Annotated in this window: 54 protein-coding genes; 33 read left to right on the forward strand and 21 right to left on the reverse strand. The window is 70.9% G+C overall.

Annotated elements, in window-relative coordinates; genetic code table 11:
• The 3 genes from MYF83_RS24715 to MYF83_RS24725 all read left to right on the forward strand — a co-directional run.
• On the forward strand, nt 1-563 hold a 563-nt coding region (locus tag MYF83_RS24715; RefSeq protein WP_279340003.1), incomplete at its 5' end, for a vitamin B12 dependent-methionine synthase activation domain-containing protein.
• Between the two features lie 59 nt (nt 564-622).
• A complete protein-coding gene (locus MYF83_RS24720) occupies nt 623-1,267 on the forward strand; it encodes an HAD family hydrolase (protein WP_248963083.1) in 645 nt (214 codons plus the stop codon).
• Between the two features lie 368 nt (nt 1,268-1,635).
• Nucleotides 1,636-2,148, forward strand: a complete 513-nt coding sequence (locus MYF83_RS24725; protein ID WP_248963084.1) for a cellulose synthase — start codon at nt 1,636-1,638, stop codon at nt 2,146-2,148.
• A 37-nt stretch (nt 2,149-2,185) separates the two neighbouring features.
• Here the strand turns inward: MYF83_RS24725 and MYF83_RS24730 are convergent, their stop codons facing one another.
• On the reverse strand, nt 2,186-2,803 hold the full coding sequence (locus MYF83_RS24730; protein ID WP_248963085.1) for an ATP-binding protein: 618 nt from the start codon (nt 2,801-2,803) through the stop codon (nt 2,186-2,188).
• A gap of 496 nt (nt 2,804-3,299) precedes the next feature.
• Between MYF83_RS24730 and MYF83_RS24735 the strand changes: the two genes are divergently transcribed.
• The 5 genes from MYF83_RS24735 (at nt 3,300) to MYF83_RS24755 (ending at nt 9,290) form a co-directional block, all read left to right on the forward strand.
• A complete protein-coding gene (locus MYF83_RS24735; protein ID WP_248963086.1) occupies nt 3,300-4,292 on the forward strand; it encodes an ABC transporter permease in 993 nt (330 codons plus the stop codon).
• 54 nt (nt 4,293-4,346) lie between these two features.
• Nucleotides 4,347-6,122, forward strand: coding sequence for an ABC transporter substrate-binding protein (locus tag MYF83_RS24740; RefSeq protein WP_248963087.1), 1,776 nt, complete (start codon nt 4,347-4,349; stop codon nt 6,120-6,122).
• A 95-nt stretch (nt 6,123-6,217) separates the two neighbouring features.
• The gene (locus tag MYF83_RS24745; RefSeq protein WP_248963088.1) at nt 6,218-7,237 is read left to right on the forward strand and encodes an ABC transporter permease; all 1,020 of its coding nucleotides are present in this window, start codon (nt 6,218-6,220) and stop codon (nt 7,235-7,237) included.
• On the forward strand, nt 7,234-8,259 hold the full coding sequence (locus tag MYF83_RS24750) for an ABC transporter ATP-binding protein (protein WP_248963089.1): 1,026 nt from the start codon (nt 7,234-7,236) through the stop codon (nt 8,257-8,259). Before MYF83_RS24745 ends, MYF83_RS24750 begins: the two co-directional genes overlap by 4 nt.
• Complete coding sequence (locus MYF83_RS24755) at nt 8,256-9,290, forward strand: ABC transporter ATP-binding protein (RefSeq protein WP_308201498.1); 1,035 nt, start codon at nt 8,256-8,258, stop codon at nt 9,288-9,290. The genes MYF83_RS24750 and MYF83_RS24755 overlap by 4 nt, the downstream gene beginning before the upstream one ends.
• 132 nt (nt 9,291-9,422) lie before the next feature.
• Here MYF83_RS24755 and MYF83_RS24760 read toward each other — a convergent pair whose 3' ends face one another.
• Nucleotides 9,423-10,106, reverse strand: coding sequence for a response regulator (locus MYF83_RS24760; protein WP_248963090.1), 684 nt, complete (start codon nt 10,104-10,106; stop codon nt 9,423-9,425).
• A 5-nt stretch (nt 10,107-10,111) separates the two neighbouring features.
• On the reverse strand, nt 10,112-11,284 hold the full coding sequence (locus MYF83_RS24765; protein ID WP_248963091.1) for a sensor histidine kinase: 1,173 nt from the start codon (nt 11,282-11,284) through the stop codon (nt 10,112-10,114).
• 115 nt (nt 11,285-11,399) lie between these two features.
• Here MYF83_RS24765 and MYF83_RS24770 point away from each other — a divergent pair, with 115 nt between their 5' ends.
• Nucleotides 11,400-11,681 (forward strand): MmyB family transcriptional regulator, encoded by a 282-nt coding sequence (locus tag MYF83_RS24770; protein WP_248963092.1) that lies wholly within the window; start codon nt 11,400-11,402, stop codon nt 11,679-11,681.
• 48 nt (nt 11,682-11,729) lie between these two features.
• On the opposite strand, the gene MYF83_RS24775 is transcribed toward MYF83_RS24770, so the two are convergent.
• Both MYF83_RS24775 and MYF83_RS24780 read right to left on the reverse strand, forming a co-directional pair.
• Complete coding sequence (locus MYF83_RS24775; RefSeq protein WP_248963093.1) at nt 11,730-11,945, reverse strand: DUF397 domain-containing protein; 216 nt, start codon at nt 11,943-11,945, stop codon at nt 11,730-11,732.
• Nucleotides 11,933-12,757: a helix-turn-helix domain-containing protein gene (locus MYF83_RS24780; RefSeq protein WP_248963094.1), complete on the reverse strand. Its 825-nt coding sequence runs from the start codon at nt 12,755-12,757 to the stop codon at nt 11,933-11,935. The genes MYF83_RS24775 and MYF83_RS24780 overlap by 13 nt, the downstream gene beginning before the upstream one ends.
• Nucleotides 12,758-12,997: 240 nt before the next feature.
• Here MYF83_RS24780 and MYF83_RS24785 point away from each other — a divergent pair, with 240 nt between their 5' ends.
• Nucleotides 12,998-13,240, forward strand: a complete 243-nt coding sequence (locus MYF83_RS24785; protein WP_248963095.1) for a hypothetical protein — start codon at nt 12,998-13,000, stop codon at nt 13,238-13,240.
• A gap of 12 nt (nt 13,241-13,252) precedes the next feature.
• Here MYF83_RS24785 and MYF83_RS24790 read toward each other — a convergent pair whose 3' ends face one another.
• Complete coding sequence (locus tag MYF83_RS24790; RefSeq protein ID WP_248963096.1) at nt 13,253-14,113, reverse strand: RecB family exonuclease; 861 nt, start codon at nt 14,111-14,113, stop codon at nt 13,253-13,255.
• Nucleotides 14,114-14,226: 113 nt separating this feature from the next.
• Between MYF83_RS24790 and MYF83_RS24795 the strand changes: the two genes are divergently transcribed.
• From MYF83_RS24795 to MYF83_RS24810, 4 genes are all read left to right on the forward strand, one after another.
• Complete coding sequence (locus MYF83_RS24795) at nt 14,227-15,363, forward strand: site-2 protease family protein (protein ID WP_248963097.1); 1,137 nt, start codon at nt 14,227-14,229, stop codon at nt 15,361-15,363.
• Nucleotides 15,364-15,625: 262 nt separating this feature from the next.
• Complete coding sequence (locus tag MYF83_RS24800) at nt 15,626-17,161, forward strand: hypothetical protein (RefSeq protein WP_248963098.1); 1,536 nt, start codon at nt 15,626-15,628, stop codon at nt 17,159-17,161.
• 13 nt (nt 17,162-17,174) lie between these two features.
• The gene (locus MYF83_RS24805) at nt 17,175-17,618 is read left to right on the forward strand and encodes a hypothetical protein (protein WP_248963099.1); all 444 of its coding nucleotides are present in this window, start codon (nt 17,175-17,177) and stop codon (nt 17,616-17,618) included.
• A complete protein-coding gene (locus tag MYF83_RS24810; RefSeq protein ID WP_248963100.1) occupies nt 17,615-19,048 on the forward strand; it encodes an FHA domain-containing protein in 1,434 nt (477 codons plus the stop codon). Before MYF83_RS24805 ends, MYF83_RS24810 begins: the two co-directional genes overlap by 4 nt.
• A gap of 122 nt (nt 19,049-19,170) precedes the next feature.
• Here MYF83_RS24810 and MYF83_RS24815 read toward each other — a convergent pair whose 3' ends face one another.
• Complete coding sequence (locus tag MYF83_RS24815) at nt 19,171-21,129, reverse strand: cation:proton antiporter domain-containing protein (RefSeq protein ID WP_248963101.1); 1,959 nt, start codon at nt 21,127-21,129, stop codon at nt 19,171-19,173.
• A 145-nt stretch (nt 21,130-21,274) separates the two neighbouring features.
• Between MYF83_RS24815 and MYF83_RS24820 the strand changes: the two genes are divergently transcribed.
• Nucleotides 21,275-22,063 carry a protein kinase domain-containing protein gene (locus MYF83_RS24820; RefSeq protein ID WP_248963102.1) on the forward strand — a complete coding sequence of 263 codons (789 nt, stop codon included), beginning with the start codon at nt 21,275-21,277 and terminating at the stop codon, nt 22,061-22,063.
• 11 nt (nt 22,064-22,074) lie between these two features.
• Here the strand turns inward: MYF83_RS24820 and MYF83_RS24825 are convergent, their stop codons facing one another.
• Nucleotides 22,075-22,779 carry a class II aldolase/adducin family protein gene (locus tag MYF83_RS24825; protein WP_248963103.1) on the reverse strand — a complete coding sequence of 235 codons (705 nt, stop codon included), beginning with the start codon at nt 22,777-22,779 and terminating at the stop codon, nt 22,075-22,077.
• A complete protein-coding gene (locus tag MYF83_RS24830; protein WP_248963104.1) occupies nt 22,776-23,381 on the reverse strand; it encodes a TetR/AcrR family transcriptional regulator in 606 nt (201 codons plus the stop codon). The genes MYF83_RS24825 and MYF83_RS24830 overlap by 4 nt, the downstream gene beginning before the upstream one ends.
• An 84-nt stretch (nt 23,382-23,465) precedes the next feature.
• On the opposite strand from MYF83_RS24830, the gene MYF83_RS24835 reads away from it, so the two are divergent.
• Together MYF83_RS24835 and MYF83_RS24840 are read left to right on the forward strand one after the other, a co-directional pair.
• The gene (locus MYF83_RS24835) at nt 23,466-24,416 is read left to right on the forward strand and encodes a carbohydrate kinase family protein (protein ID WP_248963105.1); all 951 of its coding nucleotides are present in this window, start codon (nt 23,466-23,468) and stop codon (nt 24,414-24,416) included.
• Between the two features lie 3 nt (nt 24,417-24,419).
• Nucleotides 24,420-25,652, forward strand: a complete 1,233-nt coding sequence (locus MYF83_RS24840) for an aminotransferase class III-fold pyridoxal phosphate-dependent enzyme (RefSeq protein ID WP_248963106.1) — start codon at nt 24,420-24,422, stop codon at nt 25,650-25,652.
• Between the two features lie 41 nt (nt 25,653-25,693).
• Here the strand turns inward: MYF83_RS24840 and MYF83_RS24845 are convergent, their stop codons facing one another.
• Nucleotides 25,694-26,794, reverse strand: a complete 1,101-nt coding sequence (locus tag MYF83_RS24845) for a GNAT family N-acetyltransferase (RefSeq protein WP_248963107.1) — start codon at nt 26,792-26,794, stop codon at nt 25,694-25,696.
• Nucleotides 26,795-26,912: 118 nt separating this feature from the next.
• Here MYF83_RS24845 and MYF83_RS24850 point away from each other — a divergent pair, with 118 nt between their 5' ends.
• From MYF83_RS24850 to dop, 3 genes are all read left to right on the forward strand, one after another.
• On the forward strand, nt 26,913-27,773 hold the full coding sequence (locus MYF83_RS24850) for a tRNA (adenine-N1)-methyltransferase (protein ID WP_248963108.1): 861 nt from the start codon (nt 26,913-26,915) through the stop codon (nt 27,771-27,773).
• A gap of 222 nt (nt 27,774-27,995) precedes the next feature.
• Nucleotides 27,996-29,759, forward strand: a complete 1,764-nt coding sequence (gene arc / locus MYF83_RS24855) for a proteasome ATPase (protein ID WP_248963109.1) — start codon at nt 27,996-27,998, stop codon at nt 29,757-29,759.
• Between the two features lie 184 nt (nt 29,760-29,943).
• On the forward strand, nt 29,944-31,461 hold the full coding sequence (dop, locus tag MYF83_RS24860) for a depupylase/deamidase Dop (protein ID WP_372500228.1): 1,518 nt from the start codon (nt 29,944-29,946) through the stop codon (nt 31,459-31,461).
• 117 nt (nt 31,462-31,578) lie between these two features.
• Here dop and MYF83_RS24865 read toward each other — a convergent pair whose 3' ends face one another.
• Nucleotides 31,579-32,421, reverse strand: a complete 843-nt coding sequence (locus MYF83_RS24865) for a serine/threonine-protein kinase (RefSeq protein ID WP_248963110.1) — start codon at nt 32,419-32,421, stop codon at nt 31,579-31,581.
• A gap of 258 nt (nt 32,422-32,679) precedes the next feature.
• Here MYF83_RS24865 and MYF83_RS24870 point away from each other — a divergent pair, with 258 nt between their 5' ends.
• Entirely contained in the window at nt 32,680-32,922 is a 243-nt protein-coding gene (locus MYF83_RS24870) for an IS110 family transposase (RefSeq protein ID WP_248963111.1), read from the forward strand.
• A gap of 14 nt (nt 32,923-32,936) precedes the next feature.
• On the opposite strand, the gene MYF83_RS24875 is transcribed toward MYF83_RS24870, so the two are convergent.
• Nucleotides 32,937-33,341, reverse strand: coding sequence for a hypothetical protein (locus MYF83_RS24875; RefSeq protein WP_248963112.1), 405 nt, complete (start codon nt 33,339-33,341; stop codon nt 32,937-32,939).
• 231 nt (nt 33,342-33,572) lie between these two features.
• Here MYF83_RS24875 and MYF83_RS24880 point away from each other — a divergent pair, with 231 nt between their 5' ends.
• Entirely contained in the window at nt 33,573-33,782 is a 210-nt protein-coding gene (locus tag MYF83_RS24880) for a ubiquitin-like protein Pup (protein WP_248963113.1), read from the forward strand.
• Between the two features lie 261 nt (nt 33,783-34,043).
• Here MYF83_RS24880 and MYF83_RS24885 read toward each other — a convergent pair whose 3' ends face one another.
• The 6 genes from MYF83_RS24885 to MYF83_RS24910 form a co-directional block, all read right to left on the reverse strand.
• Nucleotides 34,044-36,914: a glycoside hydrolase family 38 N-terminal domain-containing protein gene (locus tag MYF83_RS24885; RefSeq protein WP_248963114.1), complete on the reverse strand. Its 2,871-nt coding sequence runs from the start codon at nt 36,912-36,914 to the stop codon at nt 34,044-34,046.
• A 136-nt stretch (nt 36,915-37,050) separates the two neighbouring features.
• Nucleotides 37,051-38,280, reverse strand: a complete 1,230-nt coding sequence (locus MYF83_RS24890; protein WP_248963115.1) for a CehA/McbA family metallohydrolase — start codon at nt 38,278-38,280, stop codon at nt 37,051-37,053.
• A complete protein-coding gene (locus MYF83_RS24895) occupies nt 38,277-39,341 on the reverse strand; it encodes an ABC transporter ATP-binding protein (RefSeq protein WP_248963116.1) in 1,065 nt (354 codons plus the stop codon). The genes MYF83_RS24890 and MYF83_RS24895 overlap by 4 nt, the downstream gene beginning before the upstream one ends.
• Nucleotides 39,338-40,234, reverse strand: a complete 897-nt coding sequence (locus MYF83_RS24900) for a carbohydrate ABC transporter permease (RefSeq protein WP_248963117.1) — start codon at nt 40,232-40,234, stop codon at nt 39,338-39,340. The genes MYF83_RS24895 and MYF83_RS24900 overlap by 4 nt, the downstream gene beginning before the upstream one ends.
• Nucleotides 40,231-41,115: a carbohydrate ABC transporter permease gene (locus MYF83_RS24905; protein WP_248963118.1), complete on the reverse strand. Its 885-nt coding sequence runs from the start codon at nt 41,113-41,115 to the stop codon at nt 40,231-40,233. Before MYF83_RS24905 ends, MYF83_RS24900 begins: the two co-directional genes overlap by 4 nt.
• Before the next feature lie 189 nt (nt 41,116-41,304).
• Nucleotides 41,305-42,678 carry an extracellular solute-binding protein gene (locus MYF83_RS24910; protein WP_248963119.1) on the reverse strand — a complete coding sequence of 458 codons (1,374 nt, stop codon included), beginning with the start codon at nt 42,676-42,678 and terminating at the stop codon, nt 41,305-41,307.
• Nucleotides 42,679-42,916: 238 nt separating this feature from the next.
• Here MYF83_RS24910 and prcB point away from each other — a divergent pair, with 238 nt between their 5' ends.
• From prcB to MYF83_RS24945, 7 genes are all read left to right on the forward strand, one after another.
• The gene (gene prcB / locus MYF83_RS24915; protein ID WP_248963215.1) at nt 42,917-43,732 is read left to right on the forward strand and encodes a proteasome subunit beta; all 816 of its coding nucleotides are present in this window, start codon (nt 42,917-42,919) and stop codon (nt 43,730-43,732) included.
• A 39-nt stretch (nt 43,733-43,771) separates the two neighbouring features.
• A complete protein-coding gene (prcA, locus tag MYF83_RS24920) occupies nt 43,772-44,581 on the forward strand; it encodes a proteasome subunit alpha (protein ID WP_248963216.1) in 810 nt (269 codons plus the stop codon).
• Nucleotides 44,582-44,728: 147 nt separating this feature from the next.
• Nucleotides 44,729-45,391, forward strand: a complete 663-nt coding sequence (locus MYF83_RS24925) for a hypothetical protein (RefSeq protein ID WP_248963120.1) — start codon at nt 44,729-44,731, stop codon at nt 45,389-45,391.
• Nucleotides 45,392-45,471: 80 nt separating this feature from the next.
• The gene (pafA, locus tag MYF83_RS24930) at nt 45,472-46,830 is read left to right on the forward strand and encodes a Pup--protein ligase (RefSeq protein WP_248963121.1); all 1,359 of its coding nucleotides are present in this window, start codon (nt 45,472-45,474) and stop codon (nt 46,828-46,830) included.
• A gap of 375 nt (nt 46,831-47,205) precedes the next feature.
• A complete protein-coding gene (locus MYF83_RS24935; RefSeq protein WP_248963122.1) occupies nt 47,206-48,150 on the forward strand; it encodes an FKBP-type peptidyl-prolyl cis-trans isomerase in 945 nt (314 codons plus the stop codon).
• Between the two features lie 117 nt (nt 48,151-48,267).
• On the forward strand, nt 48,268-48,903 hold the full coding sequence (locus tag MYF83_RS24940) for a helix-turn-helix transcriptional regulator (RefSeq protein WP_248963123.1): 636 nt from the start codon (nt 48,268-48,270) through the stop codon (nt 48,901-48,903).
• Between the two features lie 33 nt (nt 48,904-48,936).
• A complete protein-coding gene (locus MYF83_RS24945; protein ID WP_248963124.1) occupies nt 48,937-49,410 on the forward strand; it encodes a DUF3291 domain-containing protein in 474 nt (157 codons plus the stop codon).
• Between the two features lie 36 nt (nt 49,411-49,446).
• On the opposite strand, the gene MYF83_RS24950 is transcribed toward MYF83_RS24945, so the two are convergent.
• A complete protein-coding gene (locus MYF83_RS24950; RefSeq protein ID WP_248963125.1) occupies nt 49,447-49,851 on the reverse strand; it encodes a RidA family protein in 405 nt (134 codons plus the stop codon).
• A gap of 12 nt (nt 49,852-49,863) precedes the next feature.
• Nucleotides 49,864-50,637, reverse strand: coding sequence for an IclR family transcriptional regulator (locus tag MYF83_RS24955; protein ID WP_248963126.1), 774 nt, complete (start codon nt 50,635-50,637; stop codon nt 49,864-49,866).
• Nucleotides 50,638-50,785: 148 nt separating this feature from the next.
• Here MYF83_RS24955 and MYF83_RS24960 point away from each other — a divergent pair, with 148 nt between their 5' ends.
• The 4 genes from MYF83_RS24960 to MYF83_RS24975 are packed head-to-tail and all read left to right on the forward strand — an operon-like array spanning nt 50,786 to nt 55,454.
• Nucleotides 50,786-52,006, forward strand: a complete 1,221-nt coding sequence (locus MYF83_RS24960) for an alanine racemase (protein WP_248963127.1) — start codon at nt 50,786-50,788, stop codon at nt 52,004-52,006.
• On the forward strand, nt 52,007-53,581 hold the full coding sequence (locus tag MYF83_RS24965; RefSeq protein ID WP_248963128.1) for an N-acyl-D-amino-acid deacylase family protein: 1,575 nt from the start codon (nt 52,007-52,009) through the stop codon (nt 53,579-53,581).
• On the forward strand, nt 53,578-54,963 hold the full coding sequence (locus tag MYF83_RS24970; protein WP_248963129.1) for a GntP family permease: 1,386 nt from the start codon (nt 53,578-53,580) through the stop codon (nt 54,961-54,963). Before MYF83_RS24965 ends, MYF83_RS24970 begins: the two co-directional genes overlap by 4 nt.
• Nucleotides 54,964-55,010: 47 nt before the next feature.
• Entirely contained in the window at nt 55,011-55,454 is a 444-nt protein-coding gene (locus MYF83_RS24975; RefSeq protein WP_248963130.1) for a phage tail protein, read from the forward strand.
• A 222-nt stretch (nt 55,455-55,676) separates the two neighbouring features.
• Here MYF83_RS24975 and MYF83_RS24980 read toward each other — a convergent pair whose 3' ends face one another.
• On the reverse strand, nt 55,677-56,750 hold the full coding sequence (locus MYF83_RS24980) for a DUF3866 family protein (protein ID WP_248963131.1): 1,074 nt from the start codon (nt 56,748-56,750) through the stop codon (nt 55,677-55,679).
• Nucleotides 56,751-56,780 lie beyond the last annotated feature (30 nt).

Genomic DNA, 56,780 nt, shown 5'->3' on the forward strand with positions numbered 1-56,780 from the left:
TGGTGTATGGGTATTTCCCGTGTGTGTCCGACGGCGATGATCTGATCATCCTGGATGAGAAGACCGGGAATGAGCGGACCCGGTTCTCTTTCCCGCGGCAGCGGCGGGACCGGCATCTGTGCCTGGCCGATTTCTTCCGGGGCAGTGACAGCGGTGAGGTGGATGTGGTGGCGTTCCAGGTGGCCACCATGGGCAGCCGGATCTCGGAGGCGACGGCGGAGTTGTTCGCCAAGGACGCCTACCGCGATTATCTGGAGTTGCATGGGTTGTCGGTGCAGTTGACCGAGGCGCTGGCCGAGTACTGGCATGCCCGGGTGCGGGGCGACTTGGGCATCGGCGGGGATGAGTCGCTGGCCGACATGTTGAAGGTCAACATCACCGGTTGCCGGTACTCGTTCGGGTATCCGGCGTGTCCGAACCTGGAGGACCAGCGGCAGTTGTTCGAGTTGCTGGACCCGGCCCGGATCGGGGTGAGCCTGTCGGAGGAGTTCCAGTTGCATCCCGAACAGGCCACCTCCGCCCTGATCGTCCACCACCCCGAAGCCAAATACTTCAACGTCTGACCTGGGCGGAGAAGCCGGTACCGTCTGCTGTGTACATGCGGGTGTCGTCAGGGGGATGAGTGGACGCGGTCTTCTTCGACATGGACGGGACCCTCGTCGACACCGAAAAGCTCTGGTTTCGAGCCGAGTCATCGGTGATGCGGCGCCTCGGCGCCGGGTGGACCACAGCCGACCAGGAGAACCTGGTCGGCGGCTCCATGCCGGCGACCGTCGACTACATGCTCAGGGTGAGCGGATCCGACAGGCATCCCGACGAGATCGAGGCCTGGATGCTCGACACCGTCCTCGGCCTGCTCGCCGACGGCTTCGAGATGATGCCGGGAGCCGCCGAGCTCCTGGCCGAGGTCCGCACGTCTCGCCTGCCCACGGGCCTGGTCACCTCCTCCTCCCGCCTGATGGCGGACGCCGTGCTCGCCGGCATCGGGCGCGGCTACTTCGACGTCGTGGTGACCGGTGACGACGTCGAGCGGTTCAAACCCGACCCCGAGCCCTACCTGAGAGCGGCGAGAGTCCTCGGCGTGGACCCCGCGCGATGCGCCGTCCTGGAGGACTCACCGACCGGCGTCGCGGCGGCCACGGCCGCGGGCTGCGCCGTCGTCGCCATCCCCAGCGTCGTCCCCATCCCACCCGCCCCCCGCCGCCTCGTCGTCGATTCCCTCAAACAAATCGACCTGCCCACCCTCCAAAACCTCGTCCTCTCCTAACCCCCCACGAACTCCCCCGCCCAACCCACCAAACGCTCCCGGCGACTGGAGCAGCCGGTTCCCTTCGGGCCCCGGAGATGGGTGCCCGGTTCCCTTCCGGCCCCCCGGGTGGTGGGGCGGCCGGTTCCCTTGGGCCCCCCGGGTGGTGGGGCGTTCGGCGCCGTGGCGGTGGGAGGTGGTACGGCGGGGTCGGCGCCGTTGTGCGGTGGGTGACCCGTCGGGCCGCGGGGTCAGGGGTGGACCCTGTGGTGGGTAGGGGAGGGATCATGCTGAGGGCCGGGGGATGGGCCATCCTTTGGGAGGAGGGGCCACCGCTCGTGCGCGTGCCAGGATGGAACGGTAAGCAATGACAAAGGGGGCGAGCCGTTATGTCCTTCGACCAGATCGCCTGGTTGCCGCTGTGCGCGGGGGTGACAGCAGCGGGGCTGGTGCTGAGCTTCCTGGCGTTCCGCAGGAGGGGCGCGGGCGCGGGCTTGCGTGGCGCCGCGTGGTCCCTGATCCCGCTGGCCGCCTACCTCACCGGCGCGCTCCCGGCCCTCTGGCAGGCCGGCACGGCCGTGGTCGGCTTCGTCACCGGCCTGGTCTTCTCGCCGACGGTCTGGGCCGGGGTGATCGTGGCCGGCCTGTCGGCGCTGCTGTTCCTGGTCTCCGGGGTCCTGCGCAGGAGGCGCGGAGGCGCAGCGGGCGGCGCGAAGAGCCGCCGCGCGGAGCGGGCCCAGGCGGGCGCACCGGGCGCGGGTGCCGCGGCCGGTGCGGGCGCGACGCCGACCCCCGGCGCGACTCAGCCGCTCCGGCGTCCACTGCAGGCCAAGCCCGCCGCACCGGCCGACGACGACCTGTCCGACATCGAGGAGATCCTCAAGCGCCGGGGCATCAGCTGACGCGCTGACACCCCGCGGGAGCGTTCGCGGGCACCCGCTAAGGGAACCGCTCCGACACGCGGGCCGGGCGCTCGTCTGGACCGGGGTGTTCGCCGGAAGGAACGGGCCGCTCCCCGTCGAGGAGACGGCGGGTGAACCAGACCGTCTTGCCGGACGGGCTCGGACCGGCGGGGTTCGGATGGGTGGGATCCGGGCCGGTGGGTCCAAGGCGGTGGGGGTCCGGGCTGTTGGACCCAGGATGAGAGTCCGGGTCGCCGGGTCCGGGGCGGTGGGCATCCTGGGCGGGAGGTCCAGGGGGGTGGGGGGAAGGGGTGGCGCCCCAGTGGTCGGCGAGGGCGTCTACGATCATCAGGCCTCGCCCGTGGCAGGCGTCCGCCGCCGCGTCGAGCCGGTGCGGGCGCTCCGGGCCGTGGTCGATGACCTCCCCGCGGAGCACTCCGGCGCCGGCGTGCAGCGTCAGCCGTATCGGAGGAGCGCCATGCGCGACGGCGTTGGTGACCAGCTCGCTGACGATGAGGATCACCTCGTCCGAGAGGTGGGGCAGTCCCCAGCCGGTGAGCGTCCGGCGTACCAGTCGCCGGGCCCCGGCGACCGCCGCCCGGTCGCACGCGAGCTCCCACGACATGGTCCGGTGTCCCCTCGGAGGTCCGATCATCGATGCTCCTTGCCGCCGGCCTCGCCCCGTATGGCGTGCGCCATCACGAGAGATACGGAGCCGGGGCGCATTACGTTCGGATAACGACGTCTCAGGCTTCAAGATCCGCCACTGCGGTCCCGGGCGGCCTGGATAGGATCGGCGATCACGTGGTCCGGGCCATGATCTTCCCGCCTCGCCGTGCCGGGCGCGCGGCCCTCCGGCCCCGCTGCGCCTATGCCGTCGAGACTCCGAGCGCCGTGTCACAGTTCCGGGACACAACCGAAACATGCCTCCGACATTCGGTCCAAGATCAACACGAATGAATTTCGCATGAATCACAGTTGAGCCACATAGCGCCCTTAGGTACTGGTCAGTGCAGCTCAGCACATAGATTCTGCGTCCGGGGGCCGTACACCTGCGGCCTGCCCGTAAAGATGGGCGACACCTGCGGCCACCGGCGGCGGGTGGCACATCGCACAGACAAAGTCGTCTGGGATCCAGGGGGCCGACAACTATGACCGCACCGCTCGACGTCTCCGGCACGGAGCTCGAGGCCGCGCCGGAAGCCGTTCTGGCCGGGGCGCAGGGCAAGGCGATCCAGGGGCGATCGCTTGGTCAGATCGCATGGATGCGCCTCAAACGGGACAAGGTGGCGCTCACCGGCGCCGGCGTAGTGATCTTCCTGATCCTGGTGGCCGTCTTCGCCCCGCTGATCGTCGGCTGGCTCGGGCATCCCCCTAACGACTTCAACCAGGACCTCATCAGCTCCGAGACGCTGGCGCCCAAGGACGGCACCGGCATCGGCTGGGACCACCTGTTCGGCGTCGAGCCGGTCAACGGCCGCGACCTGTTCAGCCGCATCGTCTACGGCGCCCGCATCTCGCTGCTCATCGCCTTCCTCGCCACGCTGCTGTCGGTGGCGATCGGCACCATCCTCGGCGTCATGGCCGGCTACCTCGGCGGCTGGGTCGACTCGGTGATCAGCAAGGCGATGGACGTCTTCCTCGCCTTCCCGCTGCTGGTCTTCGCCATCGCGCTGGCCGGCATCGTGCCCGACTCGGCGTTCGGCCTCTCCGGCGACGCGCTGCGCGTCTCGCTGCTGGTCTTCATCATCGGCTTCTTCAACTGGCCCTACATCGGCCGCATCATGCGCGGTCAGACGCTGTCGCTGCGCGAGCGGGAGTTCATCGACGCGGCCCGCAGCCTGGGCGCCCGGGGCCCGTACATCATCTTCCGCGAGATGCTGCCCAACCTCATGGCGCCGATCCTGATCTACGCCACGCTGCTGATCCCGACCAACATCGTGTTCGAGGCGGCGCTGTCCTTCCTCGGCGTGGGCGTGCGCCCGCCTACCGCGACCTGGGGCGGCATGCTGTCCGACGCCGTGCGGTTCTACACGATCCCGCACTTCATGTTCTTCCCCGGTATGGCGATCTTCATCACCGTGCTCGCCTTCAACCTGCTCGGTGACGGTCTTCGCGACGCCCTCGACCCGAGGGCACGATGAGCTCCACCTGATTCCCCCGTAAGTTCCCTGGCTCCGACAACAAGGGGTTTGTACATGAAGAGAAAAACCACGCTGGGGGTGACCGCCCTGGGTGCGGTTCTCGCCCTGGGGCTGTCCGCCTGTGGCGGCGGCGGCGCGGCGACGCCGAGCCAGTCCGGCTCGGCGCCGGCCGGTGGTGGCGCGAAGGCAGAGTTCAACGCCGCACTCACGCAGGTGTTCAACCCTTCCGACAAGAAGGGCGGCATCCTCAAGTTCGCCAACGCGGGTGACTGGGACTCCCTCGACCCGGCCGACACCTACTACGGCTACTCCTGGAACTTCATCCGGCTGTACGGCCGCTCTCTGGTGATGTTCAAGCCGGCCCCCGGCAAGGAGAGCACCCAGCTGGTCCCCGACCTCGCCGAGACCCTGGGCGTTCCGAGCGACGACGCCAAGACGTGGACCTACAAGCTGCGGGCGGGCGTCAAGTTCGAGGACGGCACGCCGATCACCTCCAAGGACGTGAAGTACGGCGTCCTGCGGTCGCTGGACAAGGAGGTGTTCCCCGACGGGTACACCTACTTCAACGACACCCTGGACCTGCCGAAGGACTACAAGGGTCCCTACAAGTCCAAGGGCGTCAACACCGACAAGGCGATCGAGACCCCCGACGACCAGACGATCGTCTTCCACCTGAAGCAGGCCTACAGCGGCTTCGACTACTTCGCGCAGCTCCCGGCGACGATCCCGGTTCCGGAGGCCAAGGACACGGGCGCCAAGTACAAGGAGCACGTGATCTCCTCGGGCCCGTACAAGTTCGACAAGAACGAGATCGGCAAGGGCTTCAACCTGGTCCGCAACGACCAGTGGGACGCGGCCTCCGACCCGAACCGCAAGGCTCTGCCCGACGGCTACGAGGTCACGACCAACGTCAACGCCGACGACATCGACAACCGGCTCCTCTCGGGTGACCTGCACGTCGACATCGCGGGCACCGGCGCCCAGCCGGCCACGCTCGGCCGCGTGCTGACCGACCCGGCGCTGAAGGCCAACACGGACAACCCGACGATCACTCGTCTGTGGTACACGTCGATCAACGGCAACGTGAAGCCGCTGGACAACCTCGACTGCCGCAAGGCCGTCGAGTACGCCGCGGACAAGGTCGCCTACCAGACCGCCTACGGAGGCGAGTTCTCCGGTGGCCAGATCGCGACGAGCCTGCTGCCCCCCGGCATCCCCGGCCACCAGGACATCAACCCCTACCCGGCGGGTGCGGACAACCACGGTGACGTCACCAAGGCCAAGGAGGCCCTGACGGCCTGTGGCCAGCCGAACGGCTTCGAGACCAACATCTCCTACCGGGCCGAGCGCCCGAAGGAGAAGGCCACCGCCGAGGCGCTGCAGCAGTCCCTGGCCAAGGTCGGCATCAAGCTCACGCTGAAGCCGTTCCCGCAGGCCGACTACTTCGCCCTGTACGCCGGCAAGCCCGGTTACGCCAAGGACAACAAGCTGGGCCTGGCCGTCAACGGCTGGGGTGCCGACTGGCCCGACGGTTACGGCTTCCTGCAGCAGATGGTCGACAGCCGCGTGATCCGTGAGACCGGCGGCTCGTCCAACATCAGCGTCCGCGACCCCGAGGTCGACAAGCTGCTCGACCAGGCCTCCCTGGAGACCGACGTCGCCAAGCGCGAGCCGATCTGGGGCCAGATCGACCAGAAGGTCATGGACGACGCGTACATCCTTCCCGGCATCTGGGCCAAGAGCCTGCTGATTCGTGGTAAGGGCGTGACGAACGTCTTCTACAGCGAGGCGACCGGCATGTACGACTACCTCAGCATGGGCCTGCAGTAGCAGGTCCGCGCCACCAGGTAAACCGATAGATCCGATAGACACGTGAACGCGGCAGGGGGCCGGCCGACCGGCCGGCCCCCGGAGCCGGGGGGACTGTGGTCACATACATCATCCGGCGCCTGATCTGGGGTGTCGTCATGCTCGCCATCGTGAGCATGACCACCTTTGCCATCTTCTTCCTGGTGCCCCGCCTGGCGGGCGCCACCTCGGACAGCCTCGCCGCACGGTACGTCGGCCGTACCGCCAACGCCGAGCAGGTCAAGATCGCCGCTGAGCGGCTCGGCTTCAACGATCCGCTGATCGTGCAGTACGGCCGGTTCGCCAAGGGCATCGTCGTGGGCGCCGACTACAACTACGGTCCCGGTGTCGAGCGCTGCCCCGCGCCGTGCCTCGGGTACTCCTTCCTCACCCGCCTGCCGGTGTGGCCCGACCTGCTCACCCGGCTGCCGGTCACCATCTCGCTCGCCCTAGGCGCGGCGGTGATCTGGCTCATCGCCGGCGTGGCGACCGGCGTCGTCTCGGCCCTGAGACGCGGCAGCTTCTTCGACCGGGCGTCGATGAGCATCGCGCTGGCCGGGGTGTCACTCCCCATCTTCTTCACCGGCATCGTGTCGCTGGTGCTGTTCAGCTACGGCCGTCCCTTCGCGATCACCGCGCCGGGCGGCAGCTTCACCCCGTTCTTCACCAACCCCGTCCAGTGGGCGTACAGCCTGCTCCTGCCCTGGATCACGCTGGCCTTCCTGTACGCCGCCGGGTACGCGCGGCTCACACGATCAGGCATGCTTGAGACGATGAACGAGGACTACATACGCACGGCCAGGGCGAAGGGCCTCACCGAACGCGTGGTCGTCTTCAAACACGGCCTGCGCGGCGCGCTCACCCCGATCCTGACCATCTTCGGCCTCGACCTCGGCCTGCTGATGGGCGGCGCGGTGCTCACCGAGAGCACCTTCTCCCTGCCGGGCATCGGCAAGTACGCCATCGACGCGATCACGAGCCAGGACCTGCCGAAGGTCATGGGCGTCGTGCTGGTCACCGCGTTCTTCGTCGTCCTTGCCAACCTTGTCGTCGACCTGCTGTACGCGGTGGTCGACCCGAGAGTGAGGCTCACATGAGCTTTCTCGAGCTGAACGACCTGCGCGTCCACTTCCCGACCGACGACGGCCTGGTCAAGTCGGTCGACGGGCTCACCTTCAAGCTGGAGCGCGGCAAGACCCTCGGCATCGTGGGCGAGTCGGGTTCGGGCAAGAGCGTCACGAGCCTGGCGATCCTCGGCCTGCACAAGGGCGGCCGGGCCATGATCTCCGGCGAGATCTGGCTGGACGGTGAGGAGCTGGTCTCCGCGAGCGCGGAGCACGTGCGGACGCTGCGCGGCAAGAAGATGGCGATGATCTTCCAGGATCCGCTGTCGGCCATGCACCCCTACTACACGGTGGGCGCGCAGATCGTCGAGGCGTACCGGATCCACCATCACGTCAGCAAGGCGGTGGCCCGCAAGCATGCCATCGACATGCTGGGCCGGGTCGGCATCCCGCAGCCCGAGAGGCGCATCGACAGCTACCCGCACGAGTTCTCGGGCGGCATGCGCCAGCGCGCCATGATCGCCATGGCGCTCTCATGCGACCCCGAACTGCTGATCGCCGACGAGCCGACGACCGCCCTGGACGTGACCGTCCAGGCGCAGATCCTCGACCTGATGCGCGACCTGCAGCAGGAGTTCAACTCCGCGCTGATCATCATCACGCACGACCTCGGCGTGGTCGCCGAGCTCTCCGACGACATCCTGGTGATGTACGGCGGCAAGTGCATCGAGTACGGCACCGCCGAGGACATCTTCGAGCGGCCCGAGCACCCCTACACCTGGGGCCTGCTCGGCTCGATGCCGCGGCTCGACCGCGCGCGCACCGAGCGGCTGATGCCCATCAAGGGCACTCCGCCGTCCCTGATCAACGTGCCCTCCGGCTGCGCCTTCCACCCCCGCTGCGCCTTCGAGGGCCGTACGGGCGGCAAGGCGAATACGCAGGTGCCCGAGCTCCTCGAGACCGAGGGCGGGCACCTGGTGCGATGCCACCTGCCGCGGGAGGAACGGCGCGCCATCTGGGAGAACGAGATCAAGCCCAACCTGGAGTCCGTGTGAGCGAGTCGCCCGAGCCCTTGCTGTCCGTTCAGGGCCTGGAGAAGCACTTCCCGATCACCAAGGGGCTGATCAAGCGCCAGGTCGGGGCGGTCAAGGCCGTGGACGGGCTGTCGTTCGACGTCGTCAAGGGCGAGACGCTCGGCCTGGTGGGGGAGTCGGGGTGTGGCAAGACCACGACCGGCCGCCTGATCACCCGCCTGCTGGAGCCCACCGGCGGGAAGGTCGTCTTCGAGGGCAGGGACATCACCCACATGTCCCAGGGCGCCCTGCGGCCGCTGCGCCGCGACATGCAGATGATCTTCCAGGACCCCTACAGCTCGCTCAACCCGCGCCACACCGTGGGCGCCATCGTGGGCGCGCCGTTCCGCATCCAGGGCGTGAAGACCGAGCACGGCACCAAGAAGGCCGTGCAGGACATCCTGGAGCTGGTCGGGCTCAACCCCGAGCACTACAACCGCTACCCGCACGAGTTCTCCGGCGGCCAGCGGCAGCGCATCGGCATCGCGAGGACGCTGGCGCTCAAGCCCAAGCTGATCATCGCCGACGAGCCGGTGTCGGCGCTGGACGTGTCCATCCAGGCCCAGGTCGTGAACCTGCTGGAGGACCTGCAGAACGAGCTCGACCTCACCTATGTCGTGATCGCGCACGACCTGTCGGTGGTCCGGCACATCAGCGACCGGGTCGCCGTCATGTACCTTGGCAAGATCGTCGAGATCGCCGACCGGCAGGCCCTGTACGAGGCGCCGATGCACCCGTACACCACGGCGCTCCTGTCGGCCGTGCCCGTCCCCGACGTCAAACGGCGCACCGAGCGCGAGCGCATCCGGCTCCAGGGCGACGTGCCGAGCCCGCTCAACCCGCCGTCGGCCTGCCGCTTCCACACCCGCTGCTGGAAGGCCCAGGAGATCTGCAAGACCGTGGAGCCGCCCCTCGCGGAGCTGGCCACCGGCCACCAGGTCGCCTGCCACTTCCCGGAGAACGCCCCGAAGGACGCCGTGCCCGGCGACGCCGGGACCGCCGTCCCCGCCTGACGCGGACCGTCACGCGGGTACGTGCTCGCATCGCCGTGCCCGCGGCCGGCCCTCCGGCGGTCGGCAGAGCCGGCCTGCGGCGGATGGGAGAGCCGGCCCGCGGTGAAGGGGGGCCGGCCTCGGGGCGCGCTGTCAGGGGATGGCGCCCGGGGTGATCAGACCCGTCTCGTAGGCCAGGACCACGGCCTGCACGCGGTCGCGCAGCGCCAGCTTGGTCAGCACGTTGCCCACGTGGGTCTTCACGGTCGTCTCGCTGACCACCAGCTCGGCGGCGATCTCGGCGTTGGACATGCCTTTGGCGATGAGCCGCAGCACCTCCAGCTCGCGCTCGGTCAGCCGGTGGACGCGGGCGGGGGTGGCCTGCTGGTGGGCGGAGGGCAGCCGGCTGGCGAACTTGTCCAGCAGCCGCCTGGTGACGCTGGGCGCGACGATGGCGTCCCCGGCGGCCACGACCCGGATGGCCTGCACCAGTTCGTCGGGCGGCACGTCCTTCAGCAGGAACCCGCTCGCGCCGGCGCGCAGCGCCTCGACGATGTACTCGTCCAGGTCGAAGGTGGTCAGGACCAGGACGCGCGGCACGTGGGCGCCGGGGGCGGCCTCGCGCACGATGCGCCGGGTGGCGTCGATGCCGTCCACGCCGGGCATGCGGATGTCCATGAGGACCACGTCCGGCAGCAGGGCCCGTGACTGGTCCTGCGCCGTGGACCCGTTGCCCGCCTCACCGACCACCGTGATGTCGGGCTCGGCCTCCAGGATGAGCCGGAAGCCGGTGCGCAGAAGCGGCTGGTCGTCGACCAGCAACACCCTGATAGTCATGTGTGTCAGTCCTTGAGGGGGAATCGGGCCCGGACCTCGAATCCGCCCCCCTGTCGTGGGCCGATCCGCAGGATTCCACCATAAAGGGCGACACGCTCGCGTATGCCCACCAGACCGTGACCGGGCCGATCCTCCGGGCCACGGGCGAGCCGCCCGTTCCCGCCGCGCCCGTCGTCTTCCACCTGGACCAGGAGCTCGCCCGGGTCGTGGCGGACGGTCACCCATGCCCGCGCCGCGGGCCCCGCGTGCCGCAGGCTGTTGGTCAGCGCCTCCTGGACCAGGCGGTAGGCGGCCAGGTCGATGCCCGGGGGGAGCACCTGCCGCTCGCCCTCGATCCAGAGCTGGGCCCGCAGCCCCGCCTCGCGCATCTGGTCGACCAGCACGGGCAGGTCGCCCATGCCGGGCTGCGGCGCCAGCTCCCCGCTCTCGCCGTCGGTGCGCAGCACCCCGACGATGCCCCGCATCTCCCGCATCGCGGTCCTGCCCATCTCCTCGATGGCCATCAGGGCGTCCTTGGCGGCCTCCGGGCGGGTGTCCAGCACCTTGCGGGCGGCGGCGGCCTGCACCGTCATCACGCTCACGTGGTGGGCCACCACGTCGTGCAGCTCACGGGCGATGCGTGACCGCTCCTCGGCACGGGCGGCCCGCGTGTCGGACTCCCTGGCCCGCTCCAGCCGCTCGGCGCGGTCCACCAGCTCGGCGAGGTAGGCCCGGCGCAGCCGGACCGAGCGCCCCACCACCCACACGGCCAGCGCCACCACGGCGACCACCGTCTGCTGGGGCCAGCCGCCCGGGTCGTGCGCCAGGATCAGGGAGGTGACGTAGGCGAAGGAAGCGACCGCGGCGGCCACGAGGCTGAGCGCAAGGCCGCGGTAGGCCGCCACGGTGTAGAGCAGGATGAGCGACACCAGCCCGGTGAGCCCGCCGTCGTAGTTCAGCGCGGCCAGGGCGATCTGCGGGAGTTCGGCGAGCCAGAGGAGGACGAACGGCCAGCGTCTGCGCAGCGCCAGCGGCAGGCACGTCAGCGTGATGAGGGCGAGGCTCAGGGCGTCCGCCGCCCTGATCGGGCCGTGCCCGGCGGAGGGGGTGCCGGTGCCGGCGAGGACGGCGGTGGTGATCGACAGCCCCGTCAGGACCAGCGCGAGAGCCGAGTCGCCGACCACGGGATGGGTTCTCAACCAAGCTCGCGGACTGCCGGGGGTGGTGCGCACCCTCTCAATTTAGGACGTCTTCGCTGCCCGCCACCCTGCTGAGGATGGATATCGTCCTCATCCCGCGGAAGGACGCGCGGGCGTGTTCCGGCGGCGGGCGCGCGTTCAGGCGGCGGGGAGCCGCCAGGACGAAGCTCCTGCCGCCGTCCGGGCCCAGGCGCGCCCACAACGGATCATGGGGGTCAAGCGCTACAACCACCCCATCGTCGGGCGGATAACCCTCACCTATCACACGCTGGCGCTTGCGGAGGGACCCGAGCAGACCCTGTACGTCTACACCACCGAGCCGGGGTCGCCGTCGGCCGAGGGCCTGCGGCTGCTGGCCAAGTGGATCGAAGAGGGCAACATCCCACCCGTTCGCTAGATGCGGTCCGTACGGCCACGCGGGTGCCCGTACGGACCGGGCGCCGGGTCAGATGCCGAAGAGGCCCTCCTTGACGCCGTGGCGGAAGCGGGTCCACTCACTGGCCGCGAAGACCAGTGCGGGGCCGGCCGGATGCTTGCTGTCGCGTACGCCGACCCGCCCGCCGGACAGGCGGGCGATCTCGACACAGTTGCCGCCGCTGCTCCCGGAATAGGGGGACTTGAACCATGCCGCTTCGCGTAGCTCGTCCTTCAGATGGTCCATCGCTCAATCGTCTCCCTGATCAACTCGAGCGACGCGCGCTGGGGGAGCGCCTCAGCGCGGATCACTTCGTACCTCACGGTGAGCTCTTCGACCTCCGCCGCCCGCTCGACGACCTGGCCGTGACCCGCGGATTCGAGGTACACGGTATCGGGCAGGCCGCGGGTCTGGGCGATAATGAACCCCCCTTCGAGACCGGTGGTGGAGAACGCGCTGAGGGGAAGGATCTGGATGGTGACGCAGGGCAGGGCGCCGGCCTCGAGCAGGCGATCGAGCTGCGCCGCCATCACCCGCGCGCTGCCGATCGGCCGGTGCAGCACCGCCTCGTCGAGCACCGCCCATAACATGGGCGGCTCCGGGCGCTCAAAGATGCGCTGGCGGTCCATGCGGGCCGTCACCTGCTCCTCGACCTCCTCGGGGGTCACCCGGGGCTCTCCGAGCAGGATCGCGCGGGCGTACTCCTCGGTCTGGAGCAGCCCGGGCACGACGAGCGGCTCCCAGGTGTGCAGCGTGCCGGCCTCGCGCTCCACCTCCAGCCAGGGACGGAACCAGGGCGGGGTGGACGCGCGGTTGATGAACGGCCACAGCCTGATCAGGGCGCCGTCGAGTTGCAGGGCCTTGTCGCAGCGCTCGGCGAAATCGCGTGATGGGCTGCGCCTGGCGTTCTCCACCATGCCCACCAGGGCCACGGAGAAGCAGATCTTCTGCGCGAGCTGGTCCATCGTCCAGCCGGCCGTGGTGCGGTGCCGTCGCAGCTCATAGCCGAAGAGTGCCTGGGCGGAGGCAGCCGGGTCGAGCTCTCGGGGGGCGGGCATCCTGGCTCCGTTCGTCGGGTGCTACGACTCTCCTAACGTCTTCCACAAGTCTTTACACACAAAGTGTCGGATACGCAATGGAGGCGGATGGGTACCGTTCGTAGTCGCCGGGCGGCAGTCTGGAAGAGGCGAGCGGGCGATGGCCGGGTGAACGGCGGAGGCGATGACGAACATGCCACAGCATCATCGTGAGCGTGCGGGCGGACGGAGTCCAGTGCGGCGAGGAGCGGGGGGCGGCCGGTGATCTACTCCGCACATGAGCACGCCGAGATCCCCGAGGGGCAGCGGCACGCCAACCTGGAGACCGTGAGACGCGTGCGCGAGACGGTGTCGGAGTTGGTGGGCGCCGAGCGCCGCCGGCGGCAGGCCGCGGGGTTGATCATCTCCTGGAGCCTCGACCGGCAGCAACTCGACGAGGCGGCGGCCGCGCTCGGCCTGCCGCCCCTGCAGGACGAGGAGTGGCAGGCCGTCAGCGGGGAATGAGGGCCGCCGCGGTCAGAGCTCGTCGGTGGCGGCGCGGCGGGAGCCGCGGGTGGTGTCGCCGGGGCGGCGGTCGGGGACCGGCGGGGGAGTGCCGCCCCACTCGGGGCACAGGGCCTGGTAATCGCACCAATCGCAGAGTTTGCTGCGGCGGGCGCGCCACTCACGGGTGGTGAGCGACCGCTCGATGGCCTCCCAGAGCGCCTGCACCTTGCGCTCGGTGGCCCGCAGGTCGGCCTCGTCGGGGGCGTAACGGACGATCTCGCCGTTGCCGAGGTACATCAGCTGGAGCAGCCGGGGCACCGTGCCGCGCAGGCGCCACAGGACCAGGGCGTAGAACTTCATCTGGAACAGCGCCTTGGCCTCGAAGTCGCGGCCCGGCGCGCTGCCGGTCTTGTAGTCGACCACGCGCACGTCGCCGGTGGGCGCCACGTCGAGCCGGTCGATGTAGCCCCGCAGCATCAGCCCGCTGTCGAGCACCGCCTCGACGTAGAGCTCCCGCTGGGCGGGCTCCAGGCGGCGGGGATCCTCCAGGGCGAAGTAGCGTTCGAGCATCTGCCGCGCCTGGCCGATCCAGCGCTCGTGCTCGGTGTCGTCCTCGAACAGCGTCGAGTATTCGGGCGACCGCTCCAGCAGGCGGGACCACTGCGGGTCGAGCAGGGCCTGCGCCGAGGCGACGGTGCGCTCGTCGGCCGGCAGGTCGTACAGCCGCTCCAGCACCGCGTGGACGAGCGTGCCGCGCACGGCGGCGGGTGAGGGCCGCTCGGGCAGCTGGTCGATCACGCGGAAGCGGTAGAGCAGCGGACATGTCATGAAGTCACCCGCGCGGGAGGGAGAGAGGGTGCCGATGATCGCGGGCGGCTCCGAAATGCTCATGCCGGAACTGTAGGTCAGCCCGCCGACACTTTAGGCCGAAGGCGTGCACGTGATCGGCCGTACATCCCTCCAGGGCGCGTAGCATCGAGGCACAAGGAGGGAAGACGACAATCATGAGCACCCAGACCCCGCAACGCCCCGCGTCTCCTGGGCTGCGCATGGGAAGGCCTTTCGGCATCCCCGTCTACGTCTCGCCGACCTGGCTGATCGTCGCGGCGTTCATCACCTACACCTTCCAGCCCGTGGTGGCGAACAGCCTGCCCGGCAGGGGCACGCTCACCACCTACCTGGTCGCCTTCGTGTTCGCCGTCTTCCTGTACGTCTCGGTGCTGCTCCACGAGCTCGCGCACTGCGTGATGGCCCGCTATTTCGGGCTTCCGGTGCGCCGTATCACCCTCTACCTCCTCGGCGGGGTCTCCGAGATCGAGCGCGAGCCCGAGACGCCGGCCAGGGAGTTCCTGGTGGCCTTCGTGGGCCCGCTGCTCTCGCTGGGCCTGGCCGGGATCGGCTTCGCCGCGAGCATGGTCATCCCCGAGCAGACCATCCTGCACGTCCTGGTCTGGCAGCTCTGGTTCTCCAACGCCATCGTCGGGGTGTTCAACCTGCTGCCCGGCCTGCCGCTCGACGGCGGCCGCATGCTGCGCGCGGGTGTGTGGAAGCTCACCCGCAACCCCATCACCGGCACGGCGGCCGCCGCCTGGTTCGGCCGGGGGCTGGCCGTCGCCCTGGTCGTCGGCACGCTGGGGCTGTCGCTGCTGCCCGGTCAGGAGCCCGACTGGGGTTCGCTGCTCTGGTCGGTGCTGCTGGCCTCGTTCATCTGGGTCGGGGCCAGCCAGTCGCTGCAGGTGGCCAAGGTGCGCGCCCGCATGCCGCAGCTTCAGGCCCGCACGCTCGCCAGGCGGGCCATCCCCGTCACCCCCGAGGTGCCGCTGGCCGAGGCCATGCGGCGGGCCCGCGAGGCGCAGGCCGGCGCCATGGTGGTCGTCGACCACGACGGGCACCCCACCGCGATCGTCAACGAGGCGGCCGTGGCCGCCACGCCCGAGCACCGGCGCCCCTGGGTGACCGTCGGCTCGCTGTCCCGCACCCTGGAGCCGTCGCTGGTGCTCCCGGCCGACCTGGCGGGCGAATCCCTGATCGACGCCATGCGCGAGGCCCCCTCCGGGGAGTACCTCCTGGTGGAGCGCGGCGGTGACGTCTACGGCGTCCTGGTCACCGCGGACGTGAACCGCGTCTTCTCCGGGGTCTGACCCGCCCGGCGTCGAAGCGGGCGGCTCCTCGCCGGGTGCCCGCCGGACTTCCCTGACATAAGGCCGACCGCCGGATGATGCGTCCAGGCGAACCTCAGGTGCCGGTCAGGCGTCTGATCAGTGGCGCACGCCACGGGGGCCGGCCGGGAACACGCAGGGGAAGATCTCCCGCTATGTCCCACTCGTCTTCCGCGCGGGCCCACACTACTGTTCTGATCAGCCGATCAGTGTTCGTCGGCCAGGCATGTTAGGAACGTTCGCATTGGCTACGCCTCAAACACCCCCCGCCACTGGTGATCTCACCCCGGAGCTGCTCGGCGCGCCCGAGTGGAGTGATCAGATGGTCGCCGCGGCGGGCATCCCCATGTACGACATCCCCTTCCTGTCCGTGGGCGGCGGGATCGGGTCGTTCGTCACGCTCGACTACCTGCGCGTCTACGGGGTCCCCACCTCCCAGATGCGCGTCGTGTCGAACATCGACCACCCGTGGCAGACCTACGAGTTCCTCACCAGATGCTCGCAGATCCCCAGGCCCGAGCGCATCCGCTCCGACTCCTCCTCGCGGCCCGACAACCTGTGGGGCTTCCCGTCCTACGCCCTGGAGGAGGCCTGGCGCGAGAAGAACCCCCTCTTCCTCTTCCAGATCGCGACCGAGCCCATCCTCAACGACTACTGGACGCCCCGGGCCGGCACGGTGTTCCGCAACCTGGAGCGCGAGGCCAAGCGCATCAACTACTGGGACATGCTGGTCAAGGGCCAGGTCCGCATGGTCCGCCGCAGGGCGGGCGGCGGCTACTTCACGGTGGTGACGCCGCCGGAGGGCACGGCGCCCACCAAGCGCATCGTCTTCCGGTCCCGCTTCGTGCACATCGCCATCGGCTACCCCGGCCTGAAGTTCCTGCCCGACCTGCAGGAGTTCCGCCAGAAGCACGGCGACTACCAGCACGTGGTGAACGCCTACGAGCCGCACGAGCAGGTCTACGAGTTCCTCAAGACCCGCCCCGGCACCGTGGTGATCCGCGGCGGCGGCATCGTCGCCTCCCGCGTGCTCCAGCGGCTGTTCGACGACCGCGAGAAGTTCGGGCTGCAGACGCAGATCATCCACATCTTCCGCACGTTCGTCACCGGCTCCCACGGCCCGCACATCTGGTCCAGGCGCAAGGGCGGCGACGGCTGGGCCTACCAGGGCTTCAACTATCCCAAGTCGGTGTGGGGCGGCCAGCTCAAGGCCGAGATGCGCAAGCTCGAGGGGCCCGCCCGCGCCCAGAAGTACAAGGAGATGGGCGGCACCAACACCCCCTGGCGCCGGCACTGGCAGGAGCAGATGCGCGCCGGGCGCAGTGGCGGCTACTACCACGCCGTCCAGGGCACCGTCGAGCGCGTCGAGCGCGCCCCCGACGGGCGCATGCTGAGCTACGTGCGCAGCAAGGACGGCACCGTCCGCGAGCCCGTCTCCGACTACATCATCGACTGCACGGGGCTCGAGGCCGACATCGCCGAGCACCGGATCTTCGCCGACCTGCTGCGGTTCGGCGGGGCCTACCGCAACCCGGTCGGGCGCCTTGAGGTCGAGCGCCACTTCGAGATCAAGGGCACCGCCAGCGGCGACGGAGCGCTCTACGCCTCCGGTTCGGCCACCCTCGGCGGCTACTTCCCCGGCGTCGACACCTTCCTCGGCCTGCAGATCGCGGCCCAGGAGATCGCCGACGACCTGTCGAGGCGCGGGTTCTGCCGCAAGATGGGCCCGCTGCGCTCGACCTCCCAGTGGTTCAAGTGGGCTTTCAACAAGGCCGTCTAAGGAGACTCCCCCCGTGGTTCCAACCCTGTTCGGCCGCATCCAGACGCGGCTGTTCCTTCTCGCCACCGTGGGCGTGGTGGTCACGGCGCTGATCGTGCCCGTGCTGCCCGGCCTGTCCGGGCCGCTCTCGCAGGACTACCGCGTCGCGTTCCTCGTCCTCGCGGCGGTCGCGGTGCTGGGCGTCGTGTGGGAGCTGATCTACCACTTCCTCATGCAGTTCCGGTGGGAGAAGGACTGGCCCACCCTGTTCGGTCTGCTCACATTGGTCCCAGAAGGACTTCTGCTGTTCTTTTTGCTACGGTCCGGTGCCATCGGCAGCCTCATCGACCCCGTCCCGCCCGCCTCGGCCTTCTGGACGCAGTTCGTCGTCGTCTGGATCTGTGTTTGGCTGGTGTCCAACGGTCCGATGCGGGTGCCGTTCATCCGGTGGCGTTTTCGGGGAGGGAGAGTTCTGTGACGGAGCTAGGCGTGGGGGTGGTGCGTCCACTTCCCGGCAACGGGTTGATCGCCCATGTGGGCGGCCTGCTGCTGGTGTGCGACGCGGCCGACGCCGTCGCGGAGGAGCTGCTGGCGGCGGTCCAGGAGACCGCCGCCGCGGGCGGGGACGGCAGGGCGCTGGCCCGGCGCGCCGCCCAGATCCTCGCGCGGTCGATGACGGCCGAGCCGATCGCCTGCGCCCTCGCCGGCCGGGCGGGCGGCGGCATCGCGGTGCTGGTCAGCGGTGACGCGCAGGCGTCCATCACGGGGCCGGGCACCGACGTGCGGCTCGACGGCAAGGACGCCCTGACCTGGACCGACCGCCTGGTCCCCGGCCCGGTGGACTTCGTGGAGCTGCGCCTGCCCGACGCCGGCACGCCGATCGGGCGGGCGCGGCTCGACGCGGGCGTGATCCCCGGCGGCGGTGTCACCTGCGACTTCGGGCAGGGAGGCGGCCCGATGGCGGGCATGTCCGCGGAGCCCGCGAGGGGCCCGCGCGGGGTTATGACCTCCGAGCCGTCCCCGGGCCCGGCGATGGCGCGGGAGCCGTCAGGCCCGCCGGCGATGGAGTCCGCGCAAGCCCGTTCCGAGGCCGCCTCGATGGGGCACGCGCCGTTCATGTCCGGGCCGCCGGCGGCCGAGGCGCCCCGCCACCCGATCGAGCCCCCGCCGCTTCCCGTCATCCCGCCGCCTCCCCCCGTCACCCATGAGCCGCCCGCCGACCCCTCTCCCGCCCCGATGGGGCACTACGAGCAGTCACCGGCCCTGGTCACCGACCCCGACATGGCGGCCATGGAGCCTCCGGGAGCGGCCCAGGGCGAGGCGCCGGATTTCGAGTCGTTCCTGCTGATCGACGGGGCCGAGGAGCAGCCCGGGGCCGCCGACCCGTTGATGGAGCCCACCGAGGCCGGTCCGGCCCCCGAGCCGCTCAGCCGGCCGATGGTCTACGGCGTCGACTGCAAGAACGACCACTTCAACGACCCCCGCGTGCCCTACTGCGCGGTCTGCGGCATCGCCCTGGTGCAGCGCACGCTCGTGCCGTACAAGGGGGAGCGGCCGCCGCTCGGGGTGCTGCTGCTCGACGACGGCCTGACGCTGCGCCTCGACAGCGACTACCTGCTCGGGCGCGACCCGGAACGGGCCCCCGAGGTCACCTCGGGCGAGGCGCGCCCCGCCAGGGTCACCAGCCCCGACGGCTCGGTCTCCCGCCGCCACCTGCGGGTGCGGCTCGACGGGTGGGACGTCAACCTCATCGACCTCGGCTCGGTCAACGGCACCCAGGTGCAGCCGCCCGGCGACCCGAACTTCTACGACATCCCGCCGAACGAGCCGGTGCCCATCCTGCCCGGCACGACCGTGCGCGTCGGGGTGTCCCGCACGATGCGCTACGAGTCCCACCGCAAGGGCTGACCGGGCCCGCGCCGATCCCCCTGTACGCCGGCCCGCACGGGTCCGGTGGACAGGGGGGATCCGCCTTACGGTGCCTCGGCCGCCGTGCGAGCGGGCGGGGCGAGCGGGCGGGGCGCCGCCGCTCAGACCTTCGCGGGAACGACCGCCGACCAGTCGACCGGATCGGCGTCCTGCTCGGCGCGCACCAGCAGGTGGGCACCCGGAGGCGCGACGCTCTCGTGCGCGACCACGAACGCCTCGGGCGGCGCCTCGGCGGCCGAGGCCGCGTCGACGCCCAGCCGGGCCAGGCGCTGGGCGAGGGACGTGCCCTTGCCGCGGCCGAGCACGAGCAGCGGCCGGGACCTCGCGAGCGCGAACTGCAGGGCGACATGGGCGGCGGCGTCCCCCGGGCCGTGGTGCACGGCCACCGGCCCGCCGGCGGCGTACGCCTCCGGCAGGACGGTGACGGTCCGGCAGGTCGCCTCGGCGACGATCCGCTCGTACCCGGGGGCCTCCCGGGGCACCACCACCAGGTCGGGCCGCGCGCTCGCCGCCAGAGCGGGCAGCTCGCCGGCGGGGTCGGCCGAGAACCGGCTCACCACGCGCGCCTCCACGCCGCGCCGGCGCACGCCGGCGGCCAGGGCCTCCAGCGCGCCGAGCGTCTCGGTCATGTCGGCCAGCTCGGTGAACAGCCCGGTGGTGACCTTCTGGCGCCCCTGCGGGTACGGCTGCAGGTGGATGAGCACCACCTCCGCCGGCGCCTTGGCGCTCGCCAGGTCGGCGGCCAGCTCCGCGAGCGGCCCGGCGTCCGCCGGATGCCCAGGGATCACCGTCACCACCCGGTAGGCGGCGGTCACGCCCAGCGCGGCGCGCTCGGCCTCGGCGATGTCCCTGGCGATCCGCCGGTCGGGGTAGACGCGGCGCAGCAGCGGCCCGGTCATCGCGGTGGTGAGCAGGGCCATGAGCACCATCAGCGAGTACAGCTCGCCGTCGAGCACGCCCTTCTGCAGGCCGACCGACAGGATGACGATCTCGGTCAGGCCCCGGGTGTTGAGCAGCGTGGCGAGGGCGGCCGCCTGCCGGGACGGCACCCGCTGCAGCCGCGCCCCGAGGTAGGAGCCGATCAGCTTCCCGCCGATCGCGACCGCGAGGATCCCGGCGAGCACGCCGAGGCTTCCCACCGTCAGCGTCCGCAGGTTGACGCTCAGCCCGGAGACCACGAAGAACATCGGCAGCAGCAGCAGGACCGCCAGCTGCTCCAGGCGCTCGAGGATCTGGTGGTTGAGGTGCTCGGCGCCCTCCCGGGGCATCACCGCGCCGAACAGGAACGCCCCGAAGATGAAGTGGACGTGCATCCACTCGGTCGCCCACGCCGAGCCGATCAGGCCGAGGAGCACCAGCGAAAGCAGTCCCGGGGTCAGGCGCCCGGCCCGCTCGAAGGCGGGGACCAGCCTGGCCAGCAGGGGGCGTACCACCAGGAACATCACCGCGGCGTACGGCACGGCCAGCAGGACCTGCCACTGGCCGCTCGCCGCCTCGGCGCCCGCGATGCCGACCACGACGGCCAGAGCGGTCCAGGCCAGGACGTCGATGACCGCGGCGGAGGCGAGCGCGAGCCCGCCGAGGGTGGTGCGCTGCATCTCGCGGTCGGTGAGGATGCGCGCGAGGACGGGGAACGCGGTCGCCGACATCGCGGCGCCCATGAACAGCACGAACGGCAGGGTCTTGCCGTTCGCGTGGTCCGCGGCCAGGGTGAGGGCGAGCACCGCTCCGAGCGCGAACGGCACGCTCGTGGAGCCGAGGGCGACGGAGGCCGCCACCTTGCCCTTGCCCCGCACGAGCTTCTGGTCGAGTTCGAGGCCCACCACGAACATGAACAGGATGAGGCCCACGTCCGCGAGGGCGGTGAGGGCGGGGCGCATGTCCGGCCCGAACAGGTCGTCGCCGATCCACTGACCGAACAGGGTGGGCCCGAGCAGGATGCCGGCCACGATCTCGCCGATCACGGGAGGCTGGCCGAGGCGCCTGGCCAGCCAGCCGAAGAGCTTCGCGGCGGCGAGCACGATCACAAGGTCAAGCAGCAGCACATCGACGCGCAGCATCGAACATCGTCCCCCGCAAGTAACGACACTCTGATCAAAGCCCCCGATAATGGTCGACGCGACGTTATCGCGATTCAGGCGGACGTCGCGAGGCCCGGCACGGTCCGCCGGGCCGATGTGCGTGTGTCGACGAGAGGAACGCAAGGTGGAGGGCATCGCCGACTACGAGTTCGTCCGGCCGCTCGGGGCGGGCAACCATGGCGAGTTCTTTCTGGCGAGGAAGCCGCCGAGGTTGCCCGTCGAGACCGAGTACGTCACGGTCAAGGTCGTGGGAGGCACCGGCCAGGACGCGTTCAGGCGGGCCACCCGCGAGCTGAAGGCCTTCGCGGCGGTGCGCTCGCCCTTCCTGGTGACGCTCTACGACGCCGGCCAGCAGGGCGGCGTCTTCTACTATTCGATGGAGTACGTCCCGGGCGGCTCGCTGGCCGAGCCGGCCGAGCGGCCCTCCAGGGAGCAGGCGCTGCGCGCGGTCGCCTCCGCGGCGCGGGCCGCGCAGGCGCTGCACGAGGAGGGCATCGTCCACAGGGACATCAACCCCGGGAACGTTCTACTGACGCCCGCCGGTGGCAAGCTGTCCGACCTCGGCCTGTCCCAGGTGCTGATGCCCGGCGCGACGATCACCGGCATGGGCGGGCTGCAGTCCGTGGAGTTCACCGACCCCGCGCTGCTTCAGGGGGAGAAGCCCACGCCCGGCGGTGACGTGTGGTCCCTCGGGGCCACCCTGCACTGGGCGATGACCGGCCAGGGCCTGTACGGAGAGTTGCCGACCCACGATCCGCTCCTGACGCTCAGGAAGGTCTACAGCACCCCGCCGTCGGTCCGGCCCGAGCTGGAGCCCGAACTGTCGGACCTGGTGGCCTCCTGCATCGGCGACCCCGGCAAGCGCCCCACCGCCTTCACCCTCGCCGACCGCCTCTACCAGCTCGCCTCCTGAAAGCCCCCGCACTAGCCTCGGGCGGCGCGTTCGATGACGGCGATGAGCTCCTCATCGGTCAGGATGTGCGGCTCGCCGATCATCTTCGCCTGGACGTAGACCGCGCACAGCCACTCCAGGAGACTGGCGCCTTCGAGGGCCTGCTCGAGGCCGGCTCCGACGGCCACGGCGCCGTGGTTGGCCATCAGGGCCGCCTGCTTGCCCTCGAGGGCGGCACGGACGTGCGCGGCGAGCTCGGGCGTGCCGTAGGTCGCGTACGGCGCGACGCGGATGAGGCCGCCGAGCAGGAGGGCGTTGTAGTGGATCGGCGGCAGCTCGCTCATCGTGCTGGAGACGACCACGGCGTACTGGGAGTGGGTGTGCACCACCGCCGCGGCGCCGGTGCTCTCGTAGATCGCCAGATGCATCGGCGTCTCGGAGGACGGCTTGCGCGTCCCTTCCAGCACCGTGCCGGACAGGTCGAGGACCGGGCAGCCGGCGGGGGTGAGCCGGTCGAGGGCCACCCCGCCGGGGGAGACCGCCACCAGGTCGCCGCGGCGGACGCTGATGTTGCCCGAGGTGCCGAGCACGAGCCCGGTCTCCACCATCCGGCGCCCGATCTCGCACAGCTCCTCCCGCTCCCGCGCGAGCCTCATGCCGCCCCCGCCCCCGCCCCCGCCGTCGCTCCGGTCTCCGGGCGCGGGACGATCCTCTCCCCGCACGTCCTCGCCGTTCATGTCGCCGCCGCACGCGGGGCCAGGCGGTCGAGCTCGGCGGTCATGAGGCGCGAGAGGGTCTCGGGAGGGAGCCGGTCGGGGTAGAGAAGGCGGTGGACGCTGAGCCCGTCGACCAGCGCCAGCAGCCGTTCGGCGACGTCGTCGAGGTCCTCCTCGGTGGCGATCTCGCCCGCCGCCTGGGCCGCGTCGAGCAGGGTGCGCACGAGGTAGCGCAGTTCGGCGGCCTCCTCGCGCTGGACCTCCAGCAGCGTCCCGCCGGCCAGGCTTCTGCCCCAGAACCCCACTTCCAGGGCGGTCTCCTTGGCCCGCTCCTCGTCCAGGGGCAGGTTGTCCAGGAGCACCTCGCGAAGCGCGGTCAGCCCGGCACGGCCGGTGAGCTTGTCCTTCAGGCGCCGGACGATGTGGCGGTGCGAGGCTCTGAGCGCCGACAGCAGGATCTCGTCCTTGTCGGCGAAGTAGTGCGTGAGCACGCCGTTGGAGTAGCCCGCCTCCTTGGCGATGGCCCGGGTGGTCGCCGCGTCGATGCCCTCGCGCAGGATGACCCTGCGGGCGGCGTCGACCACTTCCTCCCGGCGTTCCTGATGATTGACGATCTTCGGCATTCCCGTCCCTTCGCGACGCCTTGACATTTTAGTCGGGCGCCCGTCTATTATCCGGCAATCCCGCTATCTCAGAAGGATCCAGCCATGACCGTCGTCACGCTCGGGGTGCACATCGTCGATGTGCTGGCCAGACCTGTGGAGTCCATCCCGCAGGGGCAGGACACCCACCTGCTGGAGGAGATCCGCATCACCGCCGCCGGCGCCGCGGCCGGCACCGCCGTCGACCTGGCCAAGCTGGGGGTGCCGGTCGCCTCCGCCGGAGCGGTCGGCGAGGACGAGCTCGGCGACTTCCTCCTCATGATCATGCGAAGGCACGGCGTGGACGTGCGGGGAATCGTGCGCAGGGCCGGCGAGCAGACGGCCGCCTCGATCCTGCCCATCCGCCCCGACGGCGGACGCCCCTCCTTCCACGTCCCCGGCGCCAACCTGACGTACTCGCCCGCCGACCTGGACCAGGACCTGCTGACCGGCGCCCGGGTGGTGCACCTCGGCGGCATGGACGTCACCTGGGGCCTGCACGACCCGGCCTTCTTCGAGCTGCTCCGCGCCGCCAGGCAGGGCGGGACGATCGTCACCATGGACCTGCTGTCCAACATGCCCGACCTCATGCCGGGCGCGCGGGCCTTCCTGCCGCACGTCGACTACTTCCTGCCCAACGAGGAGCAGGCCCTGATGATCACAGGCGCGTCCGGCGTCGAGGAGGCGGCGGCGAGGCTCCTCGCCGAGGGCCCGTCCGGGGTGCTGGTCACCCTCGGCGGCGAGGGCAGCCTGGTCGCGACCGCGACCGGCACGGTCCGCATCCCCGCCCGGGAGGTGCCCGTCGTGGACACCACCGGATGCGGCGACGCCTACTGCGCCGGGTTCATCGCCGGCCTGGTAGAGGGCCGCGACGTCACCGCCTGCGCCCGGCTCGGCACGGCCGTCGCCGCCCGGGTCGCCGGAGGGCTGGGCTCCGACGCGGGCCTGGACGGCCTGTCGGTCGAACGCCTCGAACGTGAAGACGGCGAAGCGCTCCACGCCACCGAAGGGATCTGAGACATGTCCGAGCACCCGTCCGACGCCGATCTGCGCGCGAGGGCCGCCAAGGTCGTCCCCGGCGGCATGTACGGCCATCTCAACGCCGCCATCTTCGCCCCCGGCTTCCCGCAGTTCTTCGTCCGCGGAGAGGGCTGCCGGCAGTGGGACGCCGACGGGCGCGAGTACGTCGACCTGATGTGCAGCTGGGGGCCGATCATTCTCGGCCACCGGCACCCGCGCGTCGAGGAGGCGGCGGCCGCCCAGCAGGCCGCCGGCGACTGCCTCAACGGGCCCGGGCCGGTCATGGTCGAACTCGCCGAGCTGATGGTGGACCTGATCCCCTCGGCCGACTGGGTGATGTTCTCCAAGAACGGCACCGACGCCACGACCCAGGCCCTGATGGTGGCCCGCGCCGCCACGGGCCGCACGAAGGTGCTCGTCGCCCACGGCGCCTACCACGGGGCCGACCCGTGGTGCACGCCGAGCCTCGCCGGCACGACGCCCAGCGAGCGCGCCGACCTCATCGAGTACCCCTACAACGACCTGGCGGGCGCCGAGGCCGCCGCGGCCCAGGCCGGCGGGGACGTGGCCGCGATCATCGTGACGCCGTTCAAGCACGACTCCTTCGAGGACCAGGAGCTCGTCGACCCCGAGTTCGCCCGGGGCCTGCGCGCCCTGGCCGACCGCATCGGCGCCGCCCTGGTGATCGACGACGTGCGCGCCGGCTTCCGGCTGGACCTGCGCGGCTCCTGGGAGCCTCTCGGCGTGCGGCCGGACCTCACCGCGTGGAGCAAGGCCATGGCCAACGGGTACGCGATCGCGGCCGTCACCGGCACCGACGCCCTGCGCGGCGCCGCCCAGACCCTCTACTCCACCGGGTCGTTCTGGTTCTCGGCGGTGGCCATGGCCGCCGCGAAGGCCACCATCGAGACGCTGCGCGACACCGGCGGCCCGGCGCTGATGGAGCGGGCGGGATCGCGGCTGCGCGCGGGCCTCGCGGCGCAGGCGGCCTCCCACGGGTTCGTGATCGACCAGACCGGCCCCGTGCAGATCCCGTGGCTGTCCTTCGAGGGCGACGCGACCCTGGAGAAGGGCATGTCCTGGTCGAGCGCCTGCCTGGAGGAGGGCGTCTACCTCCACCCGTGGCACAACTGGTTCCTGTCGGCCGCGCACACCGACGCCGACATCGACCGGGCGCTCGCCGGCACCGACGCCGCGTTCGCGAAGCTCCGTGCGAAGTTCGGCGCCGACTGACGGCGAGGACATGGAGCGGCCACCTCCGTTGGGAGCCGGCCTCAACCGCGCAGGCGGACCCACTGGAGGTCGTCGTGGCGGGTGCCGTCCAGGCCCGGGAGAAGCGACTTGATCACCGCTTCCTGGGTGAATCCGGCCCGCTCCAGCACCCGGTGGGAGGGGACGTTGTCCGGCGCCGTGCCCGCCACGATGCGGTAGAGGGGGGTGCTCGCGAACGCCCACTCGCACAGGAGGTCCACCGCCCTGGTCATGAACCCCCGGCCGCGGAACCGGCGGGCCAGGCTGTAGCCGATCATCGCCTGCCCGAGCGGCGGGACGATGTTCATGAGCTGGATGTGGCCGGCGAACTCGCCGGTGCCGGCGTCCCTGACACTGAGCTCGGCCCGCTCGCCCGAGAGCCACCACATGCCGGTGCACCGGAGACGCCGCGCGGTGTCGTCCGGGTCGGGCGCCTGCGGCGGCACGCTGCGGATCAGGACCTCCGGCTCCTCCATCATGGCCTGGTAGGCGCCGGCGTCGGCCGGGGTGATCGGCGCCAGCCGCACCACGCCGTCCGACAGCGACCCTCCGGGCAGATCGGGCAGGAAGGAGCGCTGCGGCTCTCCGGAGTCGGTGGCCAGGCGAGCGAACGGGACCAGGTCGTCGCGGCCGCCGTCCCTCAGTGGACCGGCCCCGCGCTGGAGGCCTTCGCGGCGGAAGCCCGCGGCCATCGCGACGCGCTGGCTCGCGACGTTCTCCAGGTCGGTGACGAGCTCGACGCGGTGCGTCCCCTGCCGGAACGCCCACTCCGTGAGGGCGCGGGCCGCCGCGGAGGCCACGCCGCGCCCGCGGGCCCATGGCGCCACCATGTAGCCGATCTCGACGTTGCCCCGGACGTCCGGCGCCTTGAGGGAGATGCCGCCGAGCCAGCCGCCGGTGGCGGGGTCGGCGATCGCGAAGTTCGCCCCGCCCGCGTCCCACATGCCGGGGGCGGTCTCGGTGACGAACAGGCGCGCGTCGTCCGCGGTGTAGGGCGCGGGGATGGTGGGGATGAACCGGACGATCTCGGGGTCGGCGCAGGCCCGGAGGATCGCACCGGTGTCGTCGTCCGCGAGCGGGCGCAGGACGACCGGGCCGGCCGGGACGGCTTCACGGGGGAGCATGTCAAAGAGCTACCAGCATCGGACGCCGAGGGCGAACACATTTCCCGCCGGCACCGCTGACCCCACAGGCCGCTCGCTCTCGCACGAGCGGACCGCGGGCGGATATAGCCTTGCGCGCATGGGTTTTCGCAGGCACGGGCCGTTCCGGCCCGGTGATCAGGTTCAGCTCACCGACCCCAAGGACAAGCGCCACACCGTGACGCTGAAGGAGGGCGGGGTCTTCCACACGCACAAGGGGTCCATCCCGCACGACGACCTGATCGGACTGCCCGAGGGCTCGGTGGTGCGCTCCTCCGGCGGCACCGCCTACCTGGCCTTCCGCCACCTCCTGCAGGACTACGCGGTCTCGATGCCGCGCGGCGCGGCGGTGGTCTACCCCAAGGACGCGGCCCAGATCGTCGCCATGGCCGACGTGTTCCCCGGGGCGCGCGTCGTGGAGGCGGGAGTCGGGTCCGGCGCGCTCACCTGCTTCCTACTGCGCGCGGTGGGCGAGAGCGGGACGGTCACCTCCTACGAGAGGCGCGAGGACTTCGCGGGGGTCGCCCGCAAGAACGTCGAGAAGTTCTACGGCGGCCCCATGGAGCAGTGGCGGCTGGTGGTGGGGGACCTCGTCGCCTCCCTCGACGAGTCCGACGTCGACCGGGTGATCCTCGACATGCTGGCGCCGTGGGAATGCGTGGACGCCGCGGCCAAGGCCCTCACTCCTGGGGGTGTTATCTGCTGTTATGTAGCGACAACGACCCAGTTGTCGCGTACGGTAGAAACGCTGCGCGATCACGGAAGTTTCACCGAGCCGCATTCGTGGGAAACCTTGGTCCGCGACTGGCATGTCGAAGGGCTCGCCGTACGCCCGGGTCACCGGATGGTCGGGCACACGGGCTTCCTCGTCACGTCCCGTCGCATGGCGGACGGCGTCACGCCCCCGCCCAGGCGCCGGCGCCCTGCCAAGGGCGCCTATGGGGAGGAGTCGGCTACATGAGCCCCCGAGGCCGGATGTGGCGGTTCGGTAAACAATCATGCTTAGCCGCGCACCATGGGAACAGAAACCCGTGTGACGCTGCTTACTAGCAATAGTCGTCTATAAGGCAATTTAACACTGAACACTGGATGTAATGACACGAACACTCCCTGGCCAGGTTACGGATGCCCCCGAGATAGGTAGGGTCTTGAGTAGTCGCCCTCGACTGGGAAGGAGGTGACTGTGGCAGCTCGCGATGACGCTGAGGCTCGAGCCGCCCAGCGCGAACGAGAGGTCGCAGACCTCACAACTCAGGTCTCCTTCCTCCAGGAGGAGATCACCGCGTTGCGCCGGAAGCTGGCCGAGTCTCCCCGGCAAGCCAGAGTCCTGGAGGAACGCCTCCATGAGCTGCAGGCCAATCTGGCCTCGGTCACCGGTCAGAACGAACGACTGGTGGCGACGCTCAAGGAGGCCCGTGACCAGATCGTCGCGCTCAAGGAAGAGGTCGACCGGCTGGCACAGCCGCCGTCCGGCTTCGGTGTCTTCCTCGAGTCCCGTGACGACGGCACCGTGGAGGTGTTCACCGGCGGGCGCAAGCTCCGGGTGAACGTCAGCCCCGCGGTGGACGCCGAGGCGCTCAGGCGCGGCCAGGAGGTCATGCTCAACGAGGCGCTCAACGTGGTTGAGGCGCTCGGCTACGAGACCGTCGGCGAGATCGTGATGCTCAAGGAGCTCCTTGAGGACGGCCAGCGCGCGCTGGTGATCTCGCACGCCGACGAGGAGCGGGTGGTCCGCCTCGCCGAGTCGCTGCTCGACCAGCCGATCAGGGCCGGTGACTCGCTGCTGCTGGAGCCACGCTCCGGCTACGTCTACGAGCGCATCCCGAAGTCCGAGGTCGAGGAGCTCGTGCTGGAGGAGGTCCCCGACATCTCCTACGAGGAGATCGGCGGCCTGTCCCGGCAGATCGAGCAGATCAGGGACGCCATCGAGCTGCCCTACCTGCACGCCGACCTGTTCCGCGAGCACAAGCTGCGTCCCCCCAAGGGCGTGCTGCTGTACGGCCCGCCCGGTTGCGGCAAGACGCTCATCGCCAAGGCCGTGGCCAACTCCCTGGCCAAGCAGGTCGCGGAGAAGACCGGCCAGTCCGGCAAGAGCTTCTTCCTCAACATCAAGGGCCCCGAGCTCCTGAACAAGTACGTCGGCGAGACCGAGCGGCACATCCGCCTGGTCTTCCAGAGGGCCCGTGAGAAGGCCTCCGAGGGCACGCCGGTGATCGTGTTCTTCGACGAGATGGACTCCATCTTCCGCACCCGCGGCTCGGGCGTCTCCTCCGACGTCGAGAACACCATCGTCCCCCAGCTCCTTTCGGAGATCGACGGTGTCGAGGGCCTGGAGAACGTCATCGTCATCGGCGCCTCCAACCGCGAGGACATGATCGACCCGGCGATCCTGCGGCCCGGCCGCCTGGACGTCAAGATCAAGATCGAGCGGCCGGACGCCGAGGCGGCCAAGGACATCTTCTCGAAGTACATCACCACCGAGCTGCCACTACACGAAGAGGACCTCGGCGAGCACAGCTCCTCTCGCGAGGCCACGGTCGCCGGCATGATTCAGCGGGTCGTCGAGCGCATGTACACCGAGACCGAGGAGAACCGCTTCCTCGAGGTGACCTACGCCAACGGCGACAAGGAGGTCCTGTACTTCAAGGACTTCAACTCCGGAGCCATGATCCAGAACATCGTGGACCGGGGCAAGAAGATGGCCATCAAGGCGTTCCTCGAGACCGGGCAGAAGGGCCTGCGGATCGCGCATCTGCTCGCCGCCTGCGTGGACGAGTTCAGTGAGAACGAGGATCTGCCCAACACCACCAACCCCGACGACTGGGCCCGCATCTCCGGCAAGAAGGGCGAGCGGATCGTCTACATCCGCACCTTGGTGTCCGGGAAGCAGGGCACAGAGGCCGGGCGGTCCATCGACACGGTCGCCAACACCGGCCAGTACCTCTGATTGACACCGGCATGCGACGGCGTGGTTCCTCCCGGAGCCGCGCCGTCGCTGTTTCCGACGCGGCTCAGCGGGCAGCCGACCAGAGGGGCTCGCCACCCGGGCGACCGTCTAGGCTCGGGGGTACGGACGGCGTGACGGCGGTGATGGTCCGGGTGCGAGCGAGCACAGATGAAGGGCTGAGAGCGTGACGGTACGGCGGGTCATGGGCATCGAGACCGAGTACGGCATTTCCGTACCCGGGCAGCCGGGCGCGAACGCGATGGTGACCTCCTCGCAGGTCGTCAACGCCTACCTCGCGGCCTCGGCCGCGCGGGCGCGCCGGGCCAGATGGGACTTCGAGGAGGAGAATCCACTTCGCGACGCCCGCGGCTTCGACCTGGCCCGCGAGATCGCCGACCCCACGCAGCTCACCGACGAGGATCTCGGGCTGGCCAACGTCATCCTGACCAACGGGGCGAGGCTCTACGTCGACCACGCCCACCCCGAGTACTCCACCCCCGAGTGCACCAACCCCCGCGCGGCGGTGATCTGGGACAAGGCCGGCGAGCGCGTCATGCACGACGCCGCGGTCCGCGCCTCGGCCATGCCGGGGAACGCTCCCATCCAGCTCTACAAGAACAACACCGACAACAAGGGCGCCTCGTACGGCTGCCACGAGAACTACCTCATGCGGCGGGCGACGCCGTTCGCCGACATCGTGCGCCACCTGACCCCGTTCTTCGTCTCCCGCCAGGTCGTCACCGGCGCGGGCCGGGTCGGCATCGGGCAGGACTCCCGAGGCGAGGGCTTCCAGATCAGCCAGCGGGCCGACTTCTTCGAAGTCGAGGTCGGGCTGGAGACCACGCTGAAGCGCCCGATCATCAACACCCGTGACGAGCCGCACGCCGATCCCGAGAAGTACCGCCGCCTGCACGTCATCATCGGCGACGCCAACATGTCGGAGATCTCCACCTACCTCAAGCTGGGCTCCACGGCGCTGGTGCTGGCGATGATCGAGGACGGGTTCCTCACCGGCGACCTGTCGGTCGAGAGCCCCGTGGCGGCCCTGCGCGCCGTCTCCCACGACCCGACGTGCAAGTACGAGATCACCCTGCGGGACGGGCGCAAGATGACGGCCGTCCAGCTCCAGATGGAGTATCTGGAGCAGGCCCGCAAGTACGTCGAGGACCGCTTCGGCGCCGCCGTGGACGACATGACCAAGGACGTGCTCAACCGCTGGGAGTCGGTGCTGACCCGCCTCGCCGAGGATCCCATGCAGCTGTCCAGGGAGCTCGACTGGGTCGCCAAGCTGGAGATCCTCGAGGGCTACCGCTCGCGCGACGGGCTGGCGTGGTCGCATCCGCGCCTGCAGCTCGTCGACCTGCAGTACTCCGACATCCGCCCCGAGCGCGGCCTGTACAACCGCCTGGTGGCGCGCGACCGCATGCATCGCCTGGTGACCGAGGAGGACGTGCAGCGCGCGATCGAGCTGCCGCCGAGCGACACGCGGGCCTACTTCCGCGGCCGGTGCCTGCGCCAGTACAGCGAGTCGGTGGCGGCCGCCTCGTGGGACTCGGTGATCTTCGACATCCCGGGCAGGGAGTCGCTGCAGCGCGTGCCGACCCTCGAACCGCTGCGCGGCACCAAGGCCCACGTGGGGGAGCTGCTGGACCGCTGCCGCACCGCGGCCGACCTGGTCAACGCCCTCACCGGCGAGCGCTGACCGCCGTCCCGCGCGTCGCCGGCCGGGGTCTGGCGCGGGTGCCCGCCTGCGCCGCCCGGCCGGTCCCGGCGGGACGCCACGGGCCTCACCCGGCCGGTGCCCGGCCCCATGTCTGATCTACATTGTAAAGGCGCCGGGCGGGAACAGCCCGCTGCCGGTCAGGCGCATGGGCGGCACCGCGATGCCCTCCTTGCGCAGGATCTCCGACAGCAGCAGGGCGGCCTGGTCGCTCGTGAGCCGCTCCGCGGGGTCCGGCTCCAGCAGGCCCTCGAGGAGCACGCGCAGCGCGCCGGCCCTCCGCGGCGGCCGCGCCTCCTCGGGGGGCCGGGTCGCCAGGATGTCCCCGCCGCCGCCGGTCGTGGGCGGCCGGCCCTCGACCGAGAAGTAGAGCGTGGCGCCGAAGGACCACAGATCGGCCGCCTGCGTCGCCGGGAGGCCGCGCAGCCGCTCCGGCGCGATGTAGCCGGGGGAGCCGACGATCGGCATGGTGTTGGTGTGCGGGGACTCGCCCTGCAGCACCGCGATGCCGAAGTCGCTCAGCACGACGCGCTCCCCGGTGAGCAGCACGTTGCCGGGCTTGATGTCGCGGTGCAGCACCCCGGCGGCGTGGGCGTGCCGAAGGCCGCTCAGCAGGTGGAATCCGATCCACGCCGTCCAGTGGACGGGCAGGCGGCCGAGGTGCCACGCCGTCGCCTGGAGGGTCAGCGCCTCGACCAGCTCCATGACGATCCAGAGGCGGCCCTCCTCCTCCAGCAGGTCGTGCACGGTCACGATGGCCGGATGGCTGAGCCTGGCGGCCGACCGGGCCTCCCGCAGCGCGTGCCGCCTGGCCGTGTGCACGTCGATCTCGTCGCCCTGGTGCGTCGGCCGTAGCTCCTTGATCGCCACATCCCGCGCCAGGCGCCTGTCGTGGGCACGCCAGACGATCCCCATGCCCCCTTGGCCCAGCGGCGAGATCAACCGGTATCGATCTCCTAGCAGCTGTGCGTTATCCGCTTTCATTTCACCCGTTCACAGTTGGCATCGTGCCCTGCCCCCACGGCCGCTCCGTCCGCGTCCGGAGCGGGATGCCTATGGGCGGATCATCACAGAATGCCATACGGCCCGGGGTGACGATCTGATTTACACGGAAGCCGCAGAAGGCCCTGTCCTTCAGGGCGGGGATGAATGTGGTCCCCTTCAGGGGCCAAGGCGCGGCTGCCGGAGGGTGTGGCGGGCATGGCCCGGTTGCACGCAATGATCGGTGGGCAGTTCGGAGAGAACGCCGATGATGCGGTGGTGATCGTCGGGATCGAGACCGGCCGGGGTCCGTGGGTGGGTGCGCTGGTCGCCGCGGGGTACACGGTGCCGGCGGTCAACCCGCTGCAGGCCGCCCGCTACCGGGAACGGCCGGCGGTCTGGGGCGTCAAGAGCGGAAGCAGTAAGGACCTCACGGCGACGTGGGGGAGTCCCCGGCGTTGACGCCGGGGAGGATGTCAAACGAGTCCGACACCCAGGAGGAGGGTGCCCGCCGCCAGGCAGAGGCCCCCGAGGCCGGTCAGCCAGATCAGCTTGTTCGGCCGGGTGTCGCCGGGCCGCAGGACCGACAGGAAGAAGCCCAGGGGCATGAGGATCGGCGCCGCGACGATCAGGGCGCGTACGAGGCCTTTGAGGCCGTCTGAGAGGTCCGCCTGGTCGACGTAGGGCATCGCGGCGAGGGCGAACAGCACGAGGACCCCGGCGTGGGCGTGGCCCGCCCGCCACAGGCCCCGCCGTACGGGGTTGTCGAGATAGCCGGGAGTGCGCCGGCCGATGAAGGACAGCAGGGAAGCGCCGCCCAAGGCGACGGCGGTGACGGTGATGAGCAGCACCCCTGCGGTGCTGAGCGACGCCGGGGACATCGGACCTCCAGAGACTGGACAGTACCCCTATCCAAACATTGGATAGGGGTACTGTCCAGTGGGATAAATCCTGGTAAGTCATCCGATTTGCCATGGGCCCTTCCGGGGAGGTTGTCTGACGGGACGGCCCTCCTCCAGACGACTCGCGTAGATCGCCGGACGATCCGCGCGAAATGTCGTCCGGTTCGGGGAAGATATGAATTAGATGCGTCCCCCAAGCGGAGGTACCACATGGCGACGAAGGACACCGGCGGCCAGAAGCAGACCGGCCGCCAGGATGCCGAGGTCGAGGAGACCGAGGCACAGGCGTCTCCGGACGTCCAGGAGCGTCAGGAAAAGCTCACCGACGACGTCGACGCGATCCTCGACGAGATCGACGAGGTCCTCGAGGAGAACGCTGAGGAGTTCGTCCGCAGCTACGTGCAAAAGGGTGGTCAGTAAGGGGCAGGGAGGATAGACCCCGCGTCACCTTGGTGGCGCACGCCGCCCCCGGAGGGCGCTCGGGCGCGAAGCCCGCTCCGCCTTCCGGGGGGCGCCCCGCCGCCCAGACGAGGCGCCCCCGATCAAGCCAGGCGCGCCCCAGGTCAGGCGCCCTCCGGTCAGATCTGGTGCACCGCAGGCCAGGCCGGATCCACTGCCGGTCAGACCGGATGCTCCCCGGTCAGGCCAGGTGCGCCGCAGGTCAGGCCGAGCGCACGCCGGTCAGGCGAGGTGCACTGTCGCGATCTCGAACGCGCGCAGCGGCACCCTCAGGAGGCCGTCGACGACCTCCAGCGCGCCGATGGGCCGCCCAAGAGTGTCGGCCGTCCGCGCCGCCGTGAACCGGCCGCTGATCACCGCCTCGGTGTCCACGGGATGCTCGGCCACCAGGCGCACCTCCAGCCATCCGTCCCGCTCTCGCAGGGCGCCCAGCGTCACCCCTTCGCCGCTCACCTCCAGCCGCGAGACCGGCGCCACCGCCGCACCCCCGGCCGCCTCCGGCACGGCCGCACCCGGTCCGGCCGGGGTGGCCGCGCGTGGACTCGATGCGGTTCCCGTCGCGGCTGAGCCTTGTACGGCCAGCAGGTCGTGCCGGTACTCCTCGGCCAGGCGGGCGAGGCCTGCCTGGTCCCAGCCCCCCTCGTAGAGGTGCACGGCGAACCGCGTCGTGACCGGCCCAGGACACTGGGCGTCCGGCGTGGCGATCTGCGGGCCCGCCGGCTCGTCCCTGAAGGCGTTGTGGTTGCGCGACAGGTACCCCACCGCCCGCAGCAGGGTGAGCGCCAGCTCGCCGCTCGTCCCGCCTCCGGGCGGGCATGGCAGCTCGTACTCGGTGACGTGGTCGAGCAGCACGGCGAGGCCGCCCGCCGCGACGAAGCCCGACGCGGGGAAGGTCGGCAGCGGCTCCTCGCCGCAGCCTCCCTCGCCGGTCAGCCCGCGCCGCACGACCGCGTACTGGCCACCGGCGAACGACTCCGCCGCCGGCCGGGGCAGGGAGGCGTGCCAGCGCACGCGGTGGTCACGGCACGGGTTGTGGAACGTGGTCGCCAGGCGGGCGAACGGCTCGCCCGCCCGCAGCTCCACGCGGGTGGTGACGGCGACCTCGGCGTCCTCCCGCGAGCGCGCGCCGCCCGTCGCCTGGCTCGGCCAGCGGTATCCCCGCGTGATCTCCAGTACCGAGACCAGCGGTCCGGAGCAGACCGGCGTGACCGTGACCCAGGCGGGCACCTCGACGAGACGGTCCTCGGACGGCGGGGCGTGGTTGTAGGTGTCGCCGGCGTCGCCGCCGTCGACGATCCGGCCTACGCCGCCCGCCCGCAGCCCCGAGGGGGTCGTCAGCGTCAGCGTGCCGTCCGCCTCCGCCGACACCCGCAGCAGGCCGTTGTCCAGAACGCCTCCGGCACCCGCCTCGGCGGCGTCCGCGCCCGAGTCCCCCGTGCCTGTCGCGGTGACACCCGCGTCCGCCGCAGCCGGGTCCGCCCCTCGGGTGCCGGCCTCGGTGCGGGGGGCCGGGGGGCCGCCGCCGGGGGAGGAGAGGGAGGTCAGCACCGTGCGGCCCAGGGCGGGCACCTCGACGCGCGCCGCGACCGTCACGACCGGCTCGGCGAGCGTGCGGACCAGCCACGGGCCGGGCCTTTCCGTCGCCGCCGCCACGATGGCGGCCTTCAGGTCGGCGTACCGGTAGCCGGTGCTCGCGTGGCGGCTGACGAGCACGGTGAAGACGCCGTCCCCGGCGGACCAGGAGACGATCTCGTGGCCGAACAGCTCCCGCTCGTGGACGCGCCCGAGCAGCGAGGCCAGGTCGTCCATGGACGACTCGTCCAGCAGGGTGGGCGCCCTGTCCAGCACCTGCGTCGGCACCGCGGAGCCGTCGAAGGCGGTCAGGACGGACCGTTCCTCCGGCAGGTCGGCCAGCACCAGCGCGGTCCGCGCGAAGGGGGAGGGGTTGACCACGACGAGCTGGTCGCGGCGCGCCGCCGCGGCGAGCGAGGCGCTCACCAGGTCGGCCACCGCCTGCCCGATCTGCTCCGCCTCGGCGATCCGCGCCCAGACCTGCTGGGCGGTGTCGTCCGCGCCGCAGCCGGTGATGGAGTCGTGCCCGCTGCAGGCCACCAGGCTGCGCCAGGCCAGTTCGATCAGCCGCCGGCTCGCCGTCCGCTCGCCGGTGGCCGGGCCGCCGGGGGTGCCGTCGCCGAGCCACAGGGCCGACAGCGGCTCGGCGTACCGGATCACGACCCGCTCGGCGCGCCCCATGGCCTGCTTCAGATGGACACGGGCTGAGATGACGCCCGGCAGGATGTTGGCGCGGGCGTGGGAGCGCAGCTCGCCCCGCACGACCGGCAGGTCGCCGGCGTCGTCGAGGACCTCGGGGGAGGAGAGGTACTCGCCCAGCGTGGCCAGGCGGAGCCCGGCGGCGGTGATGTCGGCCGAGGGCGCCGAGTGGTCCGCGCCGTACATGGCCAGCAGTGGTCCGTCGGCCCGCCAGGGGCGCATGGTGCCGGTGAAGGCGGCCACCCGGTCGGGCAGGCCCTCCGGCGGCCCGGTGAACAGGGCGACCGCGTTGCCGTAGCCGCCGGGCAGGTACTGGGTGCGGATCACCGTGCCGTCGGCGCCCTCCCACGCGAAGGCGTCGCGCTCGACCGTGCGTGGCACCCCGCGCCACAGGCAGGCGACCGGCAGCCCGGCCAGGGCGAGGATCTGCGGCATCTGCGCGCAGTGCCCGAACTGGTCGGGCAGGTACCCCACCTCCATGGCCCCGCCCAGCTCGCGCGCGCCCCGCAGGCCGTACTCCAGGTTGCGGATCAGGGTCTCGCCCGAGCAGAGGAACTCGTCCGCCAGGATCGTCCACGGGCCCGCGGCGAAGCGCCCCTCGCCGACGAACCGCGTGAGGTCGGCACGGCGCTCGGGCCGGATCTCCAGGTAGTCCTGCACGGCGGCGAGCTGCCCGTCCATGGTGAACCGGTAGGCGGGATCGGCCGCCATGGTGTCGAGCACCTCGTCGAGCATCCGCACCAGACCCATGCGGAAGCGCTGGAAGGGCAGGTACCACTCGCGGTCCCAGTGGGTGTGCGGGACGACGACGATCTCACTCAACGCGGTTGCCTCCGGCGGGTAGTGCGGGGATGCGGTGTCCGGCCGGTCAGGGGCGACCCCGGGGACCGGCCTGCGTGATCCTGGTGACGCGATGACCGGGTGACGACGGGCGGCTCGGTGGCGCCGTCGCGCGCGGTCAGGTGCACAGGGCCATGACCTCGTTGCGAGTGGTCTCCAGGCGGTGCGGGCCAGGGCGGGCCGGGAGTGTGACCCGGTCGCCGTAGATCACCGACCGGTGCTCGGGGCCCCACAGGACCAGCCCGTCGGCGTCCAGGATCAGGAACTCCTCGCCGTGCCGCAGCAGCAGCGGCCCCTCCGGGCCGGCCGATACGGCCGTGCGGCCCGCGCGGATGCCCTCCACGATCGCGCGGCCGCCCTCTCCGGACGGCTCGGCTAGCACCCAGGTGCAGGGGGCGCCGGGCGGGTGGTTCTCCTCGGGCCGGTGGTAGTCGCCGCCGCCGATGTAGACCAGGTCGTCGCGCCATGCCTGCGCCCAGGACAGGGGCGCGCCCCACGTCCGGTCCCACCACCCCGAGTGCCACACCTCGGCGGTGCGGGGCCGCTCGGTGAACGGCTGGCGCCACGCGCAGTCGGCGCCCAGGGGATGGTTGACCGACAGCAGCCCGCCCTGCTCGGACGCCGCCTTCGCCCAGGTGTCGGCGGGCCGCCGGAAGTCGACCCACCCGATGTCGCCGAAGGCGTTGGCGTGACCGAGGTCGGTGGTGACCTCCTGGCCGGGGACCAGGGTGATCCCCGTGCGCGCCGCCACCTCGGGCAGCTCGGCGTGGTGGCTGACGGTGTTGTGGTCGGTCACCGCGAGGAAGTCCAGCCCCTGCGACCGGGCGAGCGTCGCGAGCTCGGGCACCGTGAGGACGCCGTCGGAGTGGACGGTGTGGGCGTGCAGCTCGCCGGCCCGCCACCGCAGGCCGTCCAGGGCGGGCAGCCCGCGGCGGGCCGAGGCGGGCACGACCGCGGACGGCGGCGGGTCGGCGGGCGGGGCGGGCGGCTCCGGGGGAGTGGCGTGCGGCGTCACGGTGACGTCGTACGGCAGGCCGTCCAGCGGGACGCGGTACAGGCCGAGCAGCACCTGCCAGGTGCCCTGCTCCGGCTCCCCGGGCAGGTAGCCGGGCGTGGCCCACGTGGGCGCGATCGTGTAGCGCGACCGGGCGCCCCCCGACCAGCCGCGGAAGCGGTCCGGGCCCTCGCAGCCGAGGTCCAGCACGCCGGCCGAACGGTCGTAGGACAGCTCCACCGTGAACGCGCGGGCGCCGGGCGGCAGCGTGAACGCCACCCCGTGCACCTGCCGGGCCAGCCGGTCGTCGAGGGTCCACCGCCCGCTCAGCCTGATCGGCGGGTAGGAGGTCACGGGGTCACCAGCTCGCCGTCGCGGTACACCAGCGCGCGTGGATGGCGCGGGACGGCCCAGGCGGCGCCGCCCGGGGCGGGCTCGGCGTCCTCGGGCACGACCGCCTGGACCAGATGCTCGCCGGAGTCGCAGGTCACTTCGAGCGTCACGAGGAAGGACGTGCCCAGGTTCTCCACCACCGAGACGTGCCCGGCGAAGGCGTCCTCGCGGGCGGTGACCGACAGGTCCATGTACTCCGGTCGCAGCCCGTACACGACCTCTTCGCCGCCGGCGACGCCCTCGGGCAGGGGGAGCACGGCCCCGGCCACCCGCAGCGTGCCGTCCTTGACCACCCCCGGCAGCAGGTTCATCGGGGTGGAGCCGATGAACGAGGCCACGAACGTGCTGGAGGGCCGCTGGAACACCTCCGACGGCGTGCCCACCTGCATGATCCGTCCCGCGGACATGACGGCGATGCGGTCGGCCATGGCCAGCGCCTCGCTCTGGTCGTGGGTGACGAACACCGTGGTGACCGCGAGTTCGCGCTGGAGGCGCTTGAGGAACGTCCTGGCCTCCAGGCGCATCCGGGCGTCCAGGTTGGACAGCGGCTCGTCGAACAGGAACACCGTGGGATGGCAGGCGATGGCCCGCGCCAGCGCCACGCGCTGCTGCTGGCCGCCGGACAGCTGGCCCGGCCGCCGGGCGAGCAGCTCCGACAGGCTCAGCCGCGAGGCGGTCTGGGCCGCCTTGGCCTCCCGCTCGGCGCGCGGCACCTTCTTGATCCGCAGCGGGTAGGCGATGTTGGCCGTGACGTCCATGTGGGGGAACAGGGCGTAGTCCTGGAAGACCATGGCCACGTCGCGCCTGCCTGGCGGCAGGCCGGTCACGTCGTTGTTCCCGATCGTGATCCGCCCCGACGTGGGCGTCTCCAGGCCGGCGATCGTGCGCAGCAAGGTCGTCTTGCCGCATCCCGAGGGGCCCAGCAGCGCGAAGAACTCCCCGTCGGCGATCTCCAGGTCCAGGGCGTCGACCGCCTTGACCCCGCCGGGGAACTCCTTGGTCAGGCCGTGCAGCGAGATCACCGTTTGATCCCTCCGTGGAAGCGGAAGCCGTACTTGCGGCTCACGAAGATGTACATGAGGACGACTGGGAGGGAGTAGAGCAGCGAGAAGGTGGAGATCAGGTCCAGGCGGGGGGAGCCGCCCTCGGTGTAGAGGGTGTAGAGGATGACCGCGCCCGGCGACTTCTCCGGGCTTCGCAGCAGGATGAACGGCGTCAGGAAGCTCCCCCACACCGAGGCGACCGCCCAGACCGCGATCGTGGCGAGGCCCGGCCTGATCACCGGCACCACGATGTGCCACAGGATCTGCAGCGGGCTCGCGCCGAACACCCGGGCCGACTCCTCGTACGAGGTGGGGGTGCCGTCCATGAAGTCCTTCAGGATGAAGATCGCGGCCGGGAGCAGCCCTCCCGACAGCGTCAGCACCACGCCGAGGTGGGTGTCGATGAGGTTGAGCCGGGTCGCCAGCTCGAAGATCGGCACCATGGCGGCGGTGCCGGTGACCACCGACGACAGCAGCAGCAGCACGTACAGCAGGGCGTCCCTGCCCGGGATGCGCACCCGTGACAGCGCGTACGCCGCCAGCGCCGCCAGGACCACCACCAGCACCGCGCTGCCCGCCGCCTGCAGCACCGAGTTGCCCAGCGAGGTCAGGACGTAGGGGTTGTCCAGCAGCGACCGGAAGTTGTTGAGCGTGAACTCCGGGAATGACGCCGTGATCGTCGGATGGGCGTCGAACGGGGCGGTGGCCAGCCACAGCAGCGGCAGCGCGAAGAACCCCGCGACGGCCGCGAGGAAGGTGGCCCGCCCGATCGCCCCCATCGCGTGGCGCACGCGGCCGGTGTCCGCCCGTGCCGCCCGCGCCGGCGGCACCGCCCGCGTCACGGCCTGGTCGTGCTCTTGACCCACCGTCATGCCTCCGCCCCCCTCCGGCCGCGCAGCAGCCGCAGGTACACCAGCGCGAGCACCAGGTTGATGAGCAGGACCAGGAACGACACGGCCGCGCCGAAGCCGAGCCGCCCGCCGCTGAGGGCCACGTTGTAGATGTAGACCGGCAGGATCTCCGACCTGCCCTCCGGCCCGCCCGCCGTGATCTGGAAGCTCGTGAAGTCGTTGAACGTCCACAGGCTGATCAGCAGCAGGTTGGTCAGCATGTGCCCTCTGATCCTCGGGAACACCACGTCGCGCAGCTGCTGGAACGTCGAGGCCCCGGCCAGCCTGGCCGTCTCCAGGTGGGAGGGCGGCACGTTCTCCAGCGCCGCGCCGTACAGCATCATCGAGAACGCGGTGCCCCGCCAGGTGTTGAACACGATGATGGACAGCATCGGGTGGTCCAGCAGCCAGGCGAACCCGGGCATGTGCAGCAGCGCGTTCAGCGTGCCCTGGTCGCGGTCGAGCAGGGCGATCCACAGGAACGCCACCACCGACGAGGGCAGGATCCAGGCGAGCAGCACCAGGCCCTCGACCACCCGCTTCACCGGGCCGGTGCGGTTGCGCAGCGCCCAGGCGATCGAGAAGCCCAGCCCCGCCTGCCCGATGATCGCCGACCCCAGCACGAATTGCACGGTCAGCCACAGCGAGGTGTGGAACCGCTCGTCCCCGAGGGCGGCGGTGTAGTTGTCCACGCCCACGATCTGCGGATCGGCGGCCGCGAGCCCGGTGAGCCTGAAGTCGGTGAGACCCAGGTAGATCGTCCAGAGGGCCGGGAAGATCAGGAACACCCCGATGAGGACCAGGGCGGGGAACACGAACCCCACCGCCCTGGCCCTCCCGAGCCCAGCAGCGTCTGTGCTCATTGCGCTCGCTCTGTGTTCATTGCGCTCGCTCTGTGTTCACGGCGCTCGCTTCGCTCACGCGGCGTGAAGCCGCCCTTGAGCCGGCGGCCTTCCTTCGTCGCTCACAAGCGCTCGTTCCTCGCACTTGCTCCCTCCTCAGTCAGGCCACCGGCGCGGCTTCACGCGCGCGCTCCGTCTTGGAAGGATCGATCATTGTGCGATGTTGGCGGCGCCGCCGACGAGGCCTTCCAGTTTCTTCTGGTAGGCGGCGGCGGCCTCGTCGACGCTCTTACCGGCGACGATGTCGGCCGTGGCCTCCTGGAGGGCGACCGAGACCTGCGGGTAGACCGCGAGGCCGGGCCGGTAGGAGGTGATGGGCAGCACCTTCTCGGCGACGTAGCCGAGCATCGGGTCGGGGGCCAGCACCTCGTCGTTGACGTCGGTGCGCGAGGTGATCCGGGCCTCGCCGCCCAGGCTGGCCTTGGTGGCCTCGGCGCCGTGCATGAACGACAGCAGCTCCCAGGCGAGCTTGGCGTTCTTGGACTTGGGGTTGAGCACGCGGACGGCACCGCCGGACATGCTGACGAAGTCCTGGCCGCGTACCCCGGCGCCGGGCTGCTTGGCGGGGATCAGGGCGTAGCCGACGGTCTTGTCGCGGTCCTGCATCGGGGCGACGCCGAGCTTGGGCTCGACGACGGCCCGCCAGAAGTAGTCGCCCTCCGCCAGGACGCCGATCTTGCCGTCGGCGAACTCCTGGAACGACTTGTCGCGGCCCTTGGCCTCCTGCTGCAGCCGGGGGTCGCCTAGGCCGGTGGTGTAGATCTGCCGGTAGAAGCCGAGGACGTCCTTGAGGCCCTGCGACGCGCCGGTCCACTTGCCGCCTGAGAAGATCTCCGTGCCGGCGCCGACGAGCAGCGGCAGCGCCCCCTGCATGGAGGTCGCCTCGCCCATCGCGGTGCCCGCGTTGATCTGCAGGGGCGTCTGGACGCCCGCCTTCTTCAGCGCCGCACCGGCGTCGAGGATGTCCTGCCAGCTCTTGGGCTGCCAGTCGGCGGGCAGGCCGGCCTTGGCGAAGAGGGTCTTGTTGAAGTACAGGACGCGGCCGTCGGTGCCCTGCGGCAGCCCGTACTTCTTGCCGTCGAAGATGCCGAGCCCCTGGACGGCCTGCGGGATCTGGCTCCAGCCCTCCCACTGCTCGACCTCGGCGCCCGCCGTCTCGGTCAGCGGCTTGATGTACCCGGCCTGGGCGAACTCGCCCACCCAGATGCCGTCGAGGTCGATCACGTCGGCGCCGGCCCCGGACTTGAGGTCCAGGGCGATCTTGGTCTTGTACTGCTCGTCGTCGACGCCGTTCGGCTGGAACAGCACGTGGACGGTCTTGCCCTTGGCCTTCTGGGCCTCCTCGAACTTGGGGATCAGCCAGTTCTTGGTCCAGTCGGCGGTGGCGGCGTTCTTCCCGCCGGAGATGGCGTTGGCCGTGATCGTCAAAGTGGTGTCACCGTCTCCGGAGGATCCTCCGGAGCCGCACGCGGTGAGGGAGAGCGCGGCGGCGGCCAGTACGGCGAGGGATCGTGCGTGTCTCAACGGGGGACCTCCCCTTGGGGACGAGGGGGTTGCTGTGTTCATGTCACGACAACTCGACAATTGCATGCCCGGTCTGATCCGTAAAGATTAATTTTGGGGAAGATGGGACTGGATGGGCGAAAGGGGTTCGCGCTGAGCTGATCGTGGGAAGTGCAACCACGACAGCACCACGAGTAGGGTCGGCGTAGGAGTTGTAAGGCGCTTGGGAGGGAGTCGCGTGGCAGCACAGCGGGGCTGGATGAACAACCTGTTCCTGGACACGGGATCGACGTCGTTCACCGAGTTCGTCGGGTCCTATGCTCCGGGGCTCCTCCCGGGAAGATTCGAGTCCGCGGCGGGCTCCGTCGCCCACCAGATCCCGCATGCGACCACCATCGTCGCGGCCACCTTCGCGGACGGCGTCGTGATGGCGGGCGACCGGAGGGCCACCTCGGGCAACTACATCTCCCAGAAGGACATGGAGAAGGTCTTCCGCACCGACGACTACTCCTGCATGGGCATCGCGGGGGCCGCGAGCACCGGCATCGAGATGGCCCGGCTCTATCTGGTGGAGCTGGAGCATTATGAGAAGCGTGAAGGCCGCATGCTGTCGGTGGAGGGCAAGGCCAACCGCCTCGGCACGATGATCAGGGCCAACCTGCCGATGGCGATGCAGGGCATGGTCGTGGTGCCGCTGTTCGCGGCCTACGACGAGGACGCCGGCACCGGCCGCATCTTCTCCTATGACGTGGGCGGCGGCCCCTACGAGCAGACCAACTACGCCTCGATCGGCTCGGGCTCGCTGTTCGCCCGCGGGGCGCTGAAGAAGCTCTACCGCGAGGGCGCCTCCCTGGAGGACACCGTGCTCGCCTGCGTCGAGTCGCTCTACGACGCCGCGGACGACGACTCGGCGACCGGTGGTCCCGACGTCACCCGCAAGATCTGGCCGCTGGTCGCGGTGATCACCGAGGACGGCTACCGCCGCCTGTCCGACGAGGAGGTCGAGGCGTACGTCCGGCAGGTGCTCGACCGCCGCATGACCGAGCCTGACGGACCCACCGCCCCGCTGCGCTAGTCACCACCCACGGCCACGAGAGGATCACCACCGGTGTCCATGCCCTTTGGATATGTGTCCCCCGAACAGGAGATGCGGGACAAGGCCGATTTCGCGCGGAAGGGCATCGCGCGCGGCCGCAGCGTCGTGGTGCTGCAGTACGAGAACGGCATTCTGTTCGTCGCCCCGAACGCCTCCCGGGCGCTGCACAAGATCAGCGAGATCTACGACCGCATCGGGTTCGCCGCGGTCGGCAAGTACAACGAGTTCGAGGCCCTGCGGCTCGGCGGCATCCGCTACGCCGACATCAACGGCTACACCTATGACCGCAGCGACGTCACCGCCCGTGGCCTCGCCAACCTCTACGCCCAGTCGCTCGGCATGGTGTTCACCGAGTCGCGCAAGCCGTACGAGGTCGAACTCGTCGTCGCCGAGGTCGGAGACGCGCCCGAGGACGACCAGATCTACCGCCTCACCTTCGACGGCTCGGTCGCCGACGAGCACGGGTTCGTGGTGATGGGCGGCGTGGCCGACACGGTCGCGGGCCGGCTGAAGGACCGCTTCCGCCAGGGCATGCCGCTGGCCGAGGCGCTGGACGTCGCCCTGGGCGCGCTGACCGAGCCAGGCGGCGAGCGCCCGCCGGTGTCGCAGCTCGAGGTCGCTGTGCTCGACCGCACCAGGGAGCACCGCAAGTTCCAGCGCCTGACCGGCGCGCGCCTGGAGCGCCTGATCGCCACCGGGGCGGCCGGCGCCAAGCCGTCGGCGGAGCCCACCGTCTCTCCCGACACCGGGGACGCCCTGAACGGAGGTCCCGGTGAGTCGCCGGCGACCGCTCCCGAGGGTGACATCGACACCGGGTCCGGTGACTGAGGCCGGTTCTCCCCGAGGTCCATCGAACGCGGTTCTCGTCCCGGTCCCAGCGCAGTAGGGGCCGGGACGTACGTCTCTTCGGCGGAGTGATCCAGATCACTCCCGGCGGGACCGGCTTCGTGGCCCGGCACCATGTCTGATGGGGACGTGACCCCCTTAGACGTCCTCCGACGGGCCGCCCTGCCGCTCTCCCTCGCCGCGGGCCTGGCCGCCATGACCGCCTGCTCGGCGACGAACGGCACCGCGTCCGGCGCGGGCACCTCCTCGGTGGCGGTCTCACCCGCGCCCTCCGGCGGCGGCCCGGCCGCCACGCCGCCCGCGGGCACCTCCTCGCCGGCCCCTCCCGGCGGCCCCTCCACGAAACCCTTCCGGCCCGCCGCCCACCCGTCGTACCCCGCGCCGAAGATCTTCGGCACCGAGTTCCAGGCCGACCCCGGCCACGACTTCACCAAGCACGTCAGCCCGCGCTCCAACGGCGTCCTGCGCGGCATGATCCGCGCCCTCACCGGCGAGGACGTCGTCGAGTACGTCCCCGTCAAGTGGGTGAAGGGCGTTAACACCGAGGGGTACTTCGAGGGGCCGCCCGAAGGCGACGCCACCGTCTACGCCGCGCCGATCGCGGGCGACGTCGTCTTCCTCAGCGCCACCGGCTGCGAGGGCATGGACGCCACCGTCGACGACTGGGGTCTGGGGAACGCGCGCTGCTCCCGCGCCGCCCTGATCGCCAAGGCCAGGACCGGCGGGCGCGCCGCGCTGATCACCACCGAGAGCGGGAGGATCGTCAAGGTCGTGGAGATCTTTACGCCCTAGAGGCGGCGGTAGAGGTTCCTCGCCTCGAAACCCGGCGGAGATCTCTCCCTTCCGGCCCCCCGGGGACATAGTGTGATGTGATGGATCGTCGCATCTTCGGCTTGGAGAACGAGTACGGCGTCACCTGCACGTTCAGGGGGCAGCGCAGGCTGTCCCCGGACGAGGTGGCGCGCTACCTCTTCCGCAGAGTCGTGTCCTGGGGCCGATCGAGCAATGTCTTCCTCCGCAACGGCGCCCGCCTGTATCTCGACGTGGGCAGCCATCCCGAATACGCCACCCCCGAGTGTGACAACGTCGTGGAGCTCGTCACCCACGACAAGGCGGGGGAGCGCATCCTAGAAGGCCTGCTCGTCGACGCCGAGAAGCGGTTGCGCGAAGAGGGCATCGCCGGTGACATCTACCTTTTCAAGAACAACACCGACTCGGCCGGCAACTCCTACGGGTGCCACGAGAACTACCTCGTCGGCAGGCACGGCGAGTTCGGGCGGCTCGCCGACGTCCTGATCCCCTTCCTGGTCACCCGGCAGATCATCTGCGGGGCCGGCAAGGTGCTGCAGACGCCGCGCGGCGCGGTCTACTGCGTCTCCCAGCGCGCCGAGCACATCTGGGAAGGGGTGTCGAGCGCCACGACCCGGTCGCGCCCGATCATCAACACCCGCGACGAGCCGCACGCCGATGCCGAGCGGTTCCGCCGCCTGCACGTCATCGTCGGCGACTCCAACATGAGCGAGACCACCATGCTGCTCAAGGTCGGGGCGACCGACCTGGTGCTGCGCATGGTGGAGGCCGGCACCGTCCTGCGCGACCTGAGCCTGGAGAACCCGATAAGAGCGATCCGCGAGGTGTCGCATGACATGACCGGACGCAGGCGCGTGCGCCTGGCCAACGGGCGCGAGGCCTCCTCGCTGGAGATCCAGCAGGAGTACCTCTCGAAGGCCCGCGACTTCGTCGACCGCCGGGGCGGTGACGTGATCACGCGCAGGGTCCTGGAACTGTGGGAGCGCACCCTGCGTGCGGTGGAGACCGGCGACCTGGACCTGGTCTCGCGCGAGATCGACTGGGTGACGAAGTACCAGCTCATCGAGCGCTACCGCAACAAGTACGACCTGCCGCTGTCCTCCCCGAGGGTCGCCCAGCTCGACCTCGCCTACCACGACGTGCACCGCAAGAGAGGGCTGTTCTACCTCCTGCAGCGCCGCGGCGCCGTGGAGCGCGTGGCCTCCGACCTGAAGATCTTCGAGGCCAAGTCGGTGCCCCCGCAGACGACCAGGGCGCGGTTGCGTGGCGAGTTCATCCGCAAGGCGCAGGAGAAGCGCCGCGACTTCACCGTCGACTGGGTGCACCTGAAGCTGAACGACCAGGCCCAGCGCACCGTCCTTTGCAAGGACCCGTTCCGCAGCGTGGACGAGAGGGTCGACAAGCTCATCGCCGGGATGTGAGCCCCACCCCCGGGCGTCCCGCCGGTGCTCCGGCGCCGAGCGGGACACCCGGGGGAGTGCGCGGGGCTGGGGAGCGCGGCCCCGGGGGAGCGCGCGGTCCGGGGTCGGCGGGCCTGCGCCGAGGTCTGCCGGAGCCCATGGCCGATGAAAGTTTCCGGCGATCGCCGGACGAGAGGCCGGCGCGGGCCGGGACGGCGCCGGGAGGCGCGTGCGGCCACAGGTGGCGCGAGGAGATCGTCCGAGATGGGCGGCCCTGCCGGACGAAGCGAACCCGAAGATGAGGTCACACTTCGGCAAGATCGAGTCAGGCCGACTCGCGCGGTCGTGACCGTCCGGTAGTGTTACGCGAACGTGACGTCTTTCCGAAGGATACCCATGCGCCGACTGGCCCTTCTCGCCGCTCTGCCGTTGCTGTTCGCCGCCGCCTGCGGTAGCAACGGCGACGTCACCGCGAAACCCGCGTCGCCCGCGACCGGCGTCAAGGTGGCCGGGGAGTTCGGCAAGAAACCGCAAGTGAGCTTCCCCGCGGGCAAGCCGCCCGCGACTTCCTCGTCGCAGACGATCTCCCAGGGCCAGGGGGCGGCGGTCAAGGACGGCGACTCGGTGGTCGCGAACCTCACCGCCTACAGCTGGGACGGCAAGACCAACGCGGCGTCGGGCTCCACCTACGATGACGGCGCGCCCCAGCTGATCAAGGTCGACGCCAAGCTTCCCGGAGTGGTGTACAAGGCCTTCCAGGACAGCAAGCCCGGCGGGCGCTTCCTCGCCGTCGTCGCCAAGGACAGCCTGACCCCCGAGCAGGTCGAGCAGGCCAAGTCGCAGGGCGCGGACACCTCCATCGCGAGCGTCTACGTCGTCGACGTGATGGGCGTGCCCACCGCCAAGGCCGCCCACGGCACCGCCACCGACCCCGGGCTCGAGGGCGTCAAGCTCGAGAACCCCGGCGGCGACCAGGCGCCCAAGCTGACCACCAAGACCGACGTGAAAGCGCCGAAGGGCCTCGTCGCCAAGACCGTGATCAAGGGCAGCGGCCCGGCGGTCAAGTCGGGCCAGACCGTCCTGGTGCACTACACCGGCAAGATCTGGGGCAGCGACACCGAGTTCGACAGCAGCTGGGGCCGCGGCGAGCCGGTGATGTTCCCGATCGGCGTCGGCAAGGTCATCAAGGGCTGGGACCAGAGCCTGGTCGGCGTCCCGGTCGGCAGCCGGGTGCTGGTGTCGATCCCGCCGGACCTCGGCTACGGCAAGGCCGGCTCCGGCGACAAGATCAAGGGCACCGACACCCTGGTCTTCGTGGTCGACGTCCTCGGCACCTACTGAGCCCGCCTTCCAGCGGGATGGCCGGCTCCGCGCCGGCAACGCAGATCTACTTTGTAAAGGCCGTCGGCCGGTGACGCTCATCCCGCCCGCCGGCGGCGCCGCCCTAGACTCGCCGCTGTGAGCGGTGACGATCTGGACGTCCTCGGTGCGCTGCACGATCCGGTCCGGCGGGCGCTGTACGACTTCGTGGCCGCGCAGGGCCGTGAGGTGGGGCGGGACGAGGCCGCGCGGGCCGCGGGCGTGAGCCGCACCCTGGCGGCCTTCCACCTGGACAAGCTCGTGGAGAGCGGCCTGCTGGAGACCGGCTTTCGCCGGTTGAGCGGGCGCGCCGGGCCCGGGAGCGGGCGACCGGCCAAGGTGTACCGGCGCTCTCCGGTGGAGCGCCAGGTCAGCGTCCCTCCGCGTGACTACCGCACCCTTGCCCTGGTGCTCGCCGAGGCCGTGGACGCGCTCGGCGCCGAGGAGGCGGCCGAGAACGCCGCCCGCCGGCTGGGGGAGCGCGCCAAGGCCGCCGATCTGCGCGAGACGCTGGGGGAGCGCGGTTACGAGCCGTACGACGAGGACGGCGTGGTCCGCCTGCGCAACTGCCCCTTCCATGTGCTGGCGGAGGAGCGCCCCGTCCTGGTCTGCTCGCTCAACCTCGCCCTCTGCCAGGGCCTGCTGTCGGCTCTCGGCGACCCCCGGGTCTCGGCGCGGCTCGACCCGCGTCCAGGGGAGTGCTGTGTCGCCTTTTCTAAAACAAATGAAGATTGACATAGAAGCGGGCGGCGTGATCTCCTGAGGGCCATGCACCTGGCTCAGCTCAACGTCGCCCACATGCGCGCCCCCGTGGACTCCCCCGAGCTCGCCGACTTCGTCGCGGCCCTGGAACCCGTCAACGCCCTCGCGGACGCGGCCCCGGGGTTCGTCTGGCGGCTCAAAGGCGGCGACGCCCCCACCGACACCATCCAGCACGACTACGGCGACATGCTGCTGGTCAACTTCTCGGCGTGGGCGTCACGCGACGCGCTGTGGAACTACGTCTACCGCAGCGGCCACCTCGAGGTGCTGCGCCGCCGCCGCGAGTGGTTCCACCGCATGGCCGAGCCGTACAGCGTGATGTGGTGGATCCCCGAGGGGCACACGCCCTCCCTGGCGGAGGCCATGAGGCGGCTTGCGACCCTGAAGGCGGACGGCCCCGGCCCCGAGGCGTTCACCTTCACCGACTTCCACCCGGCGCCGGGAGAACACGCCGAAGCCGTGGACTCCACACGACGCTGAGCCCCGCCCCGCGCGGGGCGGGACCGCCGATGAGGCTCAGCCGACGCAGGCGAGGGCGTCGATCTCGACCAGCATCGACTCGTGCGGCAGGGTGACGAAGACGGTGGTGCGGCACGGCAGCACGCCGCTCGGGCAGTTCTCCTTGACGAACTCGCCGTACGCCTCGTTCATCGGGCCGAAGCCGGCGCGCTCGGTGAGGTAGACGCGGAACATCAGCACGTCCTCGACGCTCGCGCCGCCCGCGGTCAGGACGGCCTTGACGTTCTCCAGCGCCCTTCGGGTCTGCGCCTTGACGTCGCCCGGGTGCACGTACTCCCCGGTGGCCGGATCCTGCGGGCCCTGCCCGGACACCTGCAGCAGGGGGCCCTTGCGCACTCCCTGGGAGAACACCCACGCGGGAGCGGGCGCGCCGTCGGTGAGCACCGCCGTCTTGGTCGCCATATGTGATTCCTCTCAGATGTGATCCTGGCCGCCGCCGGCCGGAGAAGGGTCCCAGCCGCTGTCGACGGAGATGGCCCGGGCGGTCGCGAGCAGCTGGGGGACCAGCTCGAGCACTCCTTCGTAGCCCAGCACCATGTCGGGCACCGAGATCGACACCGCGGCCACCACCTCGCCGGCGGCGTCCCTGACGGCCGCGCCGACGCAGTTGATGAAGGTCTCGTGCTCGGCGTGGTCCACCGCGTACCCCTGGGCGGTCACCCGGTCCAGCTCGGCGAGCAGGGCCTCGGGCCCGGTGATGCTGTTCGGCGTGAAGGGGTGGTAGTCGATCCGCTCCACCACCCGCTCCCGCTCGGCTCGCGGCATGCCCGCGAGCAGGGTCTTGCCGATGGCGGTGCAGTGCAGGGGCATGCGCAGCCCGATCCGCGAGTACATGCGTACCGGGTGCCGGCCGTCGTACTTGTCGATGTAGATGGCCTCGCCGTCCTCGCAGGCGCCGAGGTGGACGGCCTGCCCGGTCGCCTGGTTGAGCCGCGCGAGATGCGGCGCCGCGACGCCGCGGACCTCCCGCTGCTCGAGGGCGCGGCTGGACAGCGCGAACAGCCGGGAGCCCAGCCGGTAGCGGTAGGCGCCGTCGCGGTACACGAACCGGTCCTGCTCCAGGGTCCGCAGCAGCCGCAGCACGGTCGTCTTGTGCACGCCGAGCAGTGACGCCAGCTCGTCCAGCGAGCGGGCGCCCTCGGCGAGGTCGGCCAGGATCCGCAAAGCGCGGGCCAGGCTCTGGCTCATTGCGCACCTCCGCCGTCCACCCCGGCCGCGGCCGTCCCATGCCGTCCGTTCCGGGCGCACCGTTGACCGCCACTGGACGGCGATGCTAGAACACACTGACACACAGCGCAACGGACGTTGCAAAATACGCAATGCGATGGGTGGTGCGATGAGCATCGACGCGGAGAAGATCAAGGCGCTGCGCGATGAGCCTCTCGACTGGCGGTACAAGGCACTGCCCACGGGCGTCACCGGCACCGTGGCCGGCTTCCTGGCGGACGGACCGGTCCTCGCCGACTTCGGCACGCCGCTGCTGACCCTCGATGACACCGCCATCGAGCACAACATCACGCTGATGGCGCGTTGGGCCGCCGAGGCGGGCGTCACCCTGATGCCGCACGGCAAGACGACGATGGCGCCGGAGCTGTGGCGGCGGCAGCTCGAGGCGGGCGCCTGGGGGATCACCCTGGCCAACCTCCCGCAACTGCGGGTCGCCCGGGCGTTCGGCGTGTCCCGGGTCATGCTCGCCGCCGCGCTGCTGGACCCGGCCGGGCTCGCCTGGATCAGGCGGGAGCTCGAGGAGGATCCCGGCTTCCACTTCCTGTGCTGGGTGGACTCCGTCCGCTCCGTCGAGATCATGGACGCCGCCCTGCGCGGAACGCGGCGACCGGTGGACGTGTGCCTGGAACTGGGCGCCCCCGGCGGGCGCACGGGCGTCCGCGGCGCCGCCGAGGCGGTCGCGGTCGCCGACGCGGTACGGGCCGCGCCGTCGCTGCGCCTGGCGGGGCTCGCCGGATACGAGGGGTCCTACGGCCACGACGCGTCCCCCGCCAGCCTGGCGGCGGTGCGCCGCTACCTCGAGGGGCTGGCCGGCCTGTTCGGGCGGCTCGCCTTCGAGACCGGCGAGCCCATCCTCACCGCGGGCGGCAGCGCGTACTTCGACCAGGTGGTGGACGTGCTCGGCGGGCTTCCCGCCCGGCTGGTGCTGCGGTCGGGCGCCTACGTCATCCACGACGACGGCTTCTACCGCGAGATCTCGCCGTTTCGGACCGGCGTCCCGTTCCGGCCGGCGATGCACGGGTGGGCCCGCGTCATCTCCCGGCCCGAGCCGGGCCTCGCCCTGCTCGACGCGGGCAAGCGCGACCTGCCCTTCGACGAGGGGCTGCCCGAGCCGCAGTACGCGCGCGGCAAGGGCGAGCTCGAGGGCGCCCGGGTCACCGCGGTCATGGACCAGCACACCTACCTCGCCGTCGACCCCGCCTGCGACCTGGCCTGCGGCGACGTCGTGCGGATGGGCCTCTCCCACCCCTGTACCGCCATGGACAAATGGGACCTGGTACCCCTCGTCGACGGTGACGCCGTCGTCGGCCTGCTGAGGACGTTCTTTTAGATGATCTTCAAGAACGTCACCGTCGCCGACGGCACCGGCGGCGCGCCGTACGTCGCGAACGTCGGCGTCAGGTTCGGCCGGATCGCCGAGATCGGCCCCGACGCCACCGGAGGCCCGGCCATCGACGGCACCGGGCTGGTCCTCGCTCCCGGCTTCATCGACATGCACGCCCACTCCGACCTGCGGCTGCTGGCCGAACCCGACCACCTGGCCAAGGTGAGCCAGGGCGTGACCTGCGAGGTGCTCGGCCAGGACGGGCTGTCCTACGCGCCCGTCGACGACACCACCCTCGGGCAGCTCCGCCGGCAGATCGCCGGATGGAACGGCGACCCGGGGGGCTTCGACTGGAACTGGCGGTCGGTGGGGGAGTACCTCGACCGCCTCGACCAGGGCATCGCGGTCAACGCCTGCTACCTGGTCCCCCAGGGGTCGGTCCGGATGCTCGTCATGGGCTGGGACGACCGCCCGGCCACCGACGGTGAGATCGCCGAGCAGAGGCGCCTGGTCGCGGCGGCCATGGCGGAAGGCGCGGTCGGCATGTCCTCCGGCCTCACCTACACCCCCGGCATGTACGCCGGCACCGGAGAGCTGGTCCAGCTGTGCGAGGTCGTCGGCGCGCTCGGCGGGTTCTACGCTCCGCACCACAGGTCCTACGGCGCGGGAGCCCTCGAGGCCTACGCCGAGATGGTCGAGGTCTCCCGCAGGTCCGGCTGTCCCCTGCACCTCGCCCACGCGACCATGAACTTCGCCGTCAACAAAGGGCGGGCCGGGGAGCTGCTCGACCTGCTGGACGCCGCGATCGCCGGCGGCTGCGACATCACCCTGGACACCTACCCTTACCTGCCGGGCTCGACGACGCTGGCCGCGCTGCTGCCGGGCTGGGCCTCCGAAGGCGGGCCGAACCGGGCGCTGGAGCGGCTGCGCGACCCCGGGACCGCCGAACGCATCCGGCACGTCATGGAGGTCGAAGGCTCCGACGGCTGCCACGGGGTGCCGGTGGAGTGGGACACCATCCAGATCTCCGGCGCCCGGACGGCCGGGCTCGCGGAACGCGTGGGCACCAAGGTCGCGGGGTTCGAGGACTTCCGGCGGCTGCTCATCGAGGACGACCTCGGGATCACCATCCTGCAGCACGTCGGGGACGAGGGGAACGTCCGGGCGATCATGCGGCACCCGGCGCACACGGGCGGCAGCGACGGGCTGCTGGTGGGCGCGCGGCCGCACCCCCGGGCATGGGGGACCTTCCCGCGCTACCTTGCCCGGTACGTGCGCGAGCTCGGCGTCCTGACCCTGCAGGAGTGCGTCGCGCACCTCACCGGCCGCCCCGCGAGGCGGCTGAAGCTTACCGGCCGCGGGCTCATCCGGCCCGGATACCACGCCGACCTGGTGCTCTTCGACCCCGAGACCGTGGCAGACACCGCCACCTTCGACGACCCCCGCCGTCAGGCGGAGGGGATCTCCCACGTGCTCGTGGCCGGGGTCCCGGTCATCGAGCACGGCCGGCACACCGGCGCCCTGCCCGGCAGGGCGCTGCGACGTACCCCCCAGGGGACCACCGCGAAAGGCGCAACGTGATCGACTGGCTCCAGCACCAGACCGGAGGACTGCTGGTCCTTTGCGGGCTGGCCATAGCCGTACTCCTCCTGCTCATCATCAAGGTCAAACTCGAACCCTTCATCGCGCTGCTCATCTCCGGCCTGCTTCTGGCCCTCGGCGCGGGACTGAGCGTCGAGCAGATCGTCGGCACCGCGCTGAGCTCCAAGACCTCGCTCCTGGAGACCGGATTCGCCGGCATCCTCGGCCACATCACGCCGATCATCGGGCTCGGCACGGTCCTCGGCGCGATCCTCGAGGCCTCCGGCGGCGCCGACGTCCTCACCCACCGGCTGCTCGCCCGGTTCGGCGAGCGCAGGGCACCCCTGGCGATGGGCCTGGCCGGCCTGATCTTCGGCATTCCGGTCTTCTTCGACATCGGCATCTTCGTGCTCGCCCCGCTGGTCTACATCGCCGCGCGGCGCGGCCGCCGCTCGATGGTGCTGTACGCGCTGCCGCTGCTGGCCGGCCTGTCGGTCACGCACGCCTTCCTCCCGCCGCACCCGGGCCCGGTGGCCGTCGCGGGGCTGCTCGGGATCGACCTCGGCTGGCTCATCGTCATGGGCCTGGCCTGCGGCATCCCCGCCTTCCTGGTCGCGGGCGTCGCCTGGGGCTCCTGGATCGGCAAGCGCGTCGTCATCGAGGTGCCCGACGAGTTCATCGTGGCCCCCGACGAGCCGGCCGACGAGCGCTCCGCGCCGTCCCTCGGGCTGGTCAGCCTGATCATCGCCAGCCCCCTGCTGCTGATCCTGCTGGCCACGTTCGGCAGCGTGTGGTGGAAGGGCAGCGCCGTCCTGCCGGTCGTCACCTTCCTCGGCACCCCCGCCGTGGCGCTCACCATCGCCGTCCTGCTGGCCATGTGGCTGCTCGGCACCCGGCGCGGCATGACCAGGGCCGCGCTGGCCGACCTGACGAGCAGGTCGCTGCGCCCGGTCGGCATGATCCTGCTGGTCGTCGGGGCTGGCGCCTTCTTCGGCTCGGTGATCGCCGCCACGGGCGTCGGCAAGGCGCTGGCCACCACCTTGTCCTCGGCCGGCCTGCCGATCATCGTGCTGGCCTACCTCATCAGCTGCGGCATGCGGCTGGCGCAGGGCTCGGCGACCGTGGCGATCGTCACCACCGGCGGGATCGTCGCCCCGCTGGTGAAGGACCTGCACTACACCCAGGGCCACCTGGCGCTGATCGCGATCGCCATCGCGGCGGGCTCGATCATCGCCTCGCACCTCAACGACGGCGGCTTCTGGATCGTCTCCCGGTACTTCAACATGTCCGTCAAGGACACCCTGAAGACCTGGACCATCCTGGAGACCATCCTCTCCCTCACCGGCTTCGCCATGGCGGGCCTCCTCAGCCTCGTCATCTGAAAGTAGGCTCGCGGGGCAGGGCGTCCCAGAAGCAGAGGAGAGCGAACGTGGCACTTCCGGACCCGGACAGCTCGGTCGGCCTCTCCTTCGGCCTGGAGATCGGCGGCATCGTCATCAAGCAGATCGACGAGGTCTCCGGACTCAAGATGGAGCAAGACGTCATCGAGGTGAAGGAGAACACCCCCGATGGCAAGTACGTCATCGAGAAGCTCACTGGACGCCCCAAGCCCGGCGAGGTGACGCTCGTCCGGGGCCGAACCTCGGACGATGGCTTCGAGAAGTGGGTGAAGGAGTCGCAGTCCGGACGGACGGGCGATGCCCGCAAAAGCGGAGCGATCATCGTCTTCGACGACGCGGGCAACCCGATCAAGCGCTACAAACTGCTCAACGCCTGGCCGAAGAGCCTGGAGATCAGCGCCTCGAAGGCCGGTGACACAAGCGTCCTCACCGAGAAGCTTGTCATCACCTACGAGCAGATGGAGATGGAGTGAGCACGCGAAGCCGGTGGCAGGATGCCCATTGCAGGGGCGTCGACCGACCGTAGCCGGGGCGCGGGCCCGGCCGCCGGCGTCAGAGTCTGGGCTCGACCGTGCGCCTGTGGGACGCTGTGCGCCGCAGCCCCCTGGCGACCTTGACCGGGCACGTCGGAGCGGTCACCTCGCTCGGCTTCGGCCGGCGTGGGCGACGCCTGGTCGCGCGCGGCCGTTCCCCTCTCAGGTGAGCAGGGTGGCCGTGTGGCGGCCGGCGGCGGCGGAGGCCAGGAAGCCGGCGAGGTCCTGCGCGAGCCCGCGGCCCATGGTGGACAGCTTCACCGGGCTGTCCTCCAGCAGCTTCTCCAGGCCCTCGACCGGCACCCTGACCAGCTCGTGGCGGGCGGCCAGTTCGGCGGCCTGGGCGATCACTCGCTCGCCGAACGCGCCCGGCAGCTCCGGTACCACCACCTGGGCGGGGGCGAGGGCCACGCGCCCGTAGGCGGTCAGTGAGTGGTGGGAGACCCCGATGTGGCGCTCGCGCAGGTCGCCCTCGCTCACCCGCAGCGCCGCCACCGGACGGCCGCCGAGCACGGCCGCCGCGTTGATCGCCTCGCCCGCCGACACCCCCGAGAAGCCCCAGCGGGTGCCGGTGCCGAGGTTGCCGGGGCCCTGGGTCACGATCGCGACGTCGGCGGACAGCACGTGCCTGGCGGCCAGCAGGCCTGTATGGACGGTCACCGCCTCCACGTCGCCGCCGAACGACTGCCCGGTGGTCACCACCCCGCACAGCCAGCCGATCTCGCGCAGCCGCGCGGCCGACATGGAGAACCAGCCCGGCAGCGCGCCCCCGTCCAGCATCACGTAAGCCACTCGTGGGCTCGCCTCCGGGCGGGAGCCGTACAGACCGCACAGGATGGCCGGGAGGGCGGAGTGCAGGTCGGCGACGATCACCGGCATGCCGTCGATGGAGTCGGCGTCGCGCAGCGTCTCGTGGTAGGGGGAGTCCTGCTCGTCGGCGCCCAGCACGGTGGCCTGCAGGGGCGTGTATCGTGCCTTGACCAGGTGACCGGGACCTTCGGGATCTTCGGGCAAACGGTCCGGCAGGGCCACTACCATGGCGTAACCTCCCGTACCGAGGCCCATGGCGAGCGCGGTCGTGTTCAGCAGCACCGTGTCGCCGGGTTCGGGGCGGCCCACCAGCGGGGGGTAGGCCAGTGCCCGGCACTCTCCCTCGGGAAGGGTCACGTCCAGCTCCATCGCGCCCGGCCACTCGCGCCGGACCGAAAGCACCTCGCCCTTGCGCCATCTGATCACGGGGCAAGGGTAGCGTCACCTGAGAAGGGA

It is taken from the genome of Sphaerisporangium perillae, assembly GCF_023276435.1.
GTDB classification, from domain to species: domain Bacteria; phylum Actinomycetota; class Actinomycetes; order Streptosporangiales; family Streptosporangiaceae; genus Sphaerisporangium; species Sphaerisporangium perillae.

Coding starts and splice junctions, on each gene's coding strand:
- MYF83_RS24950 (WP_248963125.1), bottom strand. CDS start 49,851: ATGGCGACCAAGACGGCGGTGCTCACCGACGGCGCGCCCGCTCCCGCG.
- MYF83_RS24830 (WP_248963104.1), bottom strand. CDS start 23,381: ATGCCGAAGATCGTCAATCATCAGGAACGCCGGGAGGAAGTGGTCGAC.
- prcB (WP_248963215.1), top strand. CDS start 42,917: ATGAACAACCTGTTCCTGGACACGGGATCGACGTCGTTCACCGAGTTC.
- MYF83_RS24870 (WP_248963111.1), top strand. CDS start 32,680: ATGGCCCGGTTGCACGCAATGATCGGTGGGCAGTTCGGAGAGAACGCC.
- MYF83_RS24750 (WP_248963089.1), top strand. CDS start 7,234: ATGAGCTTTCTCGAGCTGAACGACCTGCGCGTCCACTTCCCGACCGAC.
- MYF83_RS24965 (WP_248963128.1), top strand. CDS start 52,007: ATGATCTTCAAGAACGTCACCGTCGCCGACGGCACCGGCGGCGCGCCG.
- MYF83_RS24815 (WP_248963101.1), bottom strand. CDS start 21,129: ATGCTGCGCGTCGATGTGCTGCTGCTTGACCTTGTGATCGTGCTCGCC.
- MYF83_RS24780 (WP_248963094.1), bottom strand. CDS start 12,757: ATGCCCGCCCCCCGAGAGCTCGACCCGGCTGCCTCCGCCCAGGCACTC.
- MYF83_RS24875 (WP_248963112.1), bottom strand. CDS start 33,341: ATGTCCCCGGCGTCGCTCAGCACCGCAGGGGTGCTGCTCATCACCGTC.
- MYF83_RS24840 (WP_248963106.1), top strand. CDS start 24,420: ATGTCCGAGCACCCGTCCGACGCCGATCTGCGCGCGAGGGCCGCCAAG.
- MYF83_RS24725 (WP_248963084.1), top strand. CDS start 1,636: ATGTCCTTCGACCAGATCGCCTGGTTGCCGCTGTGCGCGGGGGTGACA.
- pafA (WP_248963121.1), top strand. CDS start 45,472: ATGGATCGTCGCATCTTCGGCTTGGAGAACGAGTACGGCGTCACCTGC.
- MYF83_RS24880 (WP_248963113.1), top strand. CDS start 33,573: ATGGCGACGAAGGACACCGGCGGCCAGAAGCAGACCGGCCGCCAGGAT.
- MYF83_RS24960 (WP_248963127.1), top strand. CDS start 50,786: ATGAGCATCGACGCGGAGAAGATCAAGGCGCTGCGCGATGAGCCTCTC.
- MYF83_RS24835 (WP_248963105.1), top strand. CDS start 23,466: ATGACCGTCGTCACGCTCGGGGTGCACATCGTCGATGTGCTGGCCAGA.
- MYF83_RS24760 (WP_248963090.1), bottom strand. CDS start 10,106: ATGACTATCAGGGTGTTGCTGGTCGACGACCAGCCGCTTCTGCGCACC.
- MYF83_RS24935 (WP_248963122.1), top strand. CDS start 47,206: ATGCGCCGACTGGCCCTTCTCGCCGCTCTGCCGTTGCTGTTCGCCGCC.
- MYF83_RS24795 (WP_248963097.1), top strand. CDS start 14,227: ATGAGCACCCAGACCCCGCAACGCCCCGCGTCTCCTGGGCTGCGCATG.
- MYF83_RS24790 (WP_248963096.1), bottom strand. CDS start 14,113: ATGAGCATTTCGGAGCCGCCCGCGATCATCGGCACCCTCTCTCCCTCC.
- MYF83_RS24775 (WP_248963093.1), bottom strand. CDS start 11,945: ATGGACCATCTGAAGGACGAGCTACGCGAAGCGGCATGGTTCAAGTCC.
- MYF83_RS24735 (WP_248963086.1), top strand. CDS start 3,300: ATGACCGCACCGCTCGACGTCTCCGGCACGGAGCTCGAGGCCGCGCCG.
- MYF83_RS24730 (WP_248963085.1), bottom strand. CDS start 2,803: ATGATCGGACCTCCGAGGGGACACCGGACCATGTCGTGGGAGCTCGCG.
- MYF83_RS24825 (WP_248963103.1), bottom strand. CDS start 22,779: ATGAACGGCGAGGACGTGCGGGGAGAGGATCGTCCCGCGCCCGGAGAC.
- MYF83_RS24945 (WP_248963124.1), top strand. CDS start 48,937: ATGCACCTGGCTCAGCTCAACGTCGCCCACATGCGCGCCCCCGTGGAC.
- MYF83_RS24955 (WP_248963126.1), bottom strand. CDS start 50,637: ATGAGCCAGAGCCTGGCCCGCGCTTTGCGGATCCTGGCCGACCTCGCC.
- MYF83_RS24905 (WP_248963118.1), bottom strand. CDS start 41,115: ATGAGCACAGACGCTGCTGGGCTCGGGAGGGCCAGGGCGGTGGGGTTC.
- prcA (WP_248963216.1), top strand. CDS start 43,772: ATGCCCTTTGGATATGTGTCCCCCGAACAGGAGATGCGGGACAAGGCC.
- MYF83_RS24845 (WP_248963107.1), bottom strand. CDS start 26,794: ATGCTCCCCCGTGAAGCCGTCCCGGCCGGCCCGGTCGTCCTGCGCCCG.
- MYF83_RS24900 (WP_248963117.1), bottom strand. CDS start 40,234: ATGACGGTGGGTCAAGAGCACGACCAGGCCGTGACGCGGGCGGTGCCG.
- MYF83_RS24850 (WP_248963108.1), top strand. CDS start 26,913: ATGGGTTTTCGCAGGCACGGGCCGTTCCGGCCCGGTGATCAGGTTCAG.
- MYF83_RS24740 (WP_248963087.1), top strand. CDS start 4,347: ATGAAGAGAAAAACCACGCTGGGGGTGACCGCCCTGGGTGCGGTTCTC.